Annotated in this window: 48 protein-coding genes, 3 pseudogenes and 1 riboswitch (1 of these 52 cut by a window edge); of the genes and pseudogenes, 27 read left to right on the top strand and 24 right to left on the bottom strand. The window is 70.2% G+C overall.

Annotation, left to right across the window (positions count from 1 at the left end; all coding sequences use genetic code 11):
* Nucleotides 1-81: 81 nt before the first annotated feature.
* Nucleotides 82-1119, bottom strand: a complete 1038-nt coding sequence (locus DWV08_RS16290) for a transporter substrate-binding domain-containing protein (RefSeq protein ID WP_115414770.1) — start codon at nt 1117-1119, stop codon at nt 82-84.
* Nucleotides 1120-1698: 579 nt separating this feature from the next.
* On the opposite strand from DWV08_RS16290, the gene DWV08_RS16295 reads away from it, so the two are divergent.
* From DWV08_RS16295 to DWV08_RS16320, 6 genes are all read left to right on the top strand, one after another.
* Nucleotides 1699-3249, top strand: coding sequence for an outer membrane protein assembly factor BamB family protein (locus DWV08_RS16295; protein WP_115414771.1), 1551 nt, complete (start codon nt 1699-1701; stop codon nt 3247-3249).
* Nucleotides 3250-3344: 95 nt separating this feature from the next.
* Nucleotides 3345-3656 (top strand): hypothetical protein, encoded by a 312-nt coding sequence (locus DWV08_RS16300; RefSeq protein ID WP_115414772.1) that lies wholly within the window; start codon nt 3345-3347, stop codon nt 3654-3656.
* A 39-nt stretch (nt 3657-3695) separates the two neighbouring features.
* Nucleotides 3696-5609 (top strand): protein kinase domain-containing protein, encoded by a 1914-nt coding sequence (locus DWV08_RS16305; protein ID WP_115414773.1) that lies wholly within the window; start codon nt 3696-3698, stop codon nt 5607-5609.
* A gap of 88 nt (nt 5610-5697) precedes the next feature.
* Nucleotides 5698-6354: an FHA domain-containing protein gene (locus DWV08_RS16310; RefSeq protein ID WP_115414774.1), complete on the top strand. Its 657-nt coding sequence runs from the start codon at nt 5698-5700 to the stop codon at nt 6352-6354.
* A gap of 108 nt (nt 6355-6462) precedes the next feature.
* Nucleotides 6463-7185, top strand: a complete 723-nt coding sequence (locus DWV08_RS16315) for a hypothetical protein (protein ID WP_127097511.1) — start codon at nt 6463-6465, stop codon at nt 7183-7185.
* Nucleotides 7178-8341: a helix-turn-helix domain-containing protein gene (locus DWV08_RS16320; RefSeq protein WP_115414776.1), complete on the top strand. Its 1164-nt coding sequence runs from the start codon at nt 7178-7180 to the stop codon at nt 8339-8341. The genes DWV08_RS16315 and DWV08_RS16320 overlap by 8 nt, the downstream gene beginning before the upstream one ends.
* Nucleotides 8342-8353: 12 nt before the next feature.
* Here DWV08_RS16320 and DWV08_RS17200 read toward each other — a convergent pair whose 3' ends face one another.
* The 5 genes and pseudogenes from DWV08_RS17200 to DWV08_RS17455 form a co-directional block, all read right to left on the bottom strand.
* The gene (locus DWV08_RS17200; protein WP_241237440.1) at nt 8354-8665 is read right to left on the bottom strand and encodes a hypothetical protein; all 312 of its coding nucleotides are present in this window, start codon (nt 8663-8665) and stop codon (nt 8354-8356) included.
* 357 nt (nt 8666-9022) lie between these two features.
* Nucleotides 9023-9709: pseudogene (locus DWV08_RS17445) on the bottom strand (recombinase family protein); the annotation flags it as partial.
* Nucleotides 9710-9761: 52 nt separating this feature from the next.
* A complete protein-coding gene (locus DWV08_RS16330) occupies nt 9762-10328 on the bottom strand; it encodes a recombinase zinc ribbon domain-containing protein (RefSeq protein ID WP_162801603.1) in 567 nt (188 codons plus the stop codon).
* A 69-nt stretch (nt 10329-10397) separates the two neighbouring features.
* Nucleotides 10398-10880 (bottom strand): recombinase family protein, encoded by a 483-nt coding sequence (locus tag DWV08_RS17450; RefSeq protein ID WP_115414779.1) that lies wholly within the window; start codon nt 10878-10880, stop codon nt 10398-10400.
* A gap of 45 nt (nt 10881-10925) precedes the next feature.
* On the bottom strand, nt 10926-11177 hold the full coding sequence (locus DWV08_RS17455) for a recombinase family protein (RefSeq protein WP_115414780.1): 252 nt from the start codon (nt 11175-11177) through the stop codon (nt 10926-10928).
* Between the two features lie 701 nt (nt 11178-11878).
* Here DWV08_RS17455 and DWV08_RS16345 point away from each other — a divergent pair.
* From DWV08_RS16345 to DWV08_RS16355, 3 genes are all read left to right on the top strand, one after another.
* Nucleotides 11879-13486 (top strand): ATP-dependent nuclease, encoded by a 1608-nt coding sequence (locus DWV08_RS16345; RefSeq protein WP_115415078.1) that lies wholly within the window; start codon nt 11879-11881, stop codon nt 13484-13486.
* Nucleotides 13483-15171 (top strand): UvrD-helicase domain-containing protein, encoded by a 1689-nt coding sequence (locus DWV08_RS16350; RefSeq protein WP_115414781.1) that lies wholly within the window; start codon nt 13483-13485, stop codon nt 15169-15171. Before DWV08_RS16345 ends, DWV08_RS16350 begins: the two co-directional genes overlap by 4 nt.
* A gap of 76 nt (nt 15172-15247) precedes the next feature.
* A complete protein-coding gene (locus tag DWV08_RS16355; protein WP_115414782.1) occupies nt 15248-16993 on the top strand; it encodes a hypothetical protein in 1746 nt (581 codons plus the stop codon).
* Between the two features lie 48 nt (nt 16994-17041).
* On the opposite strand, the gene DWV08_RS16360 is transcribed toward DWV08_RS16355, so the two are convergent.
* Nucleotides 17042-18745, bottom strand: a complete 1704-nt coding sequence (locus DWV08_RS16360; protein ID WP_162801604.1) for a restriction endonuclease — start codon at nt 18743-18745, stop codon at nt 17042-17044.
* Nucleotides 18746-19061: 316 nt separating this feature from the next.
* On the opposite strand from DWV08_RS16360, the gene DWV08_RS16365 reads away from it, so the two are divergent.
* Nucleotides 19062-20006 (top strand): ABC transporter ATP-binding protein, encoded by a 945-nt coding sequence (locus DWV08_RS16365; RefSeq protein WP_162801605.1) that lies wholly within the window; start codon nt 19062-19064, stop codon nt 20004-20006.
* A 2-nt stretch (nt 20007-20008) separates the two neighbouring features.
* The gene (locus DWV08_RS16370; protein ID WP_162801606.1) at nt 20009-20632 is read left to right on the top strand and encodes an ABC transporter permease; all 624 of its coding nucleotides are present in this window, start codon (nt 20009-20011) and stop codon (nt 20630-20632) included.
* 37 nt (nt 20633-20669) lie between these two features.
* Here DWV08_RS16370 and thiC read toward each other — a convergent pair whose 3' ends face one another.
* The 3 genes from thiC to DWV08_RS16385 form a co-directional block, all read right to left on the bottom strand.
* Complete coding sequence (gene thiC / locus DWV08_RS16375; protein WP_115414785.1) at nt 20670-22436, bottom strand: phosphomethylpyrimidine synthase ThiC; 1767 nt, start codon at nt 22434-22436, stop codon at nt 20670-20672.
* Nucleotides 22437-22546: riboswitch (TPP riboswitch) on the bottom strand.
* A 147-nt stretch (nt 22547-22693) separates the two neighbouring features.
* Nucleotides 22694-23398, bottom strand: coding sequence for a FadR/GntR family transcriptional regulator (locus tag DWV08_RS16380; protein ID WP_115414786.1), 705 nt, complete (start codon nt 23396-23398; stop codon nt 22694-22696).
* Nucleotides 23395-24123 carry an SDR family oxidoreductase gene (locus tag DWV08_RS16385; protein ID WP_115414787.1) on the bottom strand — a complete coding sequence of 243 codons (729 nt, stop codon included), beginning with the start codon at nt 24121-24123 and terminating at the stop codon, nt 23395-23397. The genes DWV08_RS16380 and DWV08_RS16385 overlap by 4 nt, the downstream gene beginning before the upstream one ends.
* A 130-nt stretch (nt 24124-24253) precedes the next feature.
* Here DWV08_RS16385 and DWV08_RS16390 point away from each other — a divergent pair, with 130 nt between their 5' ends.
* On the top strand, nt 24254-25063 hold the full coding sequence (locus tag DWV08_RS16390) for an SDR family NAD(P)-dependent oxidoreductase (protein WP_115414788.1): 810 nt from the start codon (nt 24254-24256) through the stop codon (nt 25061-25063).
* A gap of 18 nt (nt 25064-25081) precedes the next feature.
* On the opposite strand, the gene DWV08_RS16395 is transcribed toward DWV08_RS16390, so the two are convergent.
* Nucleotides 25082-26128 (bottom strand): homocysteine S-methyltransferase family protein, encoded by a 1047-nt coding sequence (locus DWV08_RS16395; RefSeq protein WP_115414789.1) that lies wholly within the window; start codon nt 26126-26128, stop codon nt 25082-25084.
* Nucleotides 26129-26376: 248 nt separating this feature from the next.
* Here DWV08_RS16395 and DWV08_RS16860 point away from each other — a divergent pair, with 248 nt between their 5' ends.
* Nucleotides 26377-26514 carry a hypothetical protein gene (locus tag DWV08_RS16860; protein WP_162801607.1) on the top strand — a complete coding sequence of 46 codons (138 nt, stop codon included), beginning with the start codon at nt 26377-26379 and terminating at the stop codon, nt 26512-26514.
* A gap of 108 nt (nt 26515-26622) precedes the next feature.
* Here DWV08_RS16860 and DWV08_RS16400 read toward each other — a convergent pair whose 3' ends face one another.
* Entirely contained in the window at nt 26623-28362 is a 1740-nt protein-coding gene (locus DWV08_RS16400) for a DEAD/DEAH box helicase (protein WP_115414790.1), read from the bottom strand.
* 9 nt (nt 28363-28371) lie between these two features.
* Nucleotides 28372-28575, bottom strand: a complete 204-nt coding sequence (locus DWV08_RS16405) for a hypothetical protein (protein WP_115414791.1) — start codon at nt 28573-28575, stop codon at nt 28372-28374.
* Between the two features lie 280 nt (nt 28576-28855).
* Here DWV08_RS16405 and DWV08_RS16410 point away from each other — a divergent pair, with 280 nt between their 5' ends.
* Entirely contained in the window at nt 28856-30430 is a 1575-nt protein-coding gene (locus DWV08_RS16410) for a glycoside hydrolase family 68 protein (RefSeq protein ID WP_115414792.1), read from the top strand.
* Between the two features lie 76 nt (nt 30431-30506).
* Here the strand turns inward: DWV08_RS16410 and DWV08_RS16415 are convergent, their stop codons facing one another.
* From DWV08_RS16415 to DWV08_RS16445, 7 genes are all read right to left on the bottom strand, one after another.
* On the bottom strand, nt 30507-32090 hold the full coding sequence (locus DWV08_RS16415) for a glycoside hydrolase family 32 protein (RefSeq protein ID WP_115414793.1): 1584 nt from the start codon (nt 32088-32090) through the stop codon (nt 30507-30509).
* A 135-nt stretch (nt 32091-32225) separates the two neighbouring features.
* Nucleotides 32226-33257, bottom strand: coding sequence for a LacI family DNA-binding transcriptional regulator (locus DWV08_RS16420; RefSeq protein ID WP_115414794.1), 1032 nt, complete (start codon nt 33255-33257; stop codon nt 32226-32228).
* Nucleotides 33254-34153, bottom strand: coding sequence for a carbohydrate ABC transporter permease (locus DWV08_RS16425; protein WP_115414795.1), 900 nt, complete (start codon nt 34151-34153; stop codon nt 33254-33256). Before DWV08_RS16425 ends, DWV08_RS16420 begins: the two co-directional genes overlap by 4 nt.
* A 91-nt stretch (nt 34154-34244) precedes the next feature.
* Nucleotides 34245-35123 (bottom strand): carbohydrate ABC transporter permease, encoded by an 879-nt coding sequence (locus tag DWV08_RS16430; protein WP_115414796.1) that lies wholly within the window; start codon nt 35121-35123, stop codon nt 34245-34247.
* 33 nt (nt 35124-35156) lie between these two features.
* On the bottom strand, nt 35157-36497 hold the full coding sequence (locus DWV08_RS16435; RefSeq protein WP_115414797.1) for an ABC transporter substrate-binding protein: 1341 nt from the start codon (nt 36495-36497) through the stop codon (nt 35157-35159).
* 31 nt (nt 36498-36528) lie between these two features.
* Nucleotides 36529-37944: a family 43 glycosylhydrolase gene (locus DWV08_RS16440; RefSeq protein WP_115414798.1), complete on the bottom strand. Its 1416-nt coding sequence runs from the start codon at nt 37942-37944 to the stop codon at nt 36529-36531.
* A 224-nt stretch (nt 37945-38168) separates the two neighbouring features.
* Nucleotides 38169-39899, bottom strand: coding sequence for a glycoside hydrolase family 32 protein (locus tag DWV08_RS16445; protein ID WP_115414799.1), 1731 nt, complete (start codon nt 39897-39899; stop codon nt 38169-38171).
* Nucleotides 39900-40096: 197 nt separating this feature from the next.
* Between DWV08_RS16445 and DWV08_RS16450 the strand changes: the two genes are divergently transcribed.
* The 5 genes from DWV08_RS16450 to DWV08_RS16470 all read left to right on the top strand — a co-directional run bounded on the left by DWV08_RS16450 (nt 40097) and on the right by DWV08_RS16470 (nt 45983).
* A complete protein-coding gene (locus DWV08_RS16450; RefSeq protein ID WP_241237441.1) occupies nt 40097-41158 on the top strand; it encodes a LacI family DNA-binding transcriptional regulator in 1062 nt (353 codons plus the stop codon).
* Nucleotides 41159-41434: 276 nt separating this feature from the next.
* Nucleotides 41435-42820, top strand: coding sequence for an extracellular solute-binding protein (locus tag DWV08_RS16455; RefSeq protein WP_115415081.1), 1386 nt, complete (start codon nt 41435-41437; stop codon nt 42818-42820).
* Nucleotides 42817-43701 (top strand): carbohydrate ABC transporter permease, encoded by an 885-nt coding sequence (locus DWV08_RS16460; protein WP_115414800.1) that lies wholly within the window; start codon nt 42817-42819, stop codon nt 43699-43701. The genes DWV08_RS16455 and DWV08_RS16460 overlap by 4 nt, the downstream gene beginning before the upstream one ends.
* A 49-nt stretch (nt 43702-43750) precedes the next feature.
* The gene (locus DWV08_RS16465; protein WP_115414801.1) at nt 43751-44572 is read left to right on the top strand and encodes a carbohydrate ABC transporter permease; all 822 of its coding nucleotides are present in this window, start codon (nt 43751-43753) and stop codon (nt 44570-44572) included.
* 37 nt (nt 44573-44609) lie between these two features.
* Nucleotides 44610-45983, top strand: coding sequence for a glycoside hydrolase family 32 protein (locus tag DWV08_RS16470; protein WP_115414802.1), 1374 nt, complete (start codon nt 44610-44612; stop codon nt 45981-45983).
* Between the two features lie 70 nt (nt 45984-46053).
* On the opposite strand, the gene DWV08_RS16475 is transcribed toward DWV08_RS16470, so the two are convergent.
* The gene (locus tag DWV08_RS16475) at nt 46054-46941 is read right to left on the bottom strand and encodes a helix-turn-helix domain-containing protein (RefSeq protein WP_115415082.1); all 888 of its coding nucleotides are present in this window, start codon (nt 46939-46941) and stop codon (nt 46054-46056) included.
* 104 nt (nt 46942-47045) lie between these two features.
* On the opposite strand from DWV08_RS16475, the gene melA reads away from it, so the two are divergent.
* From melA to DWV08_RS16495, 4 genes are all read left to right on the top strand, one after another.
* The gene (gene melA / locus DWV08_RS16480) at nt 47046-48434 is read left to right on the top strand and encodes an alpha-glucosidase/alpha-galactosidase (RefSeq protein WP_115414803.1); all 1389 of its coding nucleotides are present in this window, start codon (nt 47046-47048) and stop codon (nt 48432-48434) included.
* 72 nt (nt 48435-48506) lie between these two features.
* The gene (locus DWV08_RS16485; protein ID WP_241237442.1) at nt 48507-49790 is read left to right on the top strand and encodes an ABC transporter substrate-binding protein; all 1284 of its coding nucleotides are present in this window, start codon (nt 48507-48509) and stop codon (nt 49788-49790) included.
* Complete coding sequence (locus tag DWV08_RS16490) at nt 49774-50655, top strand: carbohydrate ABC transporter permease (RefSeq protein WP_115414805.1); 882 nt, start codon at nt 49774-49776, stop codon at nt 50653-50655. The genes DWV08_RS16485 and DWV08_RS16490 overlap by 17 nt, the downstream gene beginning before the upstream one ends.
* Entirely contained in the window at nt 50652-51548 is an 897-nt protein-coding gene (locus DWV08_RS16495; RefSeq protein ID WP_115414806.1) for a carbohydrate ABC transporter permease, read from the top strand. Before DWV08_RS16490 ends, DWV08_RS16495 begins: the two co-directional genes overlap by 4 nt.
* A gap of 123 nt (nt 51549-51671) precedes the next feature.
* Here the strand turns inward: DWV08_RS16495 and DWV08_RS16500 are convergent, their stop codons facing one another.
* On the bottom strand, nt 51672-52280 hold the full coding sequence (locus tag DWV08_RS16500) for a TetR/AcrR family transcriptional regulator (protein ID WP_115414807.1): 609 nt from the start codon (nt 52278-52280) through the stop codon (nt 51672-51674).
* Nucleotides 52281-52512: 232 nt separating this feature from the next.
* On the opposite strand from DWV08_RS16500, the gene DWV08_RS16505 reads away from it, so the two are divergent.
* The 3 genes and pseudogenes from DWV08_RS16505 to DWV08_RS17390 form a co-directional block, all read left to right on the top strand.
* The gene (locus DWV08_RS16505) at nt 52513-53481 is read left to right on the top strand and encodes a saccharopine dehydrogenase family protein (protein ID WP_206516769.1); all 969 of its coding nucleotides are present in this window, start codon (nt 52513-52515) and stop codon (nt 53479-53481) included.
* Nucleotides 53482-53631: 150 nt separating this feature from the next.
* Nucleotides 53632-54573, top strand: a complete 942-nt coding sequence (locus tag DWV08_RS16510) for an SMP-30/gluconolactonase/LRE family protein (protein ID WP_115414808.1) — start codon at nt 53632-53634, stop codon at nt 54571-54573.
* A pseudogene (locus DWV08_RS17390) lies at nt 54548-54829 on the top strand (MerR family transcriptional regulator); the annotation flags it as partial. The gene DWV08_RS16510 and the pseudogene DWV08_RS17390, both read left to right, overlap by 26 nt.
* A 128-nt stretch (nt 54830-54957) precedes the next feature.
* Here the strand turns inward: DWV08_RS17390 and DWV08_RS17395 are convergent.
* Together DWV08_RS17395 and DWV08_RS17215 are read right to left on the bottom strand one after the other, a co-directional pair.
* Nucleotides 54958-56019 carry a sulfatase-like hydrolase/transferase gene (locus tag DWV08_RS17395; RefSeq protein WP_162801608.1) on the bottom strand — a complete coding sequence of 354 codons (1062 nt, stop codon included), beginning with the start codon at nt 56017-56019 and terminating at the stop codon, nt 54958-54960.
* Nucleotides 55968-56423, bottom strand: a pseudogene (locus DWV08_RS17215) (sulfatase-like hydrolase/transferase); the annotation flags it as partial. The gene DWV08_RS17395 and the pseudogene DWV08_RS17215, both read right to left, overlap by 52 nt.
* Before the next feature lie 189 nt (nt 56424-56612).
* Here DWV08_RS17215 and DWV08_RS16525 point away from each other — a divergent pair.
* Nucleotides 56613-57544 carry the 5' portion of an AI-2E family transporter gene (locus DWV08_RS16525; RefSeq protein WP_115414809.1) on the top strand. It continues 517 nt past the right edge of the window, so only the first 932 of its 1449 coding nucleotides appear in the window; its start codon is at nt 56613-56615; the stop codon falls past the right edge of the window.

Here is a 57544-nt window from a genome sequence, read left to right on the forward strand (position 1 = left end):
TCGAAGCCCATGGGGGCCGGACACGAGGCGACGACGATCACCCGCCGACGCTGAATGGTGGCATCGGTGTCGCCGGGGCACTCAGAGCGTGGAACCTGGGTCGCCTGGCGAGGGCGGTTCAGGCGTCGGCCCTGATGTGATCTGTCCGAGAATGGCCTCCGACAGGTGCGTCCAGGTTCCCGTGGCGACCATCTGTTCGAGGAAGGTGTCCACGAACTCACGTGCATCGCCGCCCCGTGGAAGCCCGATCCCGTATGGCCTGGTCAGGATCGGTTCGCCGACGACGGCGACGGCAGCATCGGCAACGACGTTGCGCAACAGGATGCCTTGGTCGCAGACGTACGCATCGACGCGGCCCTCTTCCAGCATGAGCAGGCAGCTCTCGTTGTCCGGGAGGATCTGGACGGTTCGGGGTCGGGGGACATGGCTCTCTATCGCCTCGGGCCCCGCGGAGCCGTCCAGGGTCACGAGATCCCTCCCGGCGAGATCCGCGGGAGAGGTGATCTGGGAGGCATCGTCGGTCCGCACCTGGATCGCAGTGCCGGTCAGGTAGTACGGGCCGGCGAAGTCGACGAATCGACGGCGTTCTTCCGTGATGAGGTAGGTGGCCACCACGCAGTCCACGGAGCCGCTGGTCAGCAGGCTTTCGCGGGTGTCCACCGAGGACTCGATGTAGTGCACCTGCTCTTCGCCGCCCGCACCGAGGAGGTAGCGGGCCAGCAGCTGGGTGATCCCGGCATCGAATCCGCGCGGTGTCGCGTCGGGGCTCATCGAGATGGAGAAGACAGGGTTGTGCAGCGTCCCTCCTCGGACAAGGGTGCCCCGGTCTCGCACGCCCGTTGCCCAGGTGCTGTTGCGAATCGCCCCTTCCTCGGCGAGGGGGCCGGAGGCGATGACCTCCTCGTAGGAGAGCGGCTGCCGCCTCTCGAGGCTCGTGCTCTCCTCGGTGGGAGCGGCCGCCGAGGAAGGCGTCGCGTCCCGGCGGACAGAGGAGGCCGACGGAGACGGCGGGCCGCTCTCGGCAGACAGGTCGGTCGCGTCGCGGCGCGAGCAGGCGGAGAGAGCAAGGGCGGCGAGGCCGGCCAGCGCGGTGCGACGCGCGCAGACGTTTCGGGTCACTGTCGTCACCGTGCTTGCGCGATCGGTGACCCACGGGCCCGTCCCGCTGCGCCCTCAGGGGTGACGCGGGGAGGCCGGATTCCCGTCCGGAAGATCGACTGCTGGCAGGCATCGCCGTCGCGATTCACAGCGGGTGGGGGTGCGACTGCAGCGAGGGTGGCGCGAGGAGTGTGCGACATGGGTCTCTCTTCGATGGCGGGGCGGTCGCGGGCTGAGCTCCGAGCAGCCTTCGTGCGGTGCTGCGTGCCGGCGCCGCCTCCGCTGCGGGGCCGCCGAGCCGCCCGACGTGGTCGGAATCATGATGGCTCGCCTCATCACACGATGTCTCCGGGATCGCGGCAATGGATCCGCTGCGATCCGGAGGGATTCGGACGCTCCCGGACGGCAGGGCCGACTCGGTCCGGTACTGCCTGGCTCTTCGCGGCGGGCTCCGTCGATCACGGGGCAGTCCACCTGTGGGCTCCGAGGTGTCCGGAACTGTTCGGGTCGATCTCGAACGCAGCCGACGATGCCCCGGGCTGAGGAGACTGGCCTCGTCAGCGGCAGAAACCCGATCCCGAACACTCGCAGAGGCCACCGATGTCCGAGAACACGCCCCAGCCTTGGTCCCCGAGCCGGTCAGGCTCTGCGACTGCGCCTCCGTCGGCCTCCCGAGCCCAGGCGGCGGGAATGCAGCCCCCGCCGCCCCTCCCACCGCCGCCCGGGAACGGAACACCCGCACCGGCTGAGGGAGATTCCGCCCCCCACGGTGCCCCGCTCGATGGCCCCGTGAGGCGTCGCCGGAGGGGAGGGCTGATCACAGTGATCGTGATCGCCGTGGTGCTCGTGCTCCTGGTCGCGATGGCCGGAGTGATCGCTGCGACCCGTCTCCTGGGCGGCTCTGCGGGCAGTGCCTCGGTGCCGACGGTCGAGAGCATCCGGGAGCAGCCCGAAGAGGCGTGGACGTACTCCTACCAGGGCCGTGACGAGATAACAGATATCTCCGGCCTCGTCCCAGTCAGCGAGGAAACCTTCGCGGCGATCTACCTCTCCACCGGGGAGAGCAAGCCGAGCCGGGTCGCGATGGTCGATGGGGAGACCGGCGAGGAGACGTGGACCGTCCCGCTCGAATCGCTCGGCATAGACCCGATGGCGTGGCCCGAGCTGCTGCCTGTCTCTCCCGAAGGGCATCTGACGGTCGCAGTCACGGACTCGGCCGTCGACAGCGAGGGTGATCGCACCTGGGACGCCACCGAGGTGTACCTCATCGCACTCGACCCGAGTGATGGACGGGTCGTCTCCGAGACCACAATGCGCGGGCATGCCTACATCGCCCAGGAGTACGGGGCAGAGACCGCGTACTTCCACGTCCCGCCGCCCCAGGCGGTGGTGGTGCAGCGCGACGGCGGGCTCGTGCGGCTCGACACCTCGGACCTCGAGGGTGATCCGGTGTGGTCTGCGAACATCCCGGACGTCTACACCACCGAGATCGTCGGAGACTTCGTGCGGGTGAGCACCGCCGGCACGGAGTGGTGGCTGGATGTCGACACCGGATTCGAACCGGACTGGTTCGTCGGCGAGGGGGAGGAAGTCATGTTCCTTCCCACCTTCGACTCGATGATCCTTCGCTTCGAGTACGCCGATTCGGGGATCTACTACCTCGATGGGCTCGACGAGGAGGGCGGGGTGATGTGGTCCGCGGAGCCGGACATGTTCCATGCCGTCGCCTCGCCGACGGGCCGGATGCTGTTCTTCTCCGAGTACGTGGAAAGCGACGACGGACCCTTCCGGTACCTGATGCGCATCGATCCCCTCACGGGGGACGAGATGTGGGACCAGGAGTACGAAGAGCCGTTCTGGTCGGCATTCGAGCAGACCGTCGACGGACAGCTCGTCGTCCACGTCCAGGACAGCGCAGTTCTCGTGGAGGCGGAGACCGGGGAGCGCACACACCGGCTCCGCGGAAGACCGGTCACGCTTGCCACCGACGTCATCTACACCACGGACGAGGATCGGCTCCGCGCCATGGACGCGGGCAACGGGGACGAGCTGTGGTCTCTGCGCCTGAGGACCGAGGACGAGGTCGTGAGCATCGGGTCGATGCTCGTCACGTTCGACGCCGAGCGTGGTCAGATCACGCGCCTGCGATGAACGCCCCCTGGAGCGTCCGCCAGCGAGATGCGGCAGCCGTCGCCGTCGTCGCGCTCTCACTCGCGGTGCTCAGCGGATGCTCCGGTGGACGTTCCGTGGCCGCGTACTGCGACGTCCACGCCACCTACGAGGAGCGCTACCAGACCTCGATGAGCGAGGCCGTCGAGAGATTCGAGGACGATCCCCTCGGCGCTGTGGCACAGGGCGGCACCGCCGTCGGCGACCTCGCGAACATGTGGCACGAGCTGGCCGCCGCAGCACCCGAGGAGATCCGCGCCGACACCGAACGCGTCGCCGAGCTCATGGACGCCCAGGTGGGGGCGGAGCTCCCTACCGTCCTGCAGAACTACCTCATGATGCAGGGCCCGCTGCAGCGGGTGGACGCCTTCATCGTGGAGAACTGCTGATCACACTCGGTCCAGCACCAAAACCAGAAGGAGCTCGAAATGAACGAACGGCCCGTGGGCAGTTCCTACCTGCTCAGCGACCAGCGGCTCGGGGCCGGCGCGATGGGCGTCGTGTACCGAGGCCGCGACCGGCAGGGGAACCCCTACGCGATCAAGGTGCTCCGAACCGAGTTCGCCGAGGACCAGGTGCTGGTGCAGAAGTTCGTCCAGGAGAGGTCGGCACTGACCGGGGTCGACCATCCGCATGTGGTGGTGATGCGCGACCTGGTCGTCGAAGGAGGCACATTGGCGATCGTCATGGAGCTCGTCGAAGGCCATGACCTCCGTGCAGAGCTGGCCTCGCACGGTCCGCTGCGACCAGCTGAGATCTCGTCCATCGGCGCAGCCGTCGCCTCGGGACTGGCCGCCGTCCATGCGGCTGGACTCATCCATCGCGATCTCAAGCCCGAGAACGTGCTGCTCGACACGACCGGGGGACGCCGGGTGCCGAAGGTCGCCGATTTCGGGATCTCACGCATCGCCGATGCGGCAGCGGCCACCAGGTCCACCGTGCCGATGGGCACCCCGAACTACGCCGCCCCGGAGATCGCGGACGGGAAGGTGCCCACGGGAGCCGCGGACGTGTACTCGCTGGGGATCATGCTCTATGAGCTGGCCTGCGGAGTCACGCCCTTTCAAGGGGGAAGTCAGCTCGCCGTGATGCGGCGCCACGCCGACGACGCGGTGCCGCGCCCGGAGGGCATCCCTGAGGACCTGTGGCGGACGATCGTCGACATGACCGCGAAGGATCCGCTCGCACGGCCCACGGCGGCACAGGTCGCGCTCTATCTCTCTCAGCTGGAGCAGCGTCTGTCGGGGGAGCGTCCCGCTCCGCAACTCACCGATCCGCTGCCGACCGTGCCGCTGGTGCCCCGGAACACCGCTTCCCCGACGGCCGCGCTCCCTGCGGACACCGGCGCCTCTCCCACTGTCGCGCTCTCCTCGCCCACGGCCCGGATGACCCCGGTGCCGCGCGGCGCAAGGGTGACCGAGGCCGCTCCGCAGGAGGAGAGTGTGCGGCGCGGCCGCTCCCGCGGGATGCGGCGATTCTTCGCGGTGGCCGCTGCGCTCATGGTCCTCGGCGGTGCCGGTGGGGTGTTCGCGTACTCGCAGTGGGGCTCGGACGAAGCCCCTGACGAGGCCGCAGAGCGCTCCACCGAGGCCACGGAGGGCGGTGAGACTGCGCCATCAGGAGACTCGGTCGAGGAGACCGTCGAGGCGACGCGAGTCGCCGCGGGCGATCCCACGGGCGATGACGCAGGCGAGAGCGAGTCCGCGACCGCAGCGCCGTCACCGTCCCCGGAGGAGGTCCTCGCGATGCCCGATCTGGTGGGACAGTCGCTCGCCGAGGCGAAGCTCTCCCTGCCGGGCACCGAGATATCCGTGGTGGAGCAGCTCGATCCGGACACGGTGGACAACACGATCCTCGCGCAGACCGTCCCGGAAGGGGAGGAGGTGCCGGACAGCGTCGAGGTGACGGTCGCGCGACAGCCGGTGACCGTGTACCTGGACACCCTTGAGACGGCAGACGGATATGGCTTCGACACCGACCTGGCCCACCTGGACGGAGAGACGTACCCGCGATCGGTCGTCTCGGATCTCTGGGACGACGACGGCTACGGTGAATGGAACCTCGGTCGCGGCTACCGCGAGATGGTGGCCCTAGTCGGGCGGTCCGATGATGCGACGGGCGCAGGGGAGACGGTCCAGGTCGATGTCTATCTCGACGGCCGCAGCGTGTGGTCGGAGCGGGTACAGGTCGGGAACCCGGTGGAGCTGCGGATCGACGTGACAGACGCGCTCCGTCTGCGCATCGAGTACACCTCGCTCGAGGAGGAAGAAGCGTATCTGGTCCTCGGTGACGTCCACCTGCTCGGACTGCCGGAGGAAGTCCCCGAGCCCGCCGATGAATGAGAGCCCGCTCGGCAGCCCGTCCGCTCCCTAGGCTCGCCTGCTCTGGGCGGATGGCGAGCTGACCCTCGCCCCCGGCGACAGCGATTGCGTGGGGCGCTCCGACGAGCACCGGGTCCAGGTGGTCCATCCGCTGGTCTCGCGTTCCCATGCGAGAATCCGCCACCTCGGCGCCACCTGCGAAGTGTCGGACCTGGGCAGCACCCACGGCACGTTTCTCGCGGGGGAGAGGATCCGCGGCGTCGTGACCGGGACGCTTCCGGCGTCTATGCAGCTGGGCCCGGCCGGGCCCGTGCTGCATCTCGTTCACGAGACCAGTGCGCCCTCCCCGGCGCTCGGCCGGGGTGCCTTCCATGAGGTGCTCATCGGACGGGACCACGCCTGTGAGGTTCGGCTCGGTGACCTCCTGGTCTCGCGTCGGCACGCCAGGATCAGCTGGGATGGACCGAGCCCGGTGGTCGAGGACCTGGGCAGCGTGAACGGGACCTACGTGGACGGCCATCGCATCACCCGGGCGGAGATCGACGCCGACAGCCTGCTCATGGTCGGCGGGAGCCGGCTGCAGGTCGATGCCAGCGGTGTCCGCCTGATCGAGGGCACCGAGGTCCGTTTCGCTACCGTCGGCCTGGGCGTCACGCTGCCCAGCGGTCGCACTCTGCTCGACGACGTCAGCTTCAGCCTGGCCCCGGGCGCCCTCATGGCCGTCATCGGCGGCTCCGGCACCGGCAATACCACATGGCGGATCTGACGCCAGTAACGACTATCGACGACGACACGCTGATCAGCAATGAGCGACTGGCGTCGAAAACTAAAGTGATGTGATACCTTCTCTGTAGGTGGATGAAGGGAGCCTCAGGTGGCGATCGACGAGGGACGTGCATGGGCGTTGCGGGCGCTGGGAGCCGATGGAGTGCTGGTGCGGGAGCAGATCTCGGCCATCATCCGCGACTGCCACGAGAAGATGGCGAACGCGCAGGCGGAAGCCGACATGAAGCACACCGGCGTGTACGGGCAGATCTGGCGTAAGTGCCTGGATGAGTTTGTGGCGGTGCTCGGGCGGCTTCCCTCGGCTGAGATCATCCCGCGGCGGGGCTACAAGCTGGTCTCGTTCAACGGCGTGGTCCTCTTCCCGTGGCGCTTCGCCAGGGAGCGCTCCACGGACATCGGATCGCGTCCTTTCGCGGTGTCGGACACGCGTATCTCCCTCTTTAGGCAGGAACGGGATCTCGCGCAGCAGCGCCTAGACATTGAGTACGAGCACCCGGAACTGACCGAGGAGGAGCGAGAGCTTCTCAACGCCGAAGCCAAGGCGCTCGAAGAGACGCTGACGTCTCACCGCGTGGTCGTCGTGCCCTACGCGAGCAACTCGTCTGCGCTTCACAGCATCGACTGGGGCGAGGCGACTCTGGGAGCCGATGGCTACCTCACCTTTGTATCGATGGAGTCGTTGCTCGACGTCGGATCGGACTCGTTGGTGGATGTCGAGCCTGCAGAGGAAGAGGGCTTCTCGAACGGCCCTATCCCGCGCCCTCAGCTGGGGGTGAAGGAGGAAGAGGCAGACGGAGGCGCTCATGGATGACCGGGACACCCTGTTCTCCCTGGTCGGGCCATCCGATCGCCCTGACCTCGGTACGGTCGCGGGCAGCTTCGACCCTGCACGCCTGACGCAGGCGCGTTTCGCGGCAGGCCTGTCGAAGGCCAAGCTCGCCGACCTCGTCGGGGTGACACCCGCGGCCATCGGTCAGTACGAGTCACAGTCCTCTACGCCCCGACGTGACCTCCTGCCCGTGCTCGCACGCGAACTGCACGTGCCCGTGGACTACTTCGCAACCGGCCGGCCGATCGGTCGAGTGGACGGCTCACAGGCGCACTTCCGGAGCTTGCGTTCGACGTCCGCGCGAGACCGCGCGAAGGCGATCGCGTTCATCGAGCAGGTGTGGGAGCTGACATTCGCGCTGGAGAAGAAGGTCCGCTTCCCGGAGGTCGATCTGCCACCGATCGACCGGGGGCACGCGGACCCGATTTCGGCTGCCCAGGCCCTTCGCGCGCAGTGGGGGCTTGGCTTGAAGCCGGTGAAGCATCTGGTCGCACTGGCGGAGTCGCACGGAATCGTCGTCAGTCTGCTCACGATGGCGAACGCGGATGTTGCTCGTGTTGGTGCATTCTCTACGTCGCACCTGGCAAGGCCAGTCATCGTGGTCACCCCGGAGCGGGCGAAGTCCGTGTTCGTGTACCGGTTCACGATCGCGCACGAGCTCGGACACGTGCTGCTGCACGGTGAGGCGGCACCGGGTGACAAGCAGCAAGAACGCGAAGCGGACCAGTTCGCCGCTGAGTTCCTCACGCCGCGCTCCCAGATCGTGAACCTGCTGCCACGCACGGTGAACTTGTCTCGGCTGGACGAGTTGTCGCGACATTGGGGTGTCTCCGTCGACTCGCTGCTGCTGCGGATGAAGGAGACCGGCACCGTCTCTGATGCATCGATCCGGCGCGGGTATCAGAAGCTGAACCAGTTGCGTAGCTCGGGACTGGAAACACCCGAACCCGTGAACGTCTACCCCGGAGAGGTGCCCTCGATGCTCGCGCAGGCGTCTGGGCTCGCCGATCAAGCAGGCTACGGGCAGGCCGACCTTGCACGAGAGCTGAAATGGCACCCCGCGCGGGTGCGCGAGGTCCTCGGTGCGGAAGACCCCCGACCAGCTCTACGGATCGTCGGCGACCCACCCCAGGCATAGGACTGCGTGCCATCACTTGCGGGGATGCAGTTCGATGCGAAAGTCGAAATGCCTACCCGAGCGCCCGGACTGAACGATCAAGGTTGAGACGAGCGCATCGACGATCGTGCGCTGGCGGCCGGCCGTCAGGACGCCGATGGTCGACGCAGCTTCTGGGTGTTGGCGGAGGAGTCTGCCTCTGAGGTGCCTGCGGAGATCGGCGTCGGCCTCGGCGATGATCGACGTGGGGTGAAGGCGCCGGTGAAGGAACGCCTTGTGCGTGATCTTGCCCGCACCGTACTGCTCCGCGGCAGTTAGCATCTCTGTCGATGCGGCTTCGAGCATCGAGAGAAGCGTTGCGGGAGCGCGCACCGGAAGACACGTTAACGCTGAGGACTGGAGCCGTCCAAGCTGAGCGATGACTGCTCGATTGGCCCGGCGCATGTCGGCGGCGACGCTGCCACACGAGCTGGGTTGCGCTCGGCACCGATACACGCGTTGCCCTTTGCTGGTGACTGTGCTCACCAGTCGGTGACCGCACGTGCCGCAGCGTGCGAGCGCGCCGAGGAGCGTCGTTGATGAACGGGTGGCGTCGCGTCGAGGCGCGAGTGGGATGGCGCGGATCAGCGCAGATTCGTCGGGGGTGATAGCCCTTTCCCATGTCCCTTGGTTAGGTCCGCGTTGAGAGTGAAGCCGGCTGCTGGTCAGAATCGATCGCGCTGTCGTCGGGCGCCAGGAGATTCCACCGGCGGGAGTGGGGATGCCGGCGTCCGTGAGCTCGCCGGCGATCACGGCGACGGAGAGGCCAGCGAGGTAACCATGGACAATGCGCCGCAGCGTCCAAGCCTCGGACGGGTGGAGAGACCCATCGTCGAGATACCCGTAGTGGCGTCCTCCATGGAGTAGCCCGCGCGCTGCTGTTGGGCTCGCGCAACCCGCGCGCCTTTGTGGGCGGATTCGTAGTTCGCGAACGCGACGCGTTGACGGGCGAACAGGCGTCCCTCGTGCCGGTTGAGGTCGAAGCATCCGCCGTGGACGGGACTCCACCCGGATCGGGCGCATGTCGAGTAGGTCGAGAAGCTGTTCAAGCTCTCGGGGTTTGCGGTAGAGACGGTCCAGGTGCCACACGAGGATCGTTCCCGCTTCGGATTCCTCGAGTTGTCGGAGGAGCTGCTGGTAGGCGGGGCGTGCGCGGTCTTGGTAGGCGGAGACGGCTTCGTCGACGAACTCCATCGTGCGCGTGTAGCCGAGGTGGGCGGCGAGGGCGGTGCAGTCGGCTCGTTGTTGCTCGATGGAGGCGTGTTCGCTGGTGCGGTTCGCGGAGATCCGCAGGTAGAGCAGCGCAGTCGTTGTTCTGATGGGGATACTCCGAGCAGGCGCAGCCCGCACCTGCTTCCCACGGGGGCGCGATCATCAGACCGGACCGCGGGTGGGCGGTTGGTCAGGGGCGGTAGGTGATGCGGACGCGGCCGGGGTCGAAGCTTCGCCCGGGGCGTCCGGGAACGATCCGGAGGCGGGTGATCAGCGTGGTGATGACCGCGCGCTGGTCGGTGACATCCAGCGCGTCCCACCAGGCCTGTAGCGCGTGCCGGTTCCCGATCGGCGCCGCGTAGAGGGCGATCGCCCCCTTGGCGGTGACCAGGCGCCGCTCGACATCGCGAAGCGCGGCAGCGGCGGCCTCGACCCCGCTGCGGTGTTCCCCGCGGGTGATGACACGGTCCTGGTAGTCCTGATCGAGCTGACCGATCCGTGTGTTGATCTTCACGACCTGCCGCAGTGGCCCGCTGGCCGACGCGTTGCCCGCGCCGACTCGCGGATGGGTGAGGCGGTGCAGGACGCGTTCGGTGACATAGGCATCGAGATGGGCGGCGTTGATGCTCAGCCCGCCACGTTCCGGACGGGACGGGTTCTTCTGGCAGGCGTATCGCCGCGTTTCGCCGGCGGGAGAGAGCTTCCCGGTGATGGTGAGCCCGGCGCCGCACTTCCCGCACCGCGCGATCCCACCCAACAGCGTCGGGAGGGCCGGTGTGGAGCGGCGGCGGGCGGGATCGGTGAGGATCGCCCGGATCTGCGCGGTCTACTCCGGGGGGATGATCGGTTCCCAATCACCCGGGCCGAGAATCTCCCGCCCACCCGCGGGGACCACCCGCGTGTCGGGAGCGTAGGCGCGTTGCCCGGAGATGCGGGCGGAGGACAGCACGCTGCGCACCGTGTACGGGTGCCACAGCCCAGACGTCCCGGTCCCGGCGCGCAGGGGCGGGATGCCGGAGCGGTTGAGCCAGGCGGTAATGGAACGCAGAGACTCGCCAGCGAGGAACCGATCGGCCATCTGCCGGATCACCGCCGCCTGCTCCGGGATCAGCACGCCGCCGGGCCCGTACCCGAACCGTGCGGGGCCGTGCCAGGCGCCTTGCTCGGCGAGGCGCTTGTTGGCGCGTTTGACGCGGTCGGACTTGTGCCCGGACTCGTACGCGGCGATCGCGACGAGCTGCCAGGCCATGAGCCGGCCCTCGGCGGTGTTCAGATCGAACCCGCCACCACGGACGGCCTCGATCCGCACCGGGTGCTGCTCGACCAGATCGATCAGGTCTTCGAGTTCACGCGGCTACCGGTAGAGGCGATCGACGTGCCAGACGACGATGTGCCTCACCGCGGCCCGCACCTGCGCGACCAGCGCGTCGTACCCGTTCCGTCGGCCACCATCGAACGCGGACACGTCGTTGTCGATGAACACCTGCGGATCGGTGAACCCGAGCTTCGCCGCGTGGGCGGCGCAGTCTTCTTGCTGGCGTTGGATGCCGGCTTGCAGGCCGGTGCGGTCCTGCGAGATCCGCAGATACACCGCCGCTTGCCCCATCACTACACCTCTGTCTCCCTCTCCCAAGGTAGGAGAGCGGAAATGTCCGTGGTCGTCCCTAATGTTCCCGGTATGACTAGTGGTGTGTCCCGCGACGGCGATGTCTTGCCCTCCCGGCCTGCGAAGGAGGCCGTGCGCGAGATCTTCGTCGTGAGCGCTGTGGGGTTGTTCGTCGTGTTCGTCCTGGCTGCCATTCCTAGCTGTTGCGGGTCATGACGTCGCCGACCAGCGCGCTCCAGATCGAGGTCAGGCAACGATTCGTCACCCGCCGGGTAGACTGCCGCCGCAGCTTCCCGTTCGGCTGCTTCAACGTCCTCGACGGGCAAGAACGTGTCTGACTCCCCGTAGATCCCGTCCCAGTCGATCGCACCCACGTTCTGAGCCTAGAAAAGCGACCGGCGTCACCGCCAGGTAATGTTGGACGCCGAGGATTGACGCTTGGCGCGCGAGGAGGACGATCGGTCCGTGTCGTTGGCCGTCCCCCCAGGACCGCAGCCCTGTCTGAGCCGAGGCTGTGATGGCCGTTGCGGGTGGAACGGTGGGACGCGATGTCGCTCGCCCTCGCGCTCGCAAAGAGCTATCAGATCGAGACCAGTACGAGCAGCACTCCCGGAGACTCCTTCGCCAGAATGGGACTCTGCTTCGCGACTTCGAGGCAGTCGATCTGCGGGCGAACGCTCGCCCTAGGGGATGAGGACCCGATGAAGCTCACTCGTCTGCACATCGCGAATCACAGTCGTATCGCGGATGTCTCGATCGATATCCGCGACCATCTGGTGCTGGTGGGTGCGAATGACGTGGGCAAGAGCTCGGTGCTGCGTTGTCTTCAGCTCGTTCTCGGGGCGTCGACCGCTCAGCTGTACGCGCAGATCGCCGGGGAGGACTTCCGAGACGCCGACAGCGAGTTCGTCGTGGAGGTCGAGCTTGTGGACTTCTCGGATGATGAGAAGGCGGCGTTTCCGGACGAGATCGACATCGACGCGATCACTGGGGCCAGAACGCTGGCGCTTCGCCTGAGCGCGAGCATCGACGCGAACGAGACGCTGAACGTCGAGCGGATCGCCGTGGGCGCGGGCACCCGACGTCAGCTGTCCAGGGCGCAGCTCGATGCGATCGGATGGCGGTTTCTCAGCGCCACGAGCCAGGCGCGTGAACTCCGCGACGATCGCCGCTCGGCACTCAAAGACCTCCTGGAAGCAGTCGAGCTGGGCGCCGAGAAGGCGGACTTCGACGGTGCCGTGCAGCAACTGGCGACGGTGCTGTCGGAGTCGACGGTGATGGAAGGCGTCCGTACAGACCTTGCCACGCAGTTGACGAAGGCACTGCCGTCCGCGATCGACACCGACGATCTAACGTTCGTGCCCGGCTCATCGGCCGAGCAGGATGTCCTGAGCGACGTGCGCCTGCAGATCCAGAAGGACGGGACGCTGCGGGATCTCACGGCACAGTCCGACGGGATGCGTGCCCTGTATGCGATCGCGCTGTACGACCTGACAAGCTCGGGCGCCAACGTCGTGGGAATCGACGAACCCGAGATCCACCTCCACCCGACCAGCCAGCGCAGTCTGGCGCGCCTGCTGAAAGCCAGCAGCAGCCAGAAGATCATCGCGACGCACTCACCGGATATCGTCGGCGCGTTCGATCCCGACTCCATCGTCGTCGTCAAGGCCGGCGGCGTCTTGGTACAGCCGCTGGCTGGCTTTCTCACCAGCGATGAACGGTTGACCGTGCGCTGGTGGGTTCGCGACAGGCTCGAGCCGCTCACCGCCCGCCGCGTGATCGCAGTCGAAGGCATCGCCGACCGGATCATTGTCGAGCGAGCTGCGGACCTCACCAGCCGGACCCTCGACCGGCTCGGGGTCTCCCTCATCGAAACCAACGGTGCGGGCGACATGGGCGCGATCAACACCCTGTTCGGCCCCAGCGGCTTCGACGTTCCACTGTCCCTGCTGATCGACGCGGACGCGGAGACAGCCACCGCCACCAAACTGGGCGTGCAGCCGACGGACCTGAACGCCAACTTCGTGTGGGTCTCGCGAGCGGATCTCGAAGACGAGTACGTCGCCGCCATCGGAGCAGCGCCCCTTCAAGCCGCTCTGGCCGCTTCCACCCTCTTCAAACCGAACCAGCTACGCGCGCTGCGGGCTACCGGTCCGGGCGGAACGTTCACCGATGCCGACGTGGCGAGCTTCTGCAGGTCGTACAAGGTGAACGCGGCGCTGGTCGCTGTTTCGCTACTCGACCAGGCCGCCGCGCGTGCGATTCGTAGCATCGAGGGGATGCTGTCGCAGGTCGAGGCCTCGCTATGAAGATCCAGCCCACCGCAGCACAGGTCCAGATCCGCGACAGCAACCAGATGGGAATGCTCGTCGTCGCACCAGCAGGGTGTGGCAAGAGCGAAGCGCTCGCACTGCGCGTGCAGGGGATGCTCCGTCGGGGTGTTGCCGCAGGGGCCCGACGCATCCTGGTCGCCACATTCTCCAACCGCGCGAAGGACAACATCCGAGAACGCCTGCGCCATTACCTGACCCCAGCAGAGCTCCGCGACAAGGTGACCGTCATCAACTTCCACGGGCTGTCTGCTCGCCTGTACCGATCGCACGCCGCCGCGATCGGCTTGGACCCAGAGTGGACTCTGCCGGAGAACGACTGGGTAAAGGAACAGTGCCAGCGCGCCGGACTCAACTACGGACAAGCCGCCGGAGTCGACAAAGTGCTCCAATGCATCAAGCAGGACCCCGTGAACGACGCTGACGTGCTCCGGCTTGTCGAAGCACACGGAAACGTCGACGCCCTCGAGATCGAGCAGCTTCGCGTACAGGACCAGCAGCTCACCTACGATGATCTGCCGCGCATGGCCGAGTTGATCCTCGCTCGCGACGAAGTGGCAGACCTGTACCGGGTGCATTTCGTCGCGGTCGTGGTCGATGAGTTCCAGGACCTCACCCCTCAGCAGCTGCGGATCATCAAACGGATCGGCGCCGGCCGCACCACCTATGCCGGCGACCTCGCCCAGGGCATCTACGGATTCACTGGAGCCAAGCCCGAAGAGGTGTACGCACAGATCACCGACGAAGTAGGCGAGGTTGTCCAGTTGACCGAGTCGCATCGCTCATCACCGGCCGTGCTCGCCGCGGTGAACGCGTTAGTGCCGCTCACGCACGGAACCGCGCTCACTTGCGCAGCCCCCGACACCTGGCCATCCGGTGGCATCGCCGTCGAAGTGAGCCATCAGACCGCAGACGCTGAGGCGGGGTGGCTCGTCAAGCTCGCGAAGGCCATCCTGTCCCGCGCCCCGGGCCAGCGCATCGGCGTCATCTCCCGCATCGGCTCGAGACGACGGTTCGCGGACGCCGCGTTCACCGCCGAGCAAGGGTTCGAGGTTCACAGGTGGGACGACGGCGTGCTGGATACCGATACCGCACGTCGAGTCAAGTCGGTCCTGGCCAGCATGGACGCTGCAGCAGTTCTCGACGCGGACGACTCGATCGAGTTCCTGCGGGACTTCGCCGAATTCCACCAGATCCAGGATCCGGCGGATCGGCTCGCGCTCGCCGACGCCCTGGGCTGGGTACTCGAACTGCTCACGCAGGGGCTGACCCTGGCCGAGATCTCGAAACGAATCCGAGTCGGTGACAACTCGACCCTGCTCACCAAGCCAGGGGTTCACCTGCTCTCCGGCCACGCCGGAAAAGGACAGCAGTTCGACTGGGTCGTCGTCATCGGCCTCGAGGACGGCAACGTTCCCTTCTTCGAGGCAAAGAGCGACGAGGCCCTGCGAGAAGAGGCGCGCGTCCTCTCCGTGATGATGTCACGCGCCCGGCACGGGCTCATCCTGTCCCACGCGGCAGCGGTCCCCGCGCTGAACGGGAGAGTGTTCGCTAAGGAACCCTCGCGGTTCCTCACCTCTGCGCTGCGTGCGACCCTGACTGACACAGATGGGCTCGTTCAATGGTTCAGGACCGCGTCGTGGGATGCGATCGCCAGGCGCTGACCGACAGCCGACTCGCACATCACGTAGCAGCGTGCGTCCCGCCCAACGTCTCCGACCCAGTTCGTAGTCTTGAACTGTGCCCACCTACGACTGGCCGCTAATTCAGCAGCGGAGCGGAGACTCGATCGAGTCTCTTATCGCGACCCTCTTGCGCCGCGAGTACACCGACGCGCGGCAGGTCAACCCGTCACAGGGTGATGGCGGCATCGACATCCTCCGCTCGACAGACGATGGCCTCGAGATCTGGCAGGTCAAAGGCTTCACGACCGCGATGACCGACAGCCAGTTCCGTCAGGTCAAGAAGTCTTGGGAACGGCTCGTAGAAGAACATGTCACACCAGGCAAACATCAGATCTTCCGCTACCACCTCGTGACGCCCTGGACACCGACCGAAGAGCGCATCACTCTGTTCGATGAGCTCACCGCGGACGCATCGTTCTCGTGCCAGTGGGACAGCGACGCCTTCATCGCTGGTCTCGCGGACCGCTATCCCGAGACCATGCAGCGGTTCGTTCACGGTGAAGGGGTGCTGGAGCAGTTCATCAGCCAGAAGGCGATGCTGGCATCTTCGCCGGTCGAGCGTGGCGAATCGCTGACAATGCTCGATGCGATCGAGACCCGGCAGGACGCGCTGGACGTCATCCGTGACACGGTCAGCGAGAACTACCGTATTGAGCACGGCACCCGCACGGCGGCTAACGCCCATGACGTTCCGCTGCCGTCTGATGACGATCCGGCCGTCTATCACCGGATGACCTATCTCGGAGACGCTCGGTGGAAATACGAGTCCGTCGTGCCGCGCTCCGTGGATGCCGTCGAGATCGATCCCATCATCCTGAACATGGAGTTCCTGGCGGCGCCGGGCACACCTGAACATGACGCCGTGCGAGCGTGGTCCGAATGGGGCATTCCGTTCCAGGGCGCGCACGTCAGAACCACCACCGTCGGCGGTCCCTTCTCCGACGACGAGCCAGCCGAATCAACGGTCTCTTTCATCGAGAGAGGACGCGACGACGCGCCACCGCTCTACCTCCGCTGCATTACAAGCGACGGGGAGAGTCGGTTCCGCTTGCCGTTGGTCGTTGCCGCACGGACGGTCGGCACGCACACTGGCTGGTTGCGTCTGGTCGCCGACACACCAGAGCGAGCGCTCAACTTCGAGCTGCGTTTCAAGCAGGGCGAGGACACTGACGCAAAGGTGCAGATGGGGAACGTTGATGGGCGCAACCCCGAGGCTGTCCGCGATGAGCTCGAAACCCTGCTGAGCATCAGCGAAGGCGATGTCATCTCCGTGGAAACCAGCAACGGCCAGTCACTGATTCGAACGCACGGAACAGTCCTGCCGACCGCGCTGGAAGCGATTCATCTACCGGTGGCGCAGCATCTCGTCCAGTTGCAAGCTCACACGGCGGCCGTGCTCGTCATGCCCTCAATCGAGGAAATCACCGACGGTCAGTTCCGCTACCTCTCGCTCCTGGCCTCGATTTACGGTGGCACCGCGCACCGATGGAACTGGGCAGAGGTCACCCTCCGGGTGCCCGAGGATCCTGCCGAGGCACTGCGCATCAAGGAAGTCGCCGCGAACGTCGCCTCCGGCGGCCACCTGGTCAAGGTAGAAGAACCCGTGTTCCAGCTCGGGAACCGGACTTACACGATCGACCATCCTCTCGCAAGCACCGCGCATTCAGTCCAGTTCGAAGCAGGGATCGATCCCGCGGCCCTCCACCCTGGAGATACCTTCCGACTGATCCCCGGAGCCGACGCTGGCGTCACGACGGCGAAGATCGTTGACTGGACCCCCGGGAGTATCTCGTTCGACTGATCCGTAACTTCGGCTGATCCGTAACCGGGCCGGGGCAACCAGGGAGGCTCAACCTGCTGCGTCGTCTGAATGCTCCATGGGTAAGGAGAATCGGACGCGCCGATTGGGCGTCGTGAGCCAGTGCACCGACCGGCCATCGACTTCGCGTCGTTCAAGGATGGTTGCGTCTTCGATCCACATGCGAGCCGTGCCGAAGTGGATCGTCTGTTCACCGATGGTGACCTCAAGGGGGACGTCGATTGCGAGCAGACCCGGAATCGTGTCGACCTCGGCTGGCAGCTCGACCCCCAGGGCGTGGCCCTTGGGATAAGCAGCTATGACCACTTTCCCCTCGAGGATCGTGGCCGCGCGCCGCCACTCTGCAACCTGAGCGAAGGTGGTCTCGGTCAGGTCTGGAACTCGGACGATGGTGCCTGTGTGCTGTTGCAGCCGTGCCAGCGCGTCAACCGGAGCTGCGACGCCGTTGAGGACCTCGCGTATCTCATCGGGGAAGTCGATATTCCAGTTCGGGTCGACGGTCGCGCTCAGGGGAGGGGCGCCTTTCCGTCGCACGTAGACGGTGTTCGGGTGTGACGTTGACGTGATGAAGGCCAAAGCAGTTTTTACGTCCGACGCGGGCTGGTTCGAGTAGTCGCCGAACCGGAACTCTCGTTTTCCGCTCTCCGACGCCGTGTAGCGGTCCTCGATGGTGAAGACGTGGTTCTTCTGCTGCAGAACCACCCGGAGGCCTTTCGTGCCTTCGCTTCGCGCAATCCGGGTCACCTCGGTCTCGGCGATAGGCACACCCTCGGCGGAGCGGGTTGCGAGGATGAGGTCTGGGTCAGCTCCCACCTCGTCGTCAACCGGAAGGACTTGCATCGCCGCGTTCGTCAAGGGGCCGCCGAGACCGCCGGGCGCGTCGATACTGCCTGCAAATGCGCCAGCCGGTACCGCAAACGGTGCGCCGTAATCGAAGAAGTCTTGAAGAGCCGTCGCCAGATCGGAACCGCCTTCCGCGCTCACGGCCCCGGAGATGACAATCGGACGCTCCGTGGCCGAGGCTGCACATCGAGCGATGACGTCGACGGCCTGCCACTTCCTTCCCTGCCCGTCGGATTGAATCCACGTCATCATCAGGTTCGGCCGTTTGACCAGGCCCGGCAGCTCTCCCTCTCCAAGCCGGAGTTCGTACCGGTAGTGGGGATCTCCGTCGAGGACCGTGAGCGCTGTCGCCAACCGGGATGAAACGGTGGGGACGTCCAGCTTCTGACCTGCGTCGGCGGGAGCGAGCAGGGCAACGACTGCTTGGTAGGCCTGCTCGATGCGGCTCTTGCCGCCATCCAGGTAGTAATCGATGACTTCCGGGTACTTTGCCGTGAGGGCCTCGACGTATGCCAGGCCGTTCCACGTTACAGTGCGCCCTCTGTCGTCGAGGCCTTGTAGCCAAGCGTCAGCTTCCGGCGTCGGATCCCAGGGCGTGACTAGATGCCATTCCTCGACGTTGAGAGTGGCCCACCGAGGGTCGGTTTGCAGCCGAGTCCACGACTCCTCAACGTTGTTCTGTTGAGTCGTTGAGAGCGGCCCCGTGTAGCGCTTGACCTGGTAGACGACATCCCCGCCGTTCGCGGCCGCGCCTCTGTCGAGGATGTCGACCCCGCCATCGCCTCTTGAGGGTGTGATCCGCACAGAGTTTGGCCGTTCCCGGTTGATGAGCATCGCGACGACAGCCTCGACGTCGTTGCCCTCATATCGTGCCCAAGCGACGCGTGTCATCGGAGCCCGCTCCCTTCGTGCTTCATGGCCGCGCATGCCGGCGATGAGCTCACCCTATCGGGCTCGACGCAAGGCCTGCCCCGCCTCGTTCGGCACTCTGGCAGGGCGGATTCAGAGCGTGATCCCGAGGTCGCAGTCTCTGAGTGTTGAGCGTCCGGCTCACGAGTCCCGTGTCCGTGGTGATGTTTCTAGGTCGGCGAGAACGGGGAGGGAAGCCGTGTCGAGCCGTCGAGGCGTCAGAGATGCTACGCGCTTTCACGGGGAGCTCCGGATGGTCGGATGTGCACGGATGAATACTTGTTCAAAGCAGGATTCAATGCGAGAAAATATAGGGGGTATCGTAGCGAAGACCACCCTGCTGAATGCGCTGACCGCAGCCCAGCCTGCAACGTCCGGGCAGGTCCTTTACGACGCGCGTGACCTCTCCCAGCATCTGGAAAGCCTCCGCGGCAGCATAGGCGTGGTGCCTCAGGATGACGTCGTCCACCACCACCTCACGGCGCGGCAGGCACTCGGGTATGCCGCCGAGCTCCGGTTCGATCCCGAGGTCCCGAGCGCCGACAGGGAACGACGCGTGAGCGAGGTGCTCGAGGAGCTCGGCCTCACCGAGCACCAGCACACCCGTATCAGCTCCCTCTCCGGCGGGCAGCACAAGCGTGTCTCGGTGGCGATCGAACTGCTCACCCGCCCCTCTCTGCTGGTCCTCGACGAACCCACTTCGGGTCTCGACCTTGATCTCGTCGCCGAGGTGATGGAGACCCTCCGCCGACTGGCCGACGACGGACGGACCGTCCTGGTGGTCACCCATTCGCCGGAGGGCTTGGATCTGTGCGACCGCCTGCTCATCCTGGCCCCCGGTGGGAAGGTCTCCTTCTTCGGGGATCCGGACGACGCGCGTCCCCACTTCGGCGCCCAGACCTTCGGTGACGTCGTCGCCGCGACCAAAACCGATCCGGAGGGAACGGTCTCGCGGTTCCGTGCCTCGGCCGGCTATGTGCGCGATGTGCGCACACCGATCGGCCGAATGGCCAGCACACGCACCGAGCTGGGTGAGGATCCCCGCTCGCCGTCGCTGCGGCGGCAGGCCTCCGTGGAGGGGCGACGCCAACTGCGGATCCTCTGGGCCGACCGCGCGCTCGCCGGCTTCGTGGTGGCCATGCCCCTCATCCTCGCGGCTCTCGTGCTGGTGATCCCGGGAGAGCAGGGCCTGGCCCACCCGGACCTGGCGAGCTGCCCTCGGGGCAGCCCAATCAGATCCTGATCGTGCTCACCCTCGGTGCGGTGTTCCTGGGACTCTCCGCGAGCATCCGTGACCTGGTGACCGAGCGCGCGATCTTCGTGCGCGAGCGGGCTATCGGGCTCTCACCGGTCGCCTACGTCCTCGCCAAGCTCAGTGTGCTGGGAATGCTCACCCTCGCCCAGACAGTGATGCTGGTGCCCGTGGTGCTGCTGTTCCGGGACGGGCCCGACAGCGGAATCCTCCTGTGGCCAGCAGGAGAGCTCGTGCTCGCGCTGTGGCTGTGTGCCCTGACCAGCGCAGCGATGGGTCTGCTGGTCTCCTCCCTCGTGGGCTCCGGGGAGCAGACCTTGCCGGTGATGGTGGTGCTGGTGACGATGCAGCTGGTTCTCAGCGGCGGGTTGTTCCCTGTCGCAGATCGAGCCGTGCTCGAACAGCTCGCCTGGCTGTCCCCGTCGCGCTGGGGATTCGCGGCGATGGGAGCGACCTCTGACATCACGGCCATCTCCCTGGTGGGCGAGGATCCGCTGTGGGAGCCCAGCGCGTGGGTCTGGCTGGGTTGCCTGCTGATACTGTGCGTGCTGACCACGGTGTTGAGCGGGGCGGCGATGCGGCGGCTGGCGAGGCGCTACAGGGTGCGCGGGCGCTGACCCGGGGCGACCGGTGCCGGACACGGCCCCGCCGCGCTCAGCCCGCGGCGCCGCCCCCGCCCGGTGCCCGCACCGGGTCCGGCAGGTACACCGTCCCGCCCTGGGCGAGGAACTCCCGGGACTTCGCCGCCATCCCCTCCTGGGCGATGCGCTCCTGCGCGGCGGCGTCGCCGTAGGCGTCGCGGATGTCCTGGGAGATCCGCATCGAGCAGAACTTCGGCCCGCACATCGAGCAGAAGTGCGCGGTCTTCGCCGGCTCGGCGGGCAGGGTCTGGTCGTGGTACTCCTCGGCCAGCTGCGGATCCAGCGAGAGCCCGAACTGGTCCCGCCAGCGGAACTCGAAGCGGGCCTTCGACAGGGCGTCGTCGCGATCGCGCGCGGCGGGGTGCCCCTTGGCCACATCGGCGGCGTGCGCGGCGATCTTGTAGGTGATCACGCCGGTCTTCACGTCGTCGCGGTCCGGCAGCCCCAGGTGCTCCTTCGGGGTGACGTAGCAGAGCATCGCGGTGCCGTGGCGGGCGATCTCGGTGGCGCCGATGGCGGAGGTGATGTGGTCGTAGGCCGGGGCGATGTCCGTGACCAGCGGGCCCAGGGTGTAGAACGGCGCCCCGTCGCACAGCTCCTGCTGGCGCTCCACGTTCTCGTGCACCAGGTGCAGCGGCACGTGCCCGGGCCCCTCGACCATCACCTGCACGTCGTGCTCCCACGCCCGGCGGGTCAGCTCCGCGAGCGTGTCGAGCTCGGCGAACTGCGCGGCGTCGTTCGCATCGGCGAGGCTGCCGGGCCGCAGCCCGTCCCCGAGCGAGAAGGAGACGTCGTAGCGGGCGAAGATCTCGCACAGCTCGTCGAAGTGCTCGTAGAGGAAGTTCTCGCGATGATGGGCGAGGCACCAGCCGGCCAGGATCGAGCCGCCGCGGGAGACGATCCCGGTGACCCGCTCCGCCGTGAGCGGCACGTAGCGCAGCAGCACCCCGGCGTGGACGGTCATGTAGTCCACGCCCTGCTCGCACTGCTCGATCACCGTGTCCCGGAAGATCTCCCAGGTCAGCGCGTTCGCGTCGCCGCCCACCTTCTCGAGCGCCTGGTAGATCGGGACGGTGCCGATGGGCACCGGCGCGTTGCGCAGGATCCACTCGCGGGTGGTGTGGATGTCCTCCCCGGTGGAGAGGTCCATGACGGTGTCCGCACCCCAGCGGGTGGCCCACTCCAGCTTGGAGACCTCCTCCGCGATCGAGGAGGTCACCGCGGAGTTGCCGATGTTGGCGTTGACCTTCACCAGGAAGGCGCGGCCGATGATCATCGGCTCGGCCTCGGGATGGTTCACGTTCGCGGGGATGATGGCGCGGCCGGCGGCGACCTCGCTGCGCACCAGCTCCACGTCGCATCCCTCCCGCAGCGCGACGTAGCGCATCTCCGGGGTGATCTCGCCGCGGCGCGCATAGTGCATCTGGGTGACGCGACGGCCTGGGAGCGCGCGCAGCGGATCCCGTCGGGCGCCCCGCCATTCGGCGCTGGCCTCGCCGCGCCGCACCGCGGAGCGGCCGTCGTCGGCCAGGGTGCGGCCGCGGCCCGGGTAGCGTTCCACGTCCCCGCGGCCCAGCACCCAGTCCTCGCGCACCGGCGCCAGGCCCTCCTCGGGCACGCAGCCCGGACCGGCCGTGCGATACACCTCCAGGGGAGGGTTCGCGGTGCCGTCGGGGGAGGGGTCCTGGGCGATGCGGGTGACGGGCACCCGGATGCCGTGGGCGGGGTCCTCGAGGTGGCCGAGGGAATGGGTGGGGTAGTTCTCAGGGCGTGCGGACACAGGCGTCGCTCTCCTTCTTCCTTCGCCGGCATGACCCGGGCAGGTTCAGTCGGTGCTCGAACCGCGTCAGTTCGATCTCAGCCCGTTGCGACGGGCACCCGAGGGATCGCGGACGACCGTAGCAGAGTTCGCCTCAGTCCCCGAACCGCAGCTCCACGCGACGGTCCGCCGCGAGGGCCGAGGGATCGTCGGCGCCTCCGCTCGCCGCGGGCTGCGTGTCGCCGTGGCCCGTCACCTCGAGGGTGAGGTCCGGGCCCTCAGCCGTTCTCGCCGGCGAGGCGTTCGATGATCTCCCGCATCCGCGCCGCGGCGCGCTCCTCGTCGCCGGCACGGATCGCGGCGGCGACCTCGCGGTGCAGGGACAGGTCGTGACCATCCGGCACCCGGGCGCCGCGCTCCACGAGGGCGCGGTGGCGCAGCCCCTCCTCGATCACCTCGCGCAGACGCTGCAGCATCGCGTTGCCGGAGAGGTCCAGCACGGCGGCATGGAAGGCGCGGTCCGCGGCATGGAAGGCGCCGTGCTCGGGTCCGTCGGCCGCCTCGACCATCGCCGCCGCCGCACGCTCCAGCGCTGCGGTCCCGGCCTGCTCCTCGCGCACGGCGCGGGCGGCGGCCGCCGCGGCGGCGGGCTCGATCGCGTGGCGCAGCGCCCGCAGCTCTGCCAGCTGACGGGCCGGCTGCGGCCCCTCGAGCCGCCAGCGGATCACCCGCGGATCCAGCAGGTCCCACTCGGCCGGAGGGCGGATCCGCAGCCCCACCCGGCGCCCGGCGCTGAGCATCCCCAGCGCGCCGAGCACCCGCGTCACCTCCCGCACCACGCTGCGGGACGCGCCCGTGCGGGCGATGAAGCCGTCCACGGTGTCGGTGTGCCCGGCAGGCAGCTGACCGGCGACGATCGCGGCGCCGAGCTGCTCCAGCGCCCGGTCGAAGGCGCTCGGCGGGGTGGTCGTGCCGGTGCTCATGCCTGGGAGACGGGGGAGAGCGCCAGCTCGTCGATCCGCACGTGGCCGGGGGAGTCCAGCACGAAGCAGACGGTGCGGGCGATGTCCTCGGCGCTCAGCATCCGGGCGCGGGCCTCGGCGTCCGGGACGGAGGGTCGCTGGTCGAGGAAGTCGGTGGCGACGTCTCCGGGGCACAGGTGGCAGGCGCGCACGCCGTGGGCGGCCTCCTGCTGGTTCAGGGTGCGCACCAGCGAGCCGAGCGCCGTCTTGCTCGCCGAGTAGGCCACCCCCGCGCCGGGCTGGAAGGACCAGCCCGCATAGGAGGAGATCACCACCACCTGCCCGTCGCGCTCGCGCAGGCGGGGGAGGGCGGCGTCGATCGCGTTGGCCACGGCGGTGAGGTTGGTGGCGAGGATGGCGTCGAACTGCGCGAGGTCCTGATCGTCCCAGCGACGCTGCGGGGCGTTCAGCCCGGCGGCCAGGACGAGCGCGTCGATCCCGCCGAGCCGCTCCGCGACCTGCGCGGCCGTCTCCCGCACCGCCGCCCGGTCCTGCACGTCCAGCGGGAGGGCCAGGGCCGTGCCGCCCTCCTCGCGGATCTCGGCGGCGAGCTGCTCCAGCGGCGCGGGCCGACGGCCGCTCAGCGCCACGGCCCAGCCCGCACGCGCCGCCTGCAGGGCGGTGGCGCGGCCCATCCCGCTGCCCGCGCCGGTGATCCACACCGTGCGCTGTGTGGTGGTGCTCATCGCGGTCCTCCTCGCGGCGCGGCCCCACGGGCCGGCCAGGGTGTCGGTGACAGGACGTCTGCCCACCAATAGTATGACTATTAGGAACGGTCGGTGTGCGGCACGCCCGCCGCGAGGAGAGGAACGAGCGATGGAACTGGATCTGCGGGACAGGGTGGTCGTGGTGACCGGGGCGGGGCGCGGGATCGGCGCGGTGATCGCGCGGCGCTTCGCCGCCGAGGGTGCGCACGTCGCCGCGCTGGACCTCGCCCACGAGGACGCCGCGACGGCGACCGAGGAGGCGACCGACGGGGCGGGCGGGGCGCCGGATGCCGCCGACGGGACCGCGATCCTGCCGGTGGTGTGCGACGTGACCGACCCCGACTCCGTCGACGCCGCGGTGGCGCAGGTGGTGGCCCGCCACGGCCGGATCGACGTGCTGGTCAACAACGCCGGGATCGTCGCGGACTCCACGGTGCTCGAGACCGACTGGGAGACCTGGCGGCGCTGCCTCGACGTGAACGCCGGCGGCACCTTCCTCATGTGCCGGGCCGCTGCCCCGCACATGCAGGACTCCGGCCGCGGCCGGATCCTCAACGCCGCCTCGTTCGCCGCGATCGTGCCCAGCGTGGGCAGCGCCGCCTACGCCGCCTCGAAGGCCGCGGTGGTGCAGCTCAGCCGGGTGCTCGCCTCCGAGCTGGGCCCCCACGGCATCACCGTGAACTCCTACGCCCCCGGCATGGTGCCCACCGCCATGAACGGATTCGCCGAGATGCCCGCCGCGCAGCAGGACCGCCTGCTGGACACCCTCTCGCTGCGCCGCTGGGAGAGCGCCGACGACGTCGCCGACCTGCTGCTCTTCCTCGCCAGCGACCAGGCCTCCTACATCACCGGCGCCCTGCTGGACGTCTCCGGCGGGAAGTTCGCCACTCAGATCCCGGCGGTGGCGTACGGGCGGTAAGTGCGGATTCCCCGCCCCTCAGGCGCGCTCGCCGAGGCCCACCACGTGCTCGGGCAGGCGCTCGTTGCTGCCGTACATGAAGTGGTTGGCCATGTTCTCGGAGAACCGGCTGGCCTCCGGGGTGCGGCCCACCGCCTCGGCCACCTCGCGGATGTGGATCGGGGCGGCGCCGCAGCACACGCCCAGGTAGTTCACGCCCAGGCCGTACGCCTCCTCGGCGAAGGCCCGGATCTCGTACCGGTTGGTGTACAGCGGGTCCAGGGCGGTGGGGAAGGTGCGCCCGTGCGGGGAGGGCACGGTGGCGGCCACGTCCGAGAGGTTGAAGAACGTGGGCTCCTGCTCGGTGGTGCGGTAGGGGATCGGCAGCGCGCCCACGTGGCAGGAGACCGCCTCGCGGATCTGCCGCAGCCAGGGCAGCATCGTGTCCGGGCCGCGGAAGCAGTTCAGGCCCACCACGTCCGCCCCGCCCTGTTCGAGACGCTGGGCGGTCTGCACGATCCCGGCCCCGTCGGCCATCTCCTGGAACGCCATCGGCGCCAGCGTGAGCACCACCGGCAGCCCGGAGGCCTTCGCGATCTCGAGCGCGGCCAGCGCCTCGCCGGCGTAGTAGAAGGTCTCGCCGATGATCAGATCGGCGCCCTCCTCCACGGCCCAGCCCACCATCTCCTCGAACATGCCGCGCACCTCGGCCTGGCGGGCGGGATCGGCCGGGTCCCAGATGTTGGAGTTGGAGATGTTGCCGGCCATGAGGTTGCCGGGCACGGCGTCGGCGACCTCGCGGGCGATGCCGAGCGCGGCGCGGTTCAGCGGCTCCAGCAGCTCCTCCTTGCCGATCACGCGCATCTTCTCGCGGTGGCCGTTGTAGGTGAACGCCTCGACGATGTCGGAGCCGGCACGCTGGAAGTCCACATGCAGGGTGCGCAGCGCCTCCGGGTGCTCCAGCGCCACCTCGGGGACGAACTCTCCGGCGGTGAGGTAGCCACGGCGCTCGAGCTCGAACAGGAACCCCTCCGCACAGAGGACGGGACCGGCGTCGAGGCGGTCGGTGAGGATGTTCTGGGACATGGTCGTACTCCGTCGTCGATCGGTGCGGGGCGGTTGGGGGCGAGAGTAGCCCGGCGCCGCGGCGCTGTCTCCTGCGTGGCTCCGTGTGAACGCCGGCGACCGGGACGTGCGCAGCGAGGAGACGACTCCGGCGCCCACGACCACCCTCCCGCCCGCGGGCCTGCGACGGGTCCGCGCCCCGCGTAGGGTGGCCCGCAACGCGGCGCCGCGTCCGGTGGCGTCGATCCACGAGGGGGAGCGGAGCAGCGATGGGACGACGACGCCGACGTGGACGCCCGTTCCGGAGCGACCGGGCGTCCCTGTTCCTGGAGACCTTCGATCTGATCGCCGAGGTGGGGGCTGTGCTGGTGCGCCTGCCGCTGATGCTCTTGCGCCTGCTCCTCTGAGCACACTGCGCACGGTGCGGCCTGTGCTCGCGGCGCCCGGAGAGCCGCGTCGGCCCGCGTGCAGGCGGCCCGGTCGCAGGCGCCCCCGCCGCGCAGCGCCCCGCGCCCTCAGCCGCTGCCCTCGGTGAAGCTCGCCGTGGGCAGCCAGTCCGCGCCCAGCAGTGCGGCCACGTCGGTGAGCCCCTCGGTGTCCCCGCCCACGGTGTCGGAGGCGGCGGCGATCCGTTCCACCATCGCGCGCGAGACCTGCTCCTCGACGGTGCCCTCCGCGTAGGCGATGTGCCAGGGGGAGACCTGGTGGTCGCGGTGGGTGCGGCCGGTGACCTGCCGGCCCGCGATGCCGGAGAAGCGCGCCTGGTGGAACAGTCCCATGCGCGGCGCGGTCGAGGCCTGGCGCCCGCCCGGGAGGGTCTCCCCGGCGTGCAGGCTGATCGAGGCGACGGTGGTGAACACGCACACCGGCGCCTGCCCGGTCTGGAAGCGCAGCCTCTCGGCCTCGACGTCGAACCGGTCCCGGCCGTAGATCGTGGCGACCTCGAGCCCGGCGTCCTGCAGCCGCTCGGTGATCGGCTCCGCGGCGGTGCCCACGAACTCCACCGAGCAGGCCACCTGCCGCCCGGCCTCCACCTGCTGGCCGATCCACGCCACGGTGGAGTCCACCCGCAGCAGCCCCGCCTTCTGCCGGAACCGCAGCAGCGCGGCCCGCCCCTTCGCGGTGTTGCGGCCGCGCCGGGCGATGTCCATCTCGCGGCAGAACTCGCCCCACTCCGTCTCGTACGCCTCCCGCTCCGCGGGCGTGAGCGCCACCGGCATCCCGGAGATCGGCACGGCGCCCCAGGGTGCGGCCCGGTGCAGCATCGCCGTCGGCCGCTGGTCCTCGAGCCAGGCGCGCACCCGTGCGAGATCCTCCGCCCGACGGGTCGCGTCGGTGGTCCAGGCGGCGCCGTAGCGGCCGCGCTCCAGCGCGATGCCGTGCCGCTCCAGCGCGGCGGAGAAGTCCACGCCGGGCTGCTTCACGGAGGTCCACTCGCGCATCGGCTCGCCGTGCGCCTGCGCGTAGGCGGGCGCGAGGTAGGGCAGCTCCAGCGGGGTGTGGCCGGGGGTGGCGGTGGTGGCGATGACGAACGGCGCCGCGTCATGGGAGCGGGAGTGCCCGGAGAGCCGTGCCCAGTGCGTCCACCGCTTGGTGGTGGTGCGGCGCAGGGCGTGGGCCTCGTCCGCGATGATCACGTCCCAGTCGTGGCCGAGCACCTTCTCCAGCCGGTCCCAGGTGATCACCACCCACTCCAGGCCGCTGTCGCCCAGCGCCGTGATGGTGCGGCACCAGTGCCCGATCGTGATCGCGGCCGGCCGGTCCGCCACCACCAGCACCCGCTGCGCGCCGCGCAGATCGCCCACCGCGCTCGCCCCCAGCACCGCGGAGATCGTCTTGCCCACGCCGGGCTCGTCGGCCAGCAGGAACTGGCGCCCGCCGGCGGCGGCCCGTGCCGCGATCGCATCGGCCGCCTCGTACTGCAGCTGCCGCGGCTCCAGATCCTCCGCCGGCTCCGGCACCGCGGCGGGCGCGCCGGGATTGTGGAGGTTCTCCAGGAAGCGGCCCAGCGTGTGCGGGCCGGGGGAGTAGGGCGCCAGGTGCGCGGGCAGGCTGCGGCCGACGAACACGTGCATCTTCACGGCCGGATGCCAGCTCGCGCCCTCGACCTGTGTGCCGTAGGGGACGTCGAGGATCCACAGCCGCTCCCCGGGGCCTACGAAGGGCAGCTCCTTCGGGGCCGAGCGGGCGCCGCCGCCCCTCCTGCGCGAGGAGGACCGGCGCCGGCGGGTGCTGGAGCGACGAGTGCTGGCCACCCGCAGACCCTACCGGGGCCCGGGCCTGCGGATCAGATCCTCCCCGGCGACCTCCTGCGCGTGCACCAGGACGAAGCCCTGAGCGGTCTCGGGCACGTACTCGACCACGGCGCCGCTGCGGGCGAGGAGATCCTTCCACCGCTCCAGCACCTCGCGCTCCTCCGGCGTGCCGCAGGGCAGGCCGTCCCGCCGACGGCTCTCCCGCTCCAGCATGCGCACCGGTGCGGGAGGCGGTGAGGAGAGCCAGTCGAAGGATGTGGGAGGAGTCGAGTGCCCTCTCGTGAGCGTTCTCGCAAGCCCCTGACCTGCGGTGACGAGAGTACGGCGGGGGCGGCTCAAAGGGTTGAGCGGCGGGTGAGCGCCGCCACGTGGACTTGACGCCCTCGCTTCAGCACGTGTCAAAGTCGGGTCCGACGAGCGCCGGCGGTCGACGACCGCACGTGGGTCGCCGTCCCCGACACCCGTCTCCCGCATCCTCGATCCAGGAGAAGACGTGTCCCGTCACACCACCCCCCTGAACCCCACCCGCCGCGGCTTCGGCGCCCTCGCGCTGGGTACCCTGGCCGCCGCCGGCACCGCCTCGGCGCTCGGCTCCTCCGCGGCCCAGGCCGCGCCCGCCACCCCGGCCGCCCCCGCGGCCCCGACCGCGGACGGCCCGCAGCCCACCCCGCACACCCAGGCGGCGCACGATCCGATCTCCAGCGACTTCCACGCCCGGTGGACCCGCGCCGACGCCCGCCAGATCATGCGCACCCAGAACGACTCCTCCGTGGCGCGCGGCGAGAACTCCATGCCCGAGTCGATCACCATGCCGGAGATCCCCGCGGACTTCCCGATCATGACCGACGAGGTGTGGGTCTGGGACACCTGGTCGCTGACCGACGAGTACTCCAACCAGATGAGCTACAAGGGTTGGGACGTCATCTTCTCCCTGGTCGCCCCGCGCGACATCCCCTTCGACGAGCGCCACTGGAGCGCTCGCATCGGCTACTTCACCCGCCCCTCCAGCGCCGAGCCCGACGACGCCTGGACCTACGGCGGCTACCTCTTCGAGGACGAGACCTCGCTGTCGAACACCGAGTGGTCCGGCTCCGCCCGCCTGATGCAGGGCAACAAGGTGCGCGTGTTCTACACCGCCACCACCTTCGGCGAGAAGCGGCCCGGCACGGCGGGCAAGCCCGCGGTGCTCGCCACCGTCGAGGGCGCCATCAAGGCCACCCGCGACGGCGTGAGCTTCTCGAAGTTCGGCGAGCACCTCGAGATCGCCGAGCCCGACGGCACGTGGTACCAGACCCAGGAGCAGAACCCGTACTTCTCCTTCCGCGACCCCTTCACCTTCGAGGACCCGGCCACCCCGGGGATCACGTTCATGCTCTTCGAGGGTTGCGGCGCCGGAGTGCCCGGCACCGCCCGGACCGATGCCACCGCTGCGGACCTCGGCTACGTCGACGGAGACCCGTTCGCGGAGACCGTCGACGAGGTCAACTCCCAGGGCGTCCAGTGGCAGCGCGGTAACATCGGCCTGGCCTGGGCCGATTCCAAGGACCTCACCTCCTGGACCATGCTCCCCCCGATCCTCACCGCCTACGCGGTCAACGATCAGACCGAGCGCCCGCAGATGATCATCGAGGACGGGAAGTACTACCTGTTCACCATCTCCCACCAGTTCACCTACGCGGCGGGTCTCCGCGGACCCGACGGCGTCTACGGATTCGTGGGCGACGGCGTGCGCTCCGACTTCCAGCCGCTGAACTCCTCCGGCGTGGTGCTGGGCAGCCCCGTGGACCTCAACCTCCCGGCCGATGCCCCTGAATCGCCCACGGCGGGCCAGAACCCCCGCCAGTTCCAGGCGTACTCGCACTACATCCAGCCCGGCGGGCTGGTGCAGTCGTTCATCGACAACGTGGAGGGCCGTCGCGGCGGAACCCTCTCGCCCACGGTGAAGGTGGACGTCGACGGCGCCACCGCCACCTCCGCGGTGGACTACTCCTTCGGGGACGACGGCCTGGGGCCGTACGCGTACCTCCCGACCAACGAGCGCAAGGGCGGCGTCGGCCACTACAAGTGATCGGCGGCCCCCTCTGAGCATCCGGGCGCGGCGCCCTCCCTCCGGGGAGGGCGCCGCGCCCGGAGCGTGTCACGGCTCAGTGCTCACGCAGCACCAGGCCGGTGACGTGCAGGTCGCCGCCGTCCACGTAGAGCGACGCCCCGGTGTCCCCGGGAAGCAGGTGCACCTGCTGGGAGAGCACCGTGTACCCCTCGTTCACGAACACCTCCACACTCTGGGTGTCCACCAGCACCCGCAGGTGCACGGAGCGGGCGGCGGGGTCGAGAGGCGCCTCCGCCTGCCGGAACTCGCCGAAGGAGAAGCCCTCGAGGTCCGAGGGGCCGCGGTCCACGTAGACCCAGCCGTCGATCACGCCCACGTTCGTGTGCCGGCTCCCGTCGGCCGAGCGCCCCACCGAGAGCCCCACGTTCGTGGCCGCCTCCCAGTGGAGATCGAGCTCGAGCTCATAGGCCCGGGCATCGACGTCCAGGATCGCGGCGGCGCCTCCGCTCGCGCCGTCGAGCGTCACGTCGGGCAGGGACCGCTCGGACCGCGCCGCCGCGGCCAGCGCGGGAACCGGCGTCGAGACCAGCGCGCAGCGACCGTCGGCCTCACGCCGCAGGCGCAGCTCGCGCACCACGGAGAACTGGCCGTTGTACCCGTCGCTCGCATCGGTGGGGACCTCCCGGTTCGCGTACTTCCAGTTGTTCATCCAGCCGATCGCGTAGCGCAGCTGCTCCGGATCCTCGGGGGCCGGCCAGGTCACCGCCGCGTACCAGTCCCAGCCGTGGTCGAGCCACTGCGGGGTGAGCGACTCGGCGAGGAACTGCTCGCCGTCCCAGCGGCCGATCCAGTAGGCGTAGGTCATCGGCAGGCCCGCCCCGTGCGCATCCATGCTCGCGCCGAGCACCCAGTGGGACGTGCCGTCGTCGGCCGTCATCTCGAACAGGTCCGGGCACTCGATCCCGCCCAGATCTGGATCGTCGGGGTGGAGGCGGTAGTCGAAGTTGCGGCGCAGCGTCCAGGTGAGCAGGTCTGTGGAGGTGTAGAAGGCTGCGTAGCGCTGCCGGCCGATCACGCACACCCACTCCTCCCTCGCGGCATCCCAGTGGAGCTTCGGGTCACGGAACCACTCGGCGTTCTCGATCTCCTGCGGCGTCTCCGCCTCCCGCCCGTCCTCGTTGACGATCACCGGCTCCTCGACCGGGGTGAACGTCGCGCCGCCGTCGAGCGAGTAGTACAGGTACTGCTCCTGGTGCCTGCGCACGCCGTCGGTGGGCTGGGTGGCGTAGGCGAGGACCGCGCCGGTGCCGAACCCCGCGGTGCCGTGCTCGTCGAGCACCAGCGATCCCGACCAGACCGGGAAGTCCGGTCGCAGCGGGATCGCCTCGCCGTGGTGCGTGAAGGTGACCAGGTCCGCGGTGCTCGCGCGGTCCCAGCCGCCGTCCCCGGAGTTCTCGGCGGAGTGCAGGTAGTAGAGCTGAGCGATGCCGTCCAGCACCACGGGCCGCTGGGGATCGCAGAGCCAGCCCTGCGGCGGCGTGAGGTGGAAGCGGGCCCTCAGGGAGGCGGGGCCCTCCGCGTGGGAGGGGGTGGAGAGGGGCGGCATCGCGGCTCCTGTGAGGACCAGCGCTCCGCAGCCGGTGGTGCGCAGCAGGTCTCGTCGGGTGGGTCGGATCATCGGGTGTTCTCCATCGTCATCGGTGGGAGCGGTCGGTGTGTGTGTGTGTGTGGCGCGCCGGGCTCGCCGCGCGTGCGCACGGCGGGCGGTGCCCGCGACGGGGCTGGTCGAGACGGGGTGGGGAGACGCTGCGGCTCAGAGCGCAGCGATGGAGGAGCGGGTCACGGCCGGGCAGGCCACACGCAGGGACGCGCCCGGCTCCACCTCCTCCGCGCCGAGCAGTACCCGCACCCCGGCGGCGCCCAGCTCGTAGTGGGGAAGCGCCACGGTGGACAGCGGCGGGCGGAGGTGGCCGGCGATGACCTCCTGGTTGTCGAAGCCGACCACCGCCATGTCCCCGGGAATGCGCAGACCTCGTTCCCGCAGGGCGTCGTACAGCCCCATCGCGACCCGGTCGTTGTGGCAGAAGACGCCGGTCGCGCCGAGTGAGAGCACCTGCTCGGCGATGGCGTACCCGCCCTCCTGCTCCGGGGCCGCCTCGAGCACCAGCGCCTCGTCGACCCCGGCGCCGAGGGCGGCATGCGCCTCGCGGTAGCCCTGCAGTCGCCCCTCCCGCGCCGGGGACGGGGAGGTGGTGTTCACGAACGCGATCCGGCGATGCCCCTGGGACAGCAGGAGCTCCGTCGCGGTGCGGCCGCCGTCCACCTCGTCCGGCACCACGGCGCGGGTGGGGGTGCCGGGGGCGAAGCAGTTGACCAGCACGTGGTCCGTCTCCGCGAGGGCGTCCGGGATCGCCGTCGCGCGGTGGTTCCAGGTGGAGTACAGGATGCCTCGCACCTTGTACTCCAGCATCATCGCCAGCGCATCGCGCTCCGCCGCCTCGTCCCCCTCGGTGTTGGCGACCAGCAGCACGCGGCCGTGCCGCCACGCCTCTTCCTGGGCGCCGCGGATGATCTGCCCGGCGAAGGGGGTGGTCGCGATGGAGTCGGCGACCAGCCCGATGAACGCGCTGGTGCCCTGCACCAGGTTCTTGGCCAGCACGTTGGGGCGGTAGCCGAGCTCCTCCACGGCCTGCTGCACCCGGGCGCGGGCCTCGGCGCCGATGCGCGCCCCCGGTTTGTCGTTGACCACGTGCGAGACCGTGGTCACCGAGACGCCGGCCCGTTCGGCGACCTCGCGCATCGTCACCGTGCGGTCTGCTCGCCCCGTGCTCGTCATCGATGTCATCCCTTGCTCGCTCCGCTCTCGAGACCATAGATCATGGCGCGGTTGAGCACGAGGAACACGAGCAGCAGCGGGGTCACCGTGATGGACACGGCCGCGAAGGTCGCCGTCCAGTCCGTGTTGCCCATCGCCCCGATGTAGTTCTGCAGCCCCAGGGGGATGGTCTTCAGCTCCTCGCTGAGGAGGAAGGTGTTGGCGAAGATGAAGTCGTTCCAGATGAAGATCGCGTTCACCATCACCACGGTCACCACGGTGTTCCATGACATCGGCAGGGTGATCCGGGCGAAGATCCGATAGGGGCCGGCGCCGTCGAGCGTGGCCGCCTCGTAGAGCTCGCGGGGGATGTAGCTGTAGAAGGAGAGGAACAGATACAGGGCCATCGGGAGCGCGAAGCCAGCCAGCGGGATGATCACCGCCGCGCGCGTGTCGAGGATGCCCAGGCGGGAGTAGTCGATGAACAGCGGCACCAGCGCCACCTGGACCGGCACCACGATGCCCAGCAGGAACAGCCCCTTGGCGAGGCCGGAGAAGCGGAAGCCGAGCACGGCGATCGCGTACGCCCCGGCCATCCCGCACACCACCAGCAGCAGGCATGCGCCGCCGGTGATGAGCAGGCTGTTGAGGATGTTGCGCAGGAGGTCCCCCTGCTCGATCGCCCGCACCACGTTGTCGAACGTCAGCTGGGCGGGCAGGGAGAACGGGTTCGCGGAGGCGAAGTCCTGCCGGTCGCGCAGGCTGGTCTGGAGCAGCCAGAGGAAGGGGTAGACCTGCACCACCAGCACGGCGGCGATGAGCACCCGGGAGACGACCGTCGAGATCCGCAGCGGCGAGGGCCGCCGGCGACGAGGGGGCGCGGTGCGGTCCCGTGAGCCGTCGGCGGGCAGGGGAGAGCGGTGCATGGTCGGCTCCTTCGGCGCGTGCTCGGAGGCGATGCTCGCCGGGGCGGCGGGAGCGGGAGCGGGCGGGGGCGTTGCGGACGCAGGAGTCATCTCACGCCGCCTTCCTGCGCAGGAGCAGCAGGATCAGTCCCACCGCGACCAGGCACTCGAGGACGATGATCACCGAGATCGCGCTCGCGGAGCCGTAGTGGCCCGAGGTGAACGCCGTCTTGTACATGTAGGTGGTCACCAGCTCGGAGGCCTGGCCGGGCCCGCCGTTGGTGAGCAGGAACGGGATGTCGAAGCCGCGCAGCGCATAGGTCGTGGCCATGATCAGCGTGGTGACGAACACGGGCATGATGTGCGGGAAGCGGATCCTGGTGAAGACCTGCAGCGGGTTCGCACCGTCCAGGGAGGCCGCCTCCTCGAGCTCCTTGGGCACGGCGAGCAGCGCCGCGTAGAGGATCACCGTGTACAGACCCAGGAACCGCCACCCCTCGGGCGCGGAGACCGCGGCGAGCACGGTCGAGACGTCGGAGAGCCACGGCCGGGCCAGGGCGCCCAGGCCCACCGCGTTCAGGAGCGTGTTGACCAGCCCGACGGGCTCGTAGGAGTAGACGCGCTGGAACAGCAGCGCGATCGCGGGCGTCGAGATCACCGCGGGCATCAGGTAGAGCACCTTGAGCACTTCGCGACCTCGGGTGATCGAGATCAGCAGGGTGGCGACCAGCAGACCGCCGCCCACCTGGAGCAGCAGGCAGATGGCCAGGTAGCCCAGCTGGTTGACCAGGGCGGTGCGGAACACGTCGTCGTGCAGCAGCAGTTCGCGGTAGTTGGCCAGCCCCACGAAGTCGAGACCGGTGATGCCGTCCCACTCGTAGAAGCTCAGGCCCAGCGACTGCACGATGGGGAGCAGCACGCCGCCGCCGAAGAGCAGCAGTGGAGGGGCGAGGAACACGGCCACCGAGAGCCGTGAGCGATGGGGGAGCATGGGAACCTCCGTCCGTGACCGGCGGCGCGCCGCTCAGTCCTCGAAGTACTTGGGGGCGTTCTTCGTGAGGGTGTCGTCCATCGTGGTGAGGAACTCCTCCGGGGTGATGTCCCCCTGGACCAGCAGCACCAGTTCCTGCTGGAGGCGCGAGTTCGTGGAGGGGTCGAGCTGGGTGTCCCACGGCATGAGGGTGGCGTCACCGAGCTCCGCGGCGACGTCGATCGCCTCCTGGTAGAGCGGCAGGGCGTTGTCCGGGACCGCCGGCTCGATGCCGGTGGGACCCAGCAGGCCGCTCTTCGCGTACTCCTCGGGGTACCGGGCCAGGACGAACCCGAGGAAGTCGCGCACCAGGGGGTCGTAGGTCTGGGCGTTGACCGCCACTCCGATGCCCGAGGGCGCGACGAACTCGTCCGGCCCGGTGACCGACCCGTCGGTGACCGGGAGGGTGAAGAAGCCGATCCGTTCGTGCATCTCCTCGGGCAGCTCCGTGGTGGCGAGGTTCGGGAGCTCCCAGGTGCCCATGTTGTACATCGCCGCCCGACCGGACGTGAACAGGGCCTGCGCGTCCGCATAGCCCACCGACGAGAAACCCTCCTGGAAGGCTCCCGCCTCGCCGAGCGCGGCGAGCCAGCGGGCCGAGGCCGCTCCGGGGTCATCGGTGAACGCCGCGTCGCCCTGCTTCAGCGCCGTGATGTACTCGGGGCCCGCGAGACGGAACGGCTGGTAGGCGACATACCTCTCGAGCGGCCAGGCATCGGCTCCTCCCACGGCGATGGGGGTGACACCGGAGGCCGCGAGCGCCTCGCACAGCGGGACCATCTCCTCGAGGGTGGTGGGAACCTCGACCCCGGCGTCCTCGAACAGCGCCTTGTTGTACCAGAAGAGCTCCACCCCGAACTCGAGCGGGATCATGTGCAGGGAGCCGTCGTCGAAGCGCTGGTAGTCCAGCGCGGCGGGGCGGAAGTCCTCGATGACGCCGAGCTGGGTGAGCAGGTCCTCGACGTCGATCATGCGGTCCACGGAGGCCAGCTTCGCGGCGAAGGGCGTGGCGTCGGTGTCGAACAGCTCGGGCAGCTCGTTCGCCGCGGCGAGGGTCTCGTACTTCTGGATGTAGCTGGGGCGGTCCGGAGTGGTGATGAGCTCGAGGGAGAACCCCTCGTGCTCGGCGGCGTACTCCTCGGCCAGTGCCGACACGATCGAGATGACGGCGCCGTTGGCCGGGCGGGAGAGCAGCCAGGAGATGGGACGGGGCTCGATCTCGCCCTCCACGGCGGCGGCGGTGGACGAGGCGCCCCCGGAGGTGCCGCCGCACGCGGCGAGCACGGGGACGGTGGCCGCACCGGCGGCCAGGGCGAGGAACTGCTTGCGCTTCATGGGATGTCTCCTTCGACAGGTGATGAGCGGATCAGGCGGTGGTGACGTGCAGGTCGGTGAGGGTGAGAGCGGCGTCCTCGGCGAACACCCCGAGGCGGCCGGCGGGATGGTCGTACAGGCGTGTGGACAGCGAGACCTTCTGGTCGAGGACCGCCACCAGCAGATCGTCCTCGAGCACCACGTCGAGGCGATGGTCCGGTGCGGTGAGGTCCGCGGGCCGTTCGAGCTCGAGCAGGTGGGGGACGTCGCCGGAGATCTGCCACTGCTCGGTGCCGGTGATGGCGCGGGGCCAGCGGTCGAGCACCATGCGCCCGGCGCGTGGTTCCAGGCGGAGCACGTAGCCGTGCTCGCCCTCGGCATCGGTGCGCAGCAGCAGCCCGCCGGCCCGTCCGTGGGGATCGAGCGTGAGCTGTGCGCGGAGCGTCGCACGGGCCGGAAGCGCTGTGCGGCCCACCGTCGCGGCGTAGCCGGTGCGCGCCTCGAGGGTGACGGGGCCGAGGCCGGGATCCACCGGGGTGGTGTCCTGGGCGAGCACTTCCGCCGGCAGGCGCAGGTCGAGGGTGCCGTCCTCCCGCTGCACCGCCTCGAGGAGCGAGAGCGTGCCGGCCCACTGCCAGGGGCCGTCGTCCCGCCGACCTTCACGGGTCGCGATCCAGCCGGCGAAGATCCGTCGGCCCTTCCACTCGGCGGACTTCGCCGCGTAGAACGACCGGGCGTCCACCGAGTCGTGCCGCGGGGCGTGCCACGGGCCCTCGGGGGAGCGGCTGATCCGGTACCGGGTCACGAAGGCGTCGGTGAACTCGGAGTAGACGAGGTACCACCAGTCGCCCATGCGGAACACCTCCGGGCACTCCTGGGTGAGGAACCGCTGCGGGTCCCACAACGGGGTGGCGGGCTCCCAGGTGCGCAGGTCGGCGCTGGTGAGGCGGCCGACGGTGCCGCGGCGGCGCTCCGGGCCCGTGCTGTGCCGTGCGGCGAGCAGCATCTCCCACGGACCGTCCGGGACGGGGCGGTGCACGAAGGGGTCGCGGAAGTCGGCGGGGTCGTAGCCCTCCGGCGCGCCGAAGGTGAGCTCGGGGTGCTTCGTCCAGTGCAGGAGGTCGGTGCTGGTGGCATGTGCGACGCGCTGCCGGGGGCGGCCGTCCTCCGCGGTGCGGGAGGGGTTCTGCGCGGTGGAGAACAGGTGGTGCAGCCCGTCGTCATCGGTGACGACGCTGCCCGTGTAGCAGTTGAGGTCCTCCTCGGCCTCGGTGCCGTGGGGCAGCACCTCGCCGTGGTCGCGCCAGTGCACCAGATCCTCGGTGGTCAGCAGGTGCCAGGACGTGCCCGGCTCCTGCGAGTCACGACGATGGTGCAGGTAGTAGACGTACAGGACGTCGTCGTGGACGAACGGGATGGTGTCCCCGACCCAGTCCGGGGCGGGCGTGAAGAACGGTGCGCGATGCATGTCACTCCTTCGTGAGCAAACGTTTGATCACGGACTGTAGACCGCTCGCCGACAGATGGTCAAGCGTTTGCGCACAGGGCTTTCGACGGGGGCTGCCGCGGCGGCCGTGACGTGCGGGCCCATCGATCCGTTCCGCGGCGCGAGGTGGCGGTCGGCGCCGTCGGTCGGTGCCCGCGGCGCCGTCCGGTGGCCGGCGGCATCCGAGGCCGCGCGAGCGGTCGCCCTCAGTGCTGGCGCAGGCGCACACCCGTGAGGCGCGCCGTCCCCCCGAGCGCGTGCAGGCGCACGTGCTCCTCGCCGGGCGCCGGGTGCACGGTGAGGGACAGAGCGGTGCGGCCGTCATCGAGGAACACCTCCACGCTCTGCGTGTCCACGAGCACGTGCAGATGCGCCGAACGCGCCCCGGGGTCGATCGGTGCGCGCGCCACGGTGAGGCCGGCGAACGGGTCCGACCCGCCGCGGCCGGCGGTGTCGCCGCCGCCCCCGTCGCCGGTCTCGCCCTCGCCGCCGTCGTGGGTGTCGCCGGCGGTGAGCGCGCTGCCACGACGATCCACGTGCAGCGCCCCGTCCCCGAGGCTGATCCTGGTGCCCCGAGCACCGTCCGCCGAGCCGACCACGGTCAGCGCCGCTCCCTCGGCGTCCGCCCAGTCCACGTCCATCTCCAGTGCGAACGCGGGTCCCAGGGCCCCGAGCTCCGCCGTCCCCTCGACCCCGCCGTCGGCGTCCTCCTGCGAGGAGACCTGCTGGTCATCGAGCTCCTGCGCGGAGGTCGCCGCCGAGGCCAGCGCGGGAACCGGGGTCGAGACGAGGGTGAGCGCACCGTCGTCGTCCCGCACCAGTCGCACCTCGCGCACCACCGAGTACTGGCCGTCGTAGCCGTCGGACTCCGCGGTGGCGGAGGGGTCGCGGGCGTAGGCCCAGTTGTTCATCCACCCGATCGCGTGGCGCACGTGCGCGGGGTCCTCGGCGGCCGGCCAGGTCACCGCGGCGTACCAGTCCCAGCCCCGGTCGAGCCAGCGCGGGGCGGGATCCTCGGGGAGGAAGCGCTCGCCGTCCCAGGTCCCCACCCAGTACGCATAGTTCGTCGGCTCGCCGGCTCCGCTGCCGTCGAGGCTCGCTCCCAGCACCCAGTGCGCCGAGCCGTCGTCCGCGGTGAGCGTGAAGAGATCCGGGCACTCCACCCCGCCCAGGTCCGGGCCGTCCGGGGTCAGCTCGGCCGGGACGAGATCCGAGCGGTGCTCCCAGGAGCGCAGGTCGGGGCTGGTCCAGAAGGAGACGCGGCGGTCGCGGCCGAGGGCGCACACCCACTGGTCCCGCTCCTCGTCCCGCTGCAGCTTCGGGTCGCGGAACCAGGAGGCCTGGGCGATCTCCTCCTCGCTGCGTGCCGTGCGGCCCTCGGGGCTGCGCAGCACGGGATCGGGCTCGAGCGCGAACGTCGCCGCGTCCTCGGAGGCGGCGAGGTACTGCTCCTGCAGTGCACTGCGGCCATCGGTGGGACGGGTGACCAGCGCGACCACGGCGCCGGCGCCTCGGCCGGCCGTGTTCCCCTCGTCCACCACGACGGAGCCGGTCCACACGTCCACCCCGTCCGCTCCGGCCAGCGCGGTGCCCCGCGGCGTGAAGGTGACCAGATCCGTGCTGGTCCAGTGCGCCCAGGTGGTGGGTCCGGGAGCGGTGCCCTCCGCGTGGTGCAGGCCGTAGAGATGCACCGCGTCCCCCCGCACCAGCGGGCGCTGCGGGTCGCCCAGCCAGCCCGAGGGAGGGGTGAGGTGGAAGCGGGGGCGGTGGCTCTCGGGGGCGGCGGTGCCTGCCGTTCCCTCGCCACGCGCGGGCGCGGCCTGCTCCTCGGGGCTGGGCTCGATGCCGAGGCAGGAGCTCATGGCGAGGGCGAGCGGGGCGGCGGCTGCTCCCTGCGCTGCGCTGCGCAGCACTCGGCGGCGGGGGACGGCGGTCATGGCGGCTCCGGGGTGGCGGGGACTGCGGGCACGCCTCCTCGCGCTGGGCCCGACCGTAGCGGGGCGCGGGGCGAGGTGCCACCCGGCGTGAGCCGCGCCGCGGGCGAGAGCCCCGGCGCGTCACGGACGCTCCTGCCGGTGAGCGCATCGACTGCGCCCCCGGGGTCGCCCCCGCCGGTTGCCCGTACGCTGGGGCGGTGACCTCCGATGCTCGCCGCCGCCCCACCTCTGCCGATGTCGCCGAGCATGCGGGCGTCTCCCGTGCGACCGTCTCGATGGTGCTGAACGGTCGCACCCGCGGCACCGTCTCGGCCGCGAATCAGAAGAAGGTCCTCGACGCCGCCGCGGAGCTCGGGTACACCCGCTCCGCCGTGGCCATGTCGCTCCGTGAGCGTCGCACCCGCACGATCGGTCTGATCAGCGACGAGATCGCGACGTCGCCCTGGGCGGGACGGATGGTGCGCGCGGCCTCGATGGCGGCGGCGGAGCGCGGCTACATGATGATCACCGCGGACCTCTCGCTGCCGGAGCTCACGCTCGAGGAGGCGGTGAAGGTGCTCTCGGAGAGGCAGGTGGACGGCCTGCTCTACGGGGCGATGGGGCGCACGCGTCTGGCTGCGCCGGGCGTCCCGGCAGGGACGCCGTTGGTCCTCATGAACTGCGAGGAGGGGGACCAGTCCGCTCCGGCGCCGAGGACGGAGCACTCCCCACCCGCCGTGATCCCGGACGACCGCCAGGGAGCGCGCCGGGCCGCCCGCCGGCTGCTCGACGTGGGACATCGACGGGTGGTCATGCTCTCCGGGGACGACACCGCGGTGGCGACGAGGGAGCGCGAGGAGGGGTTCGTCGAGGAGGTCGCCGCGGCGGGGCTCGCACCCCGGGTGGTGCGCGCCGGCTGGCAGATGGACGACGGCTACCGTGCGACCACCGCCCTTCTCGCCCAGGACGAGCCGCCCACCGCCCTGTTCTGCATCCGTGACCGGGTCGCCGCCGGTGCGATCCACGCCGCGGCCGTCGCAGGGCTGGCGGTGCCGCAGGACCTCTCGGTGATCGGCTACGACGACGAGGACTTCTTCGCCGAGGTGCTCACCCCGCCGCTGACCACGATCGCCCTGCCGCACGAGGAGATGGGCCGCCACGCCATGGACACCCTGCTGGACCTCGTCGAGCGCAGCGCCCCCGCGCCCGCGCCGGGGCTGACGGTCGCGGAGTGCCCCCTGGTGGAGCGCGCCTCGGTGGCCGCGCCCCCGCGCGGCTGAACCCGGCCGCCGCGCCCCCGCGCCCCCGCGCCCCCGCGCCCCCGCGCCCCCGCGCCCCCGCGCCGCTGAGCCCGCCCGCCGCCTCGCCGAACTGCGCCTCCGCGGCGAGGACACGGCGTCGCCGACACCGGCCTTGACACGTGTGAAAGTCGCGGCCCATACTCATCGCACTCACTTCGACACGTGAAGAAGTGAGTGTTCTGCACCGCGCCCCGGCATCGCCGCCGTCGGCCGGCCACGAACTCCCTCGTGCCGCCGCTCATCGAAGAGGACCGCATGGCCACTGGAACCACACTCACCCGCCGGGCGCTGCTCGGCGCCGCCGGGCTCGCCGGCGCCGCCGGCACCGCCGCCGCCTGGCCCCGCCTCACCGGGAGCGACATCCCCGGCCGCGGGGACGACGCCCTCACCGTGCTGATCCTCGGCACCGCCCAGGACGCCTCCGGGCGGCAGCAGATCGCGGACGCCTTCATGGAGGAGAACCCGGACATCCCCGTGCGGATCCAGTCCGTGCAGGCCACCGACTGGGGCGACTTCTTCGCGAAGATCCTCACGATGGTCGCCTCCGGCACCGAGCCGGACATCGTCTACACCGCCACCGAGGGCGCCCAGCTCTTCGCCGAGCGGCTCGCCCGGCCGCTGGACGACTACCTGCTGCGCGACGCCGACGAGCTGCGGGACTACTTCGAGGACGTCCACCCGAGCCTCATCGAGGCGTTCATGTACCGCGGCTCGCTCTACCAGCTGCCGCTCGACTTCAACGCCGCGAACATGTACCTCAACCTCGACGTCCTCGAGCGCAACGGTCTCGAGATGCCCGGCGAGGACTGGACCCGCGACGACTTCACCGAGCTGCTGCGCGGCATGCAGGGCGACGCCCGCCCCTACTACTGGACCAATCGCCTCTTCGGCGGGATCGTGCCCTGGCTGTACGTCAACGACACCTCCTTCCTGGTGGAGGAGAAGGCCGCGGGCGGCCAGGAGATCTGGTCCACCTTCTACCCGGGGGAGCAGCGCTCCGGCGGATACCTCTGGACCGGCTCGAACGCGACCGACGAGCGCGTCCACGAGAGCACCGAGTACCTCCGCTCGCTGGTCGAGGAGGGCCTGGCCGTGCGGCCCGAGGAGGGCGGCGGCACCACCCTGGTGGGCCTGTTCGCCTCCGGCCGCATCGGCTCGACCCCCGCCGGCGGCTACTGGGTGCAGGGACTGGCCGAGGGCGGCATGTCCCCCGAGCAGTTCGACGTGCAGTTCTTCCCCCGCTGGCGCACCCAGCGCCACCAGTTCGGCGCCGCCGGGTACGCGGTCATGAAGACCACCACGCGCGCGGACCAGGCCTGGGAGTGGATCAAGTACACGGCCTCGAAGGAGGCCATGCAGCTGGCCTTCCCCACGCCGGCCACCACCCCCACCCGGCGCTCGATGGTCACCGACTCCCTCTACACGGGGGTGGGGCCGGAGCACTGGTCGCGCTTCTACGACACCCTCGACCGCTTCCCCACCTCCGGTCCGATCCCCGCCCCGCCGCAGCAGGCGGCGGTCGAGACCGCCCTCATCCGCAACGTCGCCACCGCGCTCTCCGGCGGTCCGGACGGCGTGGACCGCTCCCTGGCCGCGCTCGATCGTGATCTGCGCGCCGTCTTCACCGAGGAGGACGCATGACCACCGACTCCCGCAGCGGCGCCGTGCTGCGCTGGCTGTTCCTGGCCCCGACCATGCTGGGTGTGGGCGTGTTCGTGCTGGTGCCGATCGTCGGCTCGCTGGCGCTGGCCTTCTTCCGCTGGGACATCATCACCTCCCCGCAGTTCGTGGGGCTGCGCAACTTCACCGAGCTCGCCACCGACTCCACCGTGGCGGTCTCCTTCCTCAACACCGCCGTGTTCGTGGTGGTCGCGGTGGCCGCCCAGCTCGCGATCGCGATGCTGCTGGCGGTGCTGGTGCAGTCGCGGATGCCGGCGTGGCTGCGGGTCTTCTTCCGCTCCACCTTCTTCTTCCCGCTGGTGCTCTCCGCGGCCAGCGTCTCGATCCTCATGAAGTACCTGTTCAACGAGAGCTACGGCGTCATCAACTGGGCGCTGTCGCTGGTGGGGATCCCGGCGGTGCCCTGGCTGACCAGCCCGCAGTGGGCGATGGTCGTGGTGATCGCCGTGTACGTGTGGCAGAACTTCGGATTCTCGTTCCTGCTCTTCGTCGGCGGTCTCGCCGCCGTCCCGCAGGAGATCTACGAGGCGGGCGCCATCGACGGCGCCACCGGCTGGCGCCGCTTCCAGCACCTCACCCTGCCCCTGGTGAGCCCCACCGTACTGGTCGCCTCGGTGATGGCGATCATCTCCGCGCTGCAGGTGTTCGACCAGCCCTACGTGCTCACCCGCGGCGGGCCCGGCGACTCCACCCGCACCGTCGTGATGGTGATCTACGAGAGCGCCTTCCGCCAGCTCGAGTTCGGTCGCGCCAGCGCCATTGGCCTCGTGCTCATGGTGCTGATCATGCTGGTCACCGCCGCCCAGTTCCGCCTCGCCCGCCGCTTCGTCTTCTACCAGTGAGCACCGGTCCCGCCATGACCCCTCACCCCTGCCGCCAAGGAGGCGCCCGATGACGCGCACGCTCCCGTCCCTCGCCCGCTACGCCGCCCTGCTGGTGGCCGCCGTGCTCACGCTCGGCCCGGTGTGGTGGACCTTCACCACCTCCCTGCGCCCCGCCGCGGAGTCCTTCAGCCTGCCGCCCAGCCTGTTCCCCCTCGACCCGGACTTCTCCAGTTACGTCGCCGTGTTCGAGCAGATCAGGGTGCCGCTGCTGGTGCTGAACAGCGGCCTGGTCACCGCCGTGATCGCGGTGGGGCAGATGCTCACCGCCGCGATGGCCGGGTACGTGTTCGCCCGCATGGAGTTCCGGGGGAAGAACGCGCTGTTCGCGATCGTGCTGTCCACGATGATGGTCCCCGCCCAGGTGACGATCGTGCCGGTGTTCATGCTGATCCGCGGGATGGGGCTGTCCGACACCCTGCTCGCCCTGATCATCCCCGCGATCCCCACCGCCTTCGGCACCTTCCTCATGCGGCAGTACTTCCTGGGCCTCCCGCTGGACCTCGGGGAGGCCGCCGCGCTCGACGGCGCCAGCCCGTGGCGCACCTTCTTCTCGATCTACGCGCCGCTGGCGCTGCCCGGCATGGCGATCGTGGGGGTGCTCGCCTTCAACTTCCACTGGAACGAGTTCTTCCGGCCGCTGATCTTCATGATCTCCGAGCAGAACTACACGCTGCCGCTGGGCCTGGTCACGCTGCAGGGGAACCTGGGCACCGGCTCGATCTCCGTGGTGCTCGCCGGGGTGGTGCTCTCGATGATCCCCGCCGTGGTGGTGTTCCTGTTCGGGCAGCGCTACCTGCGCGAGGGCCTCACCGCCGGCGCCTCCAAGTGACCCCCAGCTCCCCAGACACCGAGAGAGACGAGAGACGATGACGACCCCGCCCATGAACCGCTCCACCGACCGCTCCGCGGACGGCTCCACCGACAGCCCCGTCCCCGCCGACGGCACCGAGCGAGCCGTCCACTTCCCGGCCCTGCACCGCGTCCACGAGCGCGGCTGGATCAACGATCCCAACGGGATCCTCCACCACGACGGCCGCTGGCACGTCTACTTCCAGCACAACCCGGCCGCGCCCCGGCACACCGACATCGAATGGGGCCACATGGCCTCCACCGACCTGGTGACCTGGCGGCCGGAGCCGGCCGGCCCGGTGCCCCGCCCCGGCGAGGTGGATCGCGGCGGCTGCTGGAGCGGCGTGGGCCTGGTGGACACCGCCGCCGACGGCACCGCCGTGCCGACGCTGGTGTACTCGGGCGTGGACGGGGTGGACAGCAGCCGCGCCCCGGTGGTCGTCGCCCGCACCGACGAGACCCTCGAGCGGATCACCCGCTCCGCTCTCGCCGCCCCGGTGCCCGAGGGGCTGGACCTCGAGGGGATCCGCGATCCGTTCCTGTTCACGCTCGAGGGCCGACGCTGGGCGATCCAGGGCGCCGGCCTCCGCGAGGGCGACTCGGTGGTCCCCGCGATCCTCCTGTTCGACGCCGCGGACCTCGAACGGTGGGAGTACGTGGGGCCGCTGCTGACGGGGCGCGACGAGGTGGCGGCCCGGCACGTGCCCGCCGAGATCTGGGAGTGCCCCCAGCTGGTGCGCATCGGCGAGGACTGGGTGCTGATGGTGTCCCTCTGGTTCCGGGAGAACCAGGTGCCCGGCTCCATCACCGAGGCCGCCTACCTCGTCGGCGCCCTCGAGGCCGGGCCCGACGGCACCCCCGTGTTCACCCCGCGCAGCGGAGGCGCCGCGGATCGTGGACCGGATTTCTACGCCCCGCAGGCCGTGGTCGACCCCGCCGAGGACCGCGTGCTCGCCTGGGGCTGGTCCTGGGAGCACCGCACCCGCACCCAGCAGCAGACCGACGACCAGGGATGGGCCGGGTGCCTCACCTTCCCGCGGGTGCTCGCCCTCGCCGGGGACGTGCTCGTCTCCACCCCGGCCGCCGAGCTGGCGGCGCTGCGCGGCGAGGACCTGGCCGCGACGGGCGGTGCGCTCGAGCTGCCGGCACCCTTCCGGGCGGAGCTGCGGCTCGACGGTGCGGCCACGGTGGTGCTGCGGCGGGCCGACGGCGGCGAGAAGACCCTGCTCGAGCACGAGGGCGGGGAGGCGACGCTGCTGCTGGACGGCGGCATCGCCGAGCTGCTGCCCAGGGCCTCGGCGCCGTCGACGGTGCGCCTGTACCCGCTCGCGGAGGACACGGTGCGGATCTCGGGCGGCATCGAGCGGGCCTGGGCGCTGCGGCTTCCCTGACGTGGGCTGAGCACCATCGGCGTCGCGGCGAGGTGTGCGAGGCGGGAGACGGCCCGGTTCCCTGCCCCGGTCACCGCGCCTGCCGCCGGTACTCCCGCGGCGTCATCCCGCAGGCGGCGCTGACGTGCTGGTAGAAGCTGCTGAGGGAGCCGAACCCGGCCGCCTCGGCGATCTCGGTGACGCGCATCGAGGTGGTGAGCAGCAGTCGCTGCGCCTCGGCGACCCGGCACATCGTCACGTACTCGCCGAGCGTCACCCCGGCGGTGCGGCGGAACACCGTCATCGCGTGCGAGGGGGTGAGGTGCACGGCGGCGGCGACGTCCGCGATGGTGAGCGCGGAGCGGTGGTGGTCGCGCGCGAACTGCGCCATGTCGCTGACCTGGCGGAGCCTGGCCGCGGGCACCGAGCCGCCGCCGTCGGCCGGTGCCTCGGGCCGCGCCCGGGAGGAGGCGCGCAGGATCCGTCGCAGCGCCGCCTGGATCTCGAGCAGGGCGATCTCGGCGCCGTCCTCGTCGGCCGGCCCGTCAGCCGCGTCGGCCGTGCCGCCGGGGTCGCTCCCGCCCACCTCCTCGCCCCACCGCTCGGCCGTGTGGGCGATGCGGGCGGCGAGCTCCGGCGCATGGGTGATCAGCGGCTGGGCGCTGAGCAGGGGAGCGGTCTGCGCCTCGGGAAGTCCCCAGGAGAGGACCATGCTGAAGGGCACGTGCACCCAGCACATGTCCCCGGTGCGCGAGTCGATGAGGCCGTGGGGCTGCGCCGCCCAGAACACGGCGATCTCGCCCGCGCGGATCGTCAGCGGCTCGCCGCCGAACAGGTAGTGCAGCTGCCCCTCCAGCACCAGGTTGATCTCCACGTCGTCGTGGCGGTGCATCGAGAACATCGGCGGGGGAGCGCCGCGGCGGATCCACAGCCCCGGGGGCATCTCCTCGACCGCGTCGCTGATCGGCCACTGCGTCATCACCACAGCGTAGGGCACGCACCACCAGGAGCGCCGTAGGATCCTGGAACTTCTGCCAAGGATACCGGGAGACCTCCGGTCAGGTGCGCCCCTAGCGTGAGGGCATGGCAACGACGCACCTCAGCAGTCCCAAGATCACCCTCATCGGCGCCGGCGGCTTCGTGTTCCCCTTCCGGCTGATCGGCGACATCCTCTCCTTCCCCGCGCTGCGCGGGGCGACCCTCACCCTGATGGACATCGACCCGGACAAGCTCGGTCCCGTCGCGAGCGCGACCCGGGACCTCATCGCCCACCACGGTTTCGACGCCGTCGTGGAGGAGACCACCGATCGACGTGCCGCGCTGGACGGCGCGGACGTCGTGATCATCACCTTCCAGGTGGGCGGCGTGGAGTCCTACCGGCACGACGTCGAGATCCCGCGGAGATACGGGATCGACCAGACCGTGGGCGACACCGTGGGCCCGGGCGGGGTGTTCCGCTTCCTGCGCTCGGTGCCCGCCTACGACGAGATCGCCGCCGACGCCCTCGAGGTGTGCCCGGAGGCGACCTTCATCAACTACGCGAACCCGATGGCGATGGCCACCGCGTACCTGAACGCGAAGGGCCTGCACACCGTGGGCCTCTGCCACAGCGTGCAGGGCACCACCCGCATGCTCGCCCGCACCCTCGGCGTGCCCTACGAGGAGGTCTCCTACCGCTGCGCGGGCATCAACCACCAGGCCTGGATCCTGGAGTTCCAGCGCGGCCAGGAAGATCTGTACCCGCAGGTGCGGGAGGTGATGGCCAAGAAGCACCAGCGAGGGCGCGGCGCCGACGGACTCGCCGGGGACGACGGCGACCACTCGGGCGCGGCCGACGCGGCCAGCACCTACGAGGGCGGCAACGAACAGGTGCGCACCTCGATCATGAACGCCTTCGGCTACTTCCAGACCGAGTCCAGCCACCACGCCTCCGAGTACCTGCCGTACTTCCGCAAGACGCCGGAGCTGGTGGAGGAGTTCATCCCCGAGCGCTGGGACTACTACGAGATCTGCGTGGCCCACGACGACCAGGGCGACATCGACACCCAGCTCGAGCGGCTCAAGGCCGAGCTCGCCCCCAGCGTCGAGTACGGCGCGAGCATCGTGAACTCTCTGGTGACCGGCACCCCGTCCGTGGTGCACGGCAACGTCCCCAACCGCGGCGCGCTCATCGCCAACCTCCCCGACGACGCGTGCGTCGAGGTGCCCTGCCTGGTCGATGCCCGCGGCGTGCAGCCCACCGCGATCGGGGACCTGCCCCCGCAGCTCGCGGCCCTGAACCGCACCAATGTCAATGTCCAGACCCTGGCCGTGCGGGCCGCGCTCGCCGGGGAGGTCGAGCACGTGCACCACGCGGTGGCGCTGGACCCGCTCACCGCCGCGCAGCTCACCCTCGAGGACGCCCGCGCCATGACCGAGGAGCTGCTCGCCGCGCACGCGGACCGGCTGCCGCAGCGGCTGCAGGTGGGCTGAGCCCGGCCGACGGGTGGGGGCCGAGGCCCCCACCCGCCTCCTTCCCCCCATTGCTCAAAGGAGAGCGATCACGTGAGACCACCGACCCCGTCACGGAGACAGATCCTCGCCGTCGCCGGAATCTCGATGACCGGCGCGCTCGCCGCCTGCAGCGGCGAGGACACCGGCACCGAGCACCTCCGGCTCTCGTCCTGGAACATCCCCACCGATCTCGACTCGTACCAGGCCATCGCCGATCGTTTCGTCGAGGACCACCCCGGGACCTCCGTCGCCGTCGAGGTGACCACGGGCTCCTTCCACCAGTGGTTCATCACCCGCCTGGCGGCCGACCTCGCCCCGGACATCATCCGCATCACCCCGCAGCAGATCGGTCGCTATGCCGCGAACGGCAGCCTGGTGGATCTCTCCGCGGCGATCCCCGCCGACTACGCGGAGGACTGGAGCGATCCCTTCTGGGCGATCGGCGAGCGGGAGAACGGCATCTTCGGCGTGTTCCAGCACACCGACAACTTCATCACCTTCTACGACCGCAAGGTGATGGAGCAGATCGGGGTGCAGCCACCTACCGCCCTCGAGGACGCCTGGACCTGGGACGAGTTCCTGGAGATCTGCGCAGAAGTCACGCAGGTCACGGGGAACTACGCCTTCTCCTACGGCTGGAGCGGGCCCGATACTGCCTACCGCTGGATGCCGCTGATCTACCAGAACGGAGGCGCCTTCCTCGGTGAGGACGGGCTGACCCCCTCCATGGATTCCGACGCGGCCATCGAGGCCCTGGCCTTCGGCCGCCGCTGGTATGCCGACGGACTGGTCAGCCCCAGCAACATGAGCAAGTCCGGCGGTGGCCACGTCGACTTCGACCTGTTCACCACCGGGCAGGTGGGCATGGCGCTGACCAATCCCGAGGCCATCGCCGCCTTCGACGAGGCGATGCCAGGGCAGTGGGGCACCGCCCCCATGATCCGGAACGTCGGCGAGGCCTCGGATCTCGGGGGCAACACCCTCGCCGTCACCCGTTCCTCGAGGAATCCCGAGCTCGCCGCCGAGCTGGTCGCCTACATGACCAGTCGCGAGAACATCCGGGAGTTCTGTCATAACGGCAACTGGATCCCCTCGCGCACCTCGCTCCGCGCGGAGGACATCGGCTACGCCGAGCACGAGGACGTCATGCAGCAGTTCATCGACCAGGGGACCACGATCCCGCTGCCGATGGTGAGAGCCCAGTCCGGCGAGTACTTCAGCTCCCTGAACGCCGTGTTCGCCGACTACCTCGACCTGTGCTTCCTGGGGCAGCTCACCCCGCAGGAGGCCTCGGCCCAGATGATGGAGGCGATGCTCAGTGTCACGTCCCGATGACAGGCGCAGGCGCCTGACCCCCTATGTGTTCGTGGGTCCCGCGGCGCTGCTGTTCGCGGCCTTCTCCCTGATCCCGATCGTCATCGCGATCACGCTCAGCTTCCAGGACACCCAGACCCTCGGAGAGGGGCAGTGGGTGGGGCTGGACAACTTCGCGCAGATGAGTTCGGATCGACTGTTCCGCACGGCGCTGGTGAACACTCTCCTGTTCACGATCGGCACGGTCCCCACGGCGATGGCCGCGGGCCTCGCGCTCGCCGTGGCGCTGAACCGGCCCCTGCCGGGCAGGGGCGTGCTGCGGGCGATGTTCTTCGTGCCGATGGTGGCCGCCGGGGTGGTGGTCGGCGTGGTGATGTCGTGGATCTTCAACGTCGACTACGGCGTCGCCAACAATGCCCTCGCCGTGGTCGGGATCGATCGGATCCCCTGGCTGACCTCGCCGTCGATGGCGATGGTCACCCTGATCATCGTGGTGGTGTGGACTCGGATCGGGTTCTGCATGGTGATCTACCTCGGTGCGCTCCAGTCGATCCCCGCCGAGCTGAAGGAGGCCGCGGCGATCGACGGGGCCGGGCGCTGGTCGCGGTTCCGGTCGATCACGGTCCCGATGCTCACGCCCACCACCTCGATCCTCCTCATCCTCAACGTGGTGTTCTCGATCCAGGCCTTCGACGTCATCTATGTGATGACCGGCGGCGGGCCGGGCTTCTCCACCACCGTCCTCATCCAGTACGTGTTCCGCTCCGCCTTCCAGGACGGTCAGATGGGCTACGCCGCCGCGCTCGGGCTGGTCCTCGTCGGGATCCTGCTGGTCTTCACCCTGCTGCGACAGCAGGCCTCCAAGAGAGCGGAGAGCTTCCTATGAGCACCACCCTGAGGCCGGCAGCGTCGCCGGCCACCACGTCTCCCATCCCGCGGACTGCTGCCCGCGCGCCCCGGACCTCGCCTCGACGCTGGCTCCTGGTCGCCGCGCTCACGGCGCTCGCGCTCCTGATGGTGTTCCCGTTGTACTGGATGGTCGTCTCCGCCCTCACTCCGGGCGGGCAGTCCCAGAGCTCCGAGTTCTATCTCTGGCCGGATCAGCCCACGCTCGCGAACTTCACGGAGGTGTTCTCCACCCAGCCCGTGTGGCGATGGGTCGCGAACTCCCTGTTCATCGCCGTGGTGACCACCGCGATCTCGGTGTGCGTCTCCCTCGGCGCAGGCTACGCGCTGGCGAAGTTCAGCTTCTGGGGCAAGGGTCTGCTGTACACGGCCTTCCTCATCACCATCATGATCCCCATCCAGGTCACGCTGGTGCCCTCATTCCTGGTGGTGGCGCGACTGGGCCTGGTCGATTCGCCCTGGGCCGTCATCCTCCCCACCGCCTTCGACGTCGTGGGAATCTTCATCGCCCGGCAGTTCATGCTCTCCGTGCCGAATGCCCTCGTGGAGGCCGCCCGGGTGGACGGAGCCGGCGAGTTCCGCGCATTCTTCTCCGTGGTGCTGCCCACCTGCGGGCCGCTGATCGGGGTGCTCGTGATCCTCGCTTTCATGGCGCGGTGGAACGATTTCCTGTGGCCGATGGTGGTGCTGCAGGGGAACGAGAGCCTCACCGTTCCGGTGGCGCTGTCCACGCTGACGAACAATCCCGCCTTCGCCTCTCCATGGGGCGCGGTGATGGCGGTCGCGACGGTGACCGTGCTGCCGATCCTCGTGGTGTTCCTGGCCTTCCAGCGGCAGTTCGTGCAGGGGATCGCGAGCACGGGGATCAAGTGAGGTGCCCGCCTCTCGCGTCGGCTGCGGCAATCGCGACGCAAGGTCCCGTTCCGGGTAGCTGAGGCAGGCGGGGGCGGAGGAGCCGCACCCGGAGGCGGTCGAAGGGTGCGGGCGGCGCGGAGGTCACCGCGGGTGGGGAGCGGCCGCCCCGTCGTCCGGAAGGAGCAGGCCCTTGGCGAGGGCGTTCAGCTCGGTGATGACCCGCTCCCTGCGGTCGGCAGGGGCTCGGTGCGTCGGAAGCACGGACTCGGCGACGTTCCCCAGCGTCCAGCACCCGACGACCAGGGTGATCGCGGTGAGGAGCAGGTCCCCGGCGTCGTGTCGATCGAGGCCCGGCAGGGCGTCGCGCAGCCGTCGGGCGTAGTCGGCGCACAGGGGGCGGCGCTGCTCCACCGCGACGGCGTGATCGAGCTCCAGGCTCTCCCAGGCGAGCAGGCGCGGCAGCTCGGGCCGGGCCGCGCAGCGATCGAACAGCTGCCCTGCGAACTCGCCCAGCGCGTCCGGGCCGGAGGTGGTCACGGCGATCTCGTCGAGCATCGTGCTCAGCTCTCGCTCCAGCACGGCGGCGAAGAACGCCTCCTTGTCGCCAAAGTACCGGTAGATCCGCTCCTTGTTGACCCCGGCGTCGCGGCCGATCGTCTCCATCCGCGCCCCGGAGAAGCCGTGCGCGGCGAACTGCCTCGTCCCGGCGTCCAGCAGTTTGCGCCGCGTCGCCTCGGTGTCCCACGCCATGCGCACACCCTATCCCCACACGAACGGTTGCGAGGGGGAGGGCGCCGCGCTACGGTTCTCCCAACCGAATGTTTGGGGATCGTCGAGCGGTCCCGCGCCGAGCGAAGCCACTGGAGACCGAGATGACCACAGTTCCTGCCCCCGCCCGCCCGGAGACCGCCGGGCCGACGACCGTGCGGCGCGCCCCGCACGCCGCCCCCCGAGCCGTCGGGGCTGCGCGATGAGGGCCCTGGTGCTCGGCGCCCGGGGCGCGGTGGGCCGGGAGGTCGCCGCCCGGCTCCGCGACGCCGGGGACACCGTCGTGGCCGCCGGTCGCACGGCGTCGGACGGCGGCGTCGCCCTCGATCTCGCGACGGGGGAAGGGCTCGCGCAGCTGGCGCGGGTCTCCGGCACGGTGGACGTCGTCGTCAACGCCTCCGGCATGGAGCGGCCGGAGATCGCCGCGCACGTGGGCGCCACCCCGCTGGTCGACATCTCGGCCGCCGGCAGCTACCTGGACGCGCTCGCGGAGCAGGCGTCGCTCCACGGGGCGCGGGCCCTGCTCGGCGCGGGACTGGCCCCGGGGCTGAGCACCCTCATGGCCGCCGAGGTCGCCGGAGAGCCCGGCGACGAGATCGACGTGATGGTGACGCTCGGCTCCGGTGAGGCGCACGGCGCCGCGGCGGTGGAGTGGACGAGCCGACTGCTGGGGACCGACCTCCACGCGCCGCCGGAGGACCACCCGGTCCCCAACCTGCGGTCCTGGCACCGGGCCTCGGTCCCGGGCCGGCGCCCCCGCTCCTACCTGAGGGCCGACTTCCCGGACCACGTCCTGATCGGCCGAGGGCGGGAGCGTCGCATCAGGAGCTACCTCGCGCTCAGCTCACCCGCGGCGACCGCGGCCCTGGCGGTCATCGCCCGCGTCCCTCCGCTGCACGGGCTCCTCGCCCGCGTCCCGCAGATCGGGTCGGAGCGCTGGCACCTGCTCGTCACGAACCGCCGCACCGGGCGGACGCTGCATGCGACCGGCGAGGGGCAGTCGCGAGCCACCGGGGCGCTGGCCGCGCTCGCCGCCCGACGCGTCGTGGAAAACCCGCCGCCCTTGCCGACGAGCATGGACCAGATCATCGACTGGCCCGGGATCCTCGGAACGGGCCTCCTGTCGAGGAGCCCTGACGCGGCGGGCGCCGGCGAGAGCTATCTGTTCCGCGATCCGCGCTAGCGGTCCCGTCTCGCCGCCGCTCAGCGCCCGGTGCGCTGTCTCGACGGAGCACTGCGCCCTCTCCCGCGACCCCGCTCCTGTGGCAGTCTCGACCCCAGCAGGCGGCACCGGCCGCCGCAGCGCACCGGTCAGCGAGGACGGCGATATCCCATGAGCATCGAGCACCTGCTCGCCCCCGACGCCCGCCTGGAGAAGGTGGCCGGCGGCTTCACCTGGGTGGAGGGCCCGTGCTGGATCCCCGCCCGCGGCGTGCTGCGTTTCAGCGACATCCCCGGCAACCAGGTGCTGGAGTACTCCGAGGCCACCGGCGCCGTGGCCGTGGTGAGCGCGGAGGCGGAGTTCACCAACGGCCGCACCCTGTCCCGGGACGGCAGCGTGGTCGAGTGCTCGCACGGGCGGCGCGCCGTGCAGCGCGATCGCGGCGCCTCCACGCCCGGCGCCCCGTACGCGCCCGAGGTGCTGGTGGACCGGTACGGCACGGCCCGGCTGAACTCCCCGAACGACGTGGTGGAGACCTCCGACGGGGCGCTCTGGTTCACCGACCCCTCCTACGGCATCAAGCGCCCGGCCGAGGGGCATGCGGGCGAGGAGGAGTACGGGGACCGGTACGTGTTCCGCCTCGACCCCTCCGGCGCGCTCACCCCCGTGGTGATCGACGTGGAGGCGCCCAATGGGCTCGCCTTCTCCCCGGACGAGACGGTCCTGTATGTCTCCGACTCCTCGCTCTCCCCGGCCGATCCCGACGGGACCGGCCCGGAGCGCCCCCGCGGGCACGCGATCCGCGCCTACGACGTGATCGAGGGCCGGCACGCCAAGAACGGCCGGCAGCTGGCGGAGGTGAACCCGGGCCTGCCCGACGGGTTCCGCGTGGACGCGGCGGGGAACCTGTGGACCTCCTCCCTCAGCGGTATCCAGGTGCTCTCCCCGGCCGGGGAGAAGCTCGGCGAGATCCCGGTGCCGGAGAAGGTGGCGAACTGCTGCTTCGGCGGGGCCGACGGGCGCACGCTGTACGTCTGCGCGAGCACGGGCGTGCACCGGATCCGCACGGCGACCGTCGACGCGCGCGATGCCCGTGGGCAGGAGCGATCATGACCGTGATCCCCCTGGAGGAGCTCGACCCGGACGATCTCTACCGCGTCGGCGGGACGGTGAGCCCCGCGTGAGGATCGGCGAGCTCGCCGCGCGCACCGGTGTCAGCCCCCGGTCGCTGCGGTACTACGAGCAGCACGGGCTGCTGGACCCGGAGCGCATCGCCTCGGGGCAGCGGGTGTACACCGCGGTTCACGAGTCGACGGTGCGGAGGATCCAGGAGCTCTTCGGTGCCGGGTTCTGCAGCGCTGTGATCCAGGAGCTGCTGCCCGCGATGAGCGTGCCCGACCCGGACGCCGCGCTGCTGGCGCCGCCCACCCGCACCGGGCTCCGACGCCGAGGGCACGGCCCCCGCCCCCGGGCCCTCGCCGATCACCGCCTGCCGGCTCAGACCGCCCCGGCCCAGGGGTCGCCGGAGTCCCGCTGCCAGGCGGCCAGGGACGCCGCCAGGCGCTCCCGGATCGGTGCGAGCGCTGGGTCGGCGGCCACGTCGTGCCTCTCGCCGGGGTCGGTGCGCAGCGCGTACAGCTCGTCGCGCCGCACCGGTGCGAGGTGCCGGATCAGCTTGTGCTCGCCGTCGGAGGCCATGCGTGCCCGGTCCACGTAGGCGGCGTGCACCATCTGGCGCGGCGGCGTCGCGTCGTCGGCGCCCCGCAGCAGCGGGCCCAGATCCCGGCCCTGCACGCCCGACGGGACCGGCGCGCCGGCGAGACCCAGCAGGGTGGGCAGGAGATCCGCGTGCAGGCTCAGGGGATCGAGGGACCGTCCGGCCTCGAGGCCGGGCCCGGCCAGCAGCAGCGGCACCCGCAGGCTGTGCTCGTACAGGTTCTGCTTGCCCATCAGCCCGTGCTGCCCGAGGGCGAGGCCGTGATCGGCGGTGTAGACCACGAGCGTGTCCTCGGCGAGGCCGAGGGTCTCGAGGGTCTCGAGGATGCGCCCGATCCCGTGGTCGAGGTGGCTGATCATCCCGTAGTAGTCGGCGAGGTGGCCGCGCACCTCCTCGTCCTCCCGGGGCAGGGCGGCCAGGGTCTCGTCGCGCTCGCCGAGCGGGGCGGTGTCCACGGGGTCGGCGCGGTAGTTCTCCGGCAGCGGCACCGCGGCGGGATCGGTGCGGTCGTACAGCCGGGCGAACTCCTCCGGCGGGGTGCGCGGGTCGTGCGGGGCGGTGAACGCGGCCCAGAGGAAGAACGGCTCGTCGTCGTCGGAGGTGCCCGCCCCTCGGCGGCCGCGTCGGTGCGGCGGCGCTGATGCGCCTCCAGCAGATCGGTCACCGCGCGGGCGAACACGTCGGTGGAGAAGCCCTCGGCGAGGCGCCGTGCGGACTCGGGGTAGGCCCCTGTGGGGTCGAAGTCGTGCACGGGCACGGCGGTGTGCTCGCTCATCCCGCCGAAGAAGATCTGTGCCCCGTCGTCGAAGGAGCGGTGGAAGGACTCGGTCCCGTTGTGCCACTTGCCCACCCCATAGGTGCGGTAGCCGTTCTCCCGCAGCACCTGCGGGAGCGTCGGCGCGTCGGGCGCGAGGTCGTGCGCCTCGGCGGTGCCGATGCCGAGCCCGGCGGTGGCCGCGAGCACCTCCCGGCCCGAGAGGATGCTGGCGCGGCTCGGTGCGCAGATCGCACCGGTCATCCCGCCCTGGCAGTGATGGTGGGTCAGCTGCGTCCCGCGGGCGGCGAGGGCGTCCAGGTGCGGGGTGCGCGCCGGGGAGCCTGCGGAGCCGAGCACGTCGTGGCGGTGGTCGTCGGCGATCAGGAACAGGATGTGGGGGCGGGGCATGGGGCCTTCCGGGGCGGGCGGGGCGGCGCCCGTGCCGGTGGTGCCGACGTGGGCGAGGGGGCGGAGGGAGAGGGACGCCATGGGGGGGGGGGCTCGTCGTCGAGGGCGGGGCGCGTGCCGTCCCGCGGCTTCATCGGTCAAGTCACCGTAGGCGGCCGACGGGGCGGGGGCAAGGGGCGGCCGCGGCGCAGGGTATGTTCAGCTCGCGCCGCGATACTGCCGCCGGGCGCACCCTGTGCGCCGCCGTGTTCGCCGACCCCGGAGGGCCCCATGCACGAGGCTCACGCACCCGGCTCCCGGGCCCCGCACCGCGGGGCCTCTGCCGCCGGGCACGACGCCGCGCAGTCGCCGAATCCCTGGTCGGACGGACTGGGCAGGGCCGGAGCGCGCGCCGGCCAGCTGCTGCTGATCGCCGCGGTGGTCGTCGGGGCGGTGTGGCTGCTGCTGCGGGTGCGGGTCGTGGTGGTCTCCGTGCTGGTGGCGCTCATCCTCGCCGCCGCCGTGTCCCCGATGGTGACGTGGCTGACGGGCAAGGGGTGGCCGCGCCTGTGGGCCACCCTGGCCTCGTTCCTCGCGATCGTGATCGCCGCCGGCGGCGTGGTCAGCGGTGTGGTGCTCGCGATCCGCAGCGAGTGGGACACCCTGGTGGGCTCGGCGGTCGGCGGCTGGGAGCAGCTCCAGACCTGGATCACCTCCCTGCCCCTGCCCGTGGACACCTCCCTGCTCGACGACGCCACCCGGCAGGTCACGGAGTACGTCACCAGCGAGGGCTTCGCCAGCAGCACCCTCACCGGCGTCACCGCGGCCACGGAGTTCCTCACCGGCGTGGTGCTGATCATCGTGCTGCTGTTCTTCTTCCTCAAGGACGGCTCCACGATCTGGAACTTCGCCCTGCGCTGGTTCCGCGGCGAGACCCGGGCGAAGCTCGCCGAGTCCATCGACCGCGCCTCCGGCGTGCTCGGCGGCTACGTGCGCGGCACCGCCACCGTGGCCCTGGTCGACGCGGTGCTGATCGGGATCGGGCTCGCGATCGTGGGCGTCCCGCTCGCGGTGCCCCTGGCGGTGATCGTCTTCATCGGTGCGTTCATCCCCGTCGTGGGCGCCACCGTCGCCGGCATCCTCGCCGCCGCCGTCACGGTCGTGACCACCGGCCCGGTCGAGGCGCTGATCGTGGTCGCGATCGTCATCGCCGTCAACCAGAT

It is taken from the genome of Brachybacterium saurashtrense (assembly GCF_003355475.1).
GTDB lineage: Bacteria > Actinomycetota > Actinomycetes > Actinomycetales > Dermabacteraceae > Brachybacterium > Brachybacterium saurashtrense.

Bases quoted from the DNA above. Each gene is read 5' to 3' on its own strand.
- DWV08_RS16295 (WP_115414771.1), top strand. From the start codon at position 1,699: ATGTCCGAGAACACGCCCCAGCCTTGGTCCCCGAGCCGGTCAGGCTCT.
- DWV08_RS16305 (WP_115414773.1), top strand. From the start codon at position 3,696: ATGAACGAACGGCCCGTGGGCAGTTCCTACCTGCTCAGCGACCAGCGG.
- DWV08_RS16320 (WP_115414776.1), top strand. From the start codon at position 7,178: ATGGATGACCGGGACACCCTGTTCTCCCTGGTCGGGCCATCCGATCGC.
- DWV08_RS17200 (WP_241237440.1), bottom strand. From the start codon at position 8,665: ATGCTCGAAGCCGCATCGACAGAGATGCTAACTGCCGCGGAGCAGTAC.
- DWV08_RS17455 (WP_115414780.1), bottom strand. From the start codon at position 11,177: ATGGGGCAAGCGGCGGTGTATCTGCGGATCTCGCAGGACCGCACCGGC.
- DWV08_RS16345 (WP_115415078.1), top strand. From the start codon at position 11,879: ATGAAGCTCACTCGTCTGCACATCGCGAATCACAGTCGTATCGCGGAT.
- DWV08_RS16350 (WP_115414781.1), top strand. From the start codon at position 13,483: ATGAAGATCCAGCCCACCGCAGCACAGGTCCAGATCCGCGACAGCAAC.
- DWV08_RS16360 (WP_162801604.1), bottom strand. From the start codon at position 18,745: ATGACACGCGTCGCTTGGGCACGATATGAGGGCAACGACGTCGAGGCT.
- DWV08_RS16365 (WP_162801605.1), top strand. From the start codon at position 19,062: ATGCGAGAAAATATAGGGGGTATCGTAGCGAAGACCACCCTGCTGAAT.
- DWV08_RS16380 (WP_115414786.1), bottom strand. From the start codon at position 23,398: ATGAGCACCGGCACGACCACCCCGCCGAGCGCCTTCGACCGGGCGCTG.
- DWV08_RS16385 (WP_115414787.1), bottom strand. From the start codon at position 24,123: ATGAGCACCACCACACAGCGCACGGTGTGGATCACCGGCGCGGGCAGC.
- DWV08_RS16390 (WP_115414788.1), top strand. From the start codon at position 24,254: ATGGAACTGGATCTGCGGGACAGGGTGGTCGTGGTGACCGGGGCGGGG.
- DWV08_RS16395 (WP_115414789.1), bottom strand. From the start codon at position 26,128: ATGTCCCAGAACATCCTCACCGACCGCCTCGACGCCGGTCCCGTCCTC.
- DWV08_RS16860 (WP_162801607.1), top strand. From the start codon at position 26,377: ATGGGACGACGACGCCGACGTGGACGCCCGTTCCGGAGCGACCGGGCG.
- DWV08_RS16405 (WP_115414791.1), bottom strand. From the start codon at position 28,575: ATGCTGGAGCGGGAGAGCCGTCGGCGGGACGGCCTGCCCTGCGGCACG.
- DWV08_RS16415 (WP_115414793.1), bottom strand. From the start codon at position 32,090: ATGATCCGACCCACCCGACGAGACCTGCTGCGCACCACCGGCTGCGGA.
- DWV08_RS16420 (WP_115414794.1), bottom strand. From the start codon at position 33,257: ATGACATCGATGACGAGCACGGGGCGAGCAGACCGCACGGTGACGATG.
- DWV08_RS16425 (WP_115414795.1), bottom strand. From the start codon at position 34,153: ATGCACCGCTCTCCCCTGCCCGCCGACGGCTCACGGGACCGCACCGCG.
- DWV08_RS16430 (WP_115414796.1), bottom strand. From the start codon at position 35,123: ATGCTCCCCCATCGCTCACGGCTCTCGGTGGCCGTGTTCCTCGCCCCT.
- DWV08_RS16435 (WP_115414797.1), bottom strand. From the start codon at position 36,497: ATGAAGCGCAAGCAGTTCCTCGCCCTGGCCGCCGGTGCGGCCACCGTC.
- DWV08_RS16440 (WP_115414798.1), bottom strand. From the start codon at position 37,944: ATGCATCGCGCACCGTTCTTCACGCCCGCCCCGGACTGGGTCGGGGAC.
- DWV08_RS16445 (WP_115414799.1), bottom strand. From the start codon at position 39,899: ATGACCGCCGTCCCCCGCCGCCGAGTGCTGCGCAGCGCAGCGCAGGGA.
- DWV08_RS16455 (WP_115415081.1), top strand. From the start codon at position 41,435: ATGGCCACTGGAACCACACTCACCCGCCGGGCGCTGCTCGGCGCCGCC.
- DWV08_RS16460 (WP_115414800.1), top strand. From the start codon at position 42,817: ATGACCACCGACTCCCGCAGCGGCGCCGTGCTGCGCTGGCTGTTCCTG.
- DWV08_RS16465 (WP_115414801.1), top strand. From the start codon at position 43,751: ATGACGCGCACGCTCCCGTCCCTCGCCCGCTACGCCGCCCTGCTGGTG.
- DWV08_RS16470 (WP_115414802.1), top strand. From the start codon at position 44,610: ATGACGACCCCGCCCATGAACCGCTCCACCGACCGCTCCGCGGACGGC.
- DWV08_RS16475 (WP_115415082.1), bottom strand. From the start codon at position 46,941: ATGACGCAGTGGCCGATCAGCGACGCGGTCGAGGAGATGCCCCCGGGG.
- melA (WP_115414803.1), top strand. From the start codon at position 47,046: ATGGCAACGACGCACCTCAGCAGTCCCAAGATCACCCTCATCGGCGCC.
- DWV08_RS16495 (WP_115414806.1), top strand. From the start codon at position 50,652: ATGAGCACCACCCTGAGGCCGGCAGCGTCGCCGGCCACCACGTCTCCC.
- DWV08_RS16500 (WP_115414807.1), bottom strand. From the start codon at position 52,280: ATGGCGTGGGACACCGAGGCGACGCGGCGCAAACTGCTGGACGCCGGG.
- DWV08_RS16510 (WP_115414808.1), top strand. From the start codon at position 53,632: ATGAGCATCGAGCACCTGCTCGCCCCCGACGCCCGCCTGGAGAAGGTG.